The following is a 57,671-nucleotide window of genomic DNA, read 5'->3' as shown; positions in this document are numbered from 1 at the left end:
CCTTGGTGCCCGACCAGTCCCACCACTCGCTGGTCTTCTTCGCGCCGCCCAAGTCCGTGGCGGTGAGGGGGCCTTCGGCACGCAGCTGCTTGATGACCTGGTCGTACGTGCCGTCCGGAAGGTCGTGGTTCCAGTGCGGTCGGTTGCGGTAGGCACGGCGGCGGAAGGCGAAGTGCGGCCACTCCTCGATGGGGAGGATGCAGGCGGCGTGGGACCAGTACTCGAAGGCGTGTGTGTCCTTCCAGTACGCGTTCTCGACCGTCTTTCGGCCTACCGCGCCCAGGCGGGCGTACGGGATGAGTTCGTGGGAGCGGGCGAGGACGGAGATGGTGTCGAGTTGGACCGCGCCCAGATGGCGGAGGGTGCCGCGGACGCCGGCCTTGCGGTCGGGGACACCCAGGAAGCCCTGTGCCCGTAGGGCGAGGCGGCGGGCTTCGTCTGCGGAGATTTGGGTCGCGGGGCGCGAGGTCGTCATGGCTCCGCACGATAGACGGCGGCACTGACAGCGCGACACGACCTGCGCTTTCGCTACGGGGTACCGTGCGACGGAGCCGACGTCGGCAGGTAGGGCGCCGCGGACGGCAGGGCCAGGTCCGACGGAAGCAGCGAGCCCACCCAGCAGTCCCGGCGTACGCCCTTGTTGTTGATCGCGGAGCGCAGAGTGCCCTCGATGGTGAAGCCCGCGCGTTCCGCCACCGCACGGGAAGCGGCGTTGCCGACCTCCGCCCGCCATTCCACGCGGTCGACGGAGAGGTGGACGAAGGCCCAGCGGGAGGCGGTGAGGGCGGCCTCGGTGACGTAGCCGTGGCCCCGGTGCTCCTTGGTGCCCCAGAAGCCGATCTCGGCCGTGCCCAGGGACCGCATGCTGAGGCTGAGCATGCCGACCAGATCCTCCCCCTCGGGAAGGAAGATGCCCCAGGTGAGCATCGAGCCGTTCGCCCAGCCCTCGTGGACCAGTTGTTCCGTGAAGCTTCGGGCGTGCTCGGGGAGGTAGGGCGCGGGGATCGTGGTCCAGCGCTGGATGTCGGGGTCCTGGGCGGCCGCGTACACGGCGTCGGTGTCCTGTGGGCCGACCGTGCGCAGCAGGAGGCGGGCGGTGGTCAGCGTGACGGGGTCCATCGGCCGATTCTGCTCGGGACGCGACGAAGGCACCATCTCTTTGCCGTGGGTGAGCGGGTGATCACAATTCGCGCAATTCGTCGGTGCGGCGCGGCACCATCCGCGCCACCCGGACGTTGTTCTTTTGAAGAGATGTGAAGCAGTGGACGGTCGCCGTCCCGGCAGGCCTCCCGGCGTGGCGGGGTCCTCGCATACGATGGCCGTTGCTCAGTAAGCCAAATGGAAACCGACCGTCCCAGGCCCGACCGGCAAGGAGACCAACCCCCGTGTCCGTCCTCTCGAAGATCATGCGTGCAGGCGAAGGCAAGATCCTGCGCAAGCTGCACCGCATCGCGGACCAGGTCAACTCCATCGAAGAGGACTTCGTCGACCTCTCCGACGCCGAGCTGCGGGCCCTCACCGATGAGTACAAGCAGCGGTACGCCGATGGTGAGAGCCTGGACGACCTGCTTCCCGAAGCGTTCGCGACCGTCCGCGAGGCCGCCAAGCGCGTCCTCGGACAGCGTCACTACGACGTCCAGATGATGGGCGGCGCCGCCCTCCACCTCGGCTATGTCGCCGAGATGAAGACCGGTGAGGGCAAGACCCTGGTCGGCACCCTGCCCGCGTACCTGAACGCCCTCTCCGGACAGGGCGTCCACCTGATCACGGTCAACGACTACCTGGCCGAGCGCGACTCCGAGATGATGGGGCGCGTCCACAAGTTCCTGGGCCTGGACGTCGGCTGCATCCTCGCCAACATGACGCCGGCCCAGCGACGCGAGCAGTACCGCTGCGACATCACGTACGGCACGAACAACGAGTTCGGGTTCGACTACCTGCGCGACAACATGGCGTGGTCCAAGGACGAACTCGTCCAGCGCGGCCACAACTTCGCCATCGTCGACGAGGTCGACTCCATCCTCGTCGACGAGGCCCGTACGCCGCTGATCATCTCCGGCCCGGCCGACCAGGCCACCAAGTGGTACGGCGACTTCGCCAAGCTGGTCACCCGGCTGAAGAAGGGCGAGGCCGGCAACCCCCTCAAGGGCATCGAGGAGACCGGCGACTACGACGTCGACGAGAAGAAGCGCACGGTCGCCATCCACGAGTCCGGTGTCTCCAAGGTCGAGGACTGGCTGGGCATCGACAACCTCTACGAGTCGGTGAACACCCCGCTGGTGGGCTACCTGAACAACGCCATCAAGGCCAAGGAGCTCTTCAAGGCGGACAAGGACTACGTCGTCATCGACGGCGAGGTCATGATCGTCGACGAGCACACCGGCCGTATCCTCGCCGGCCGCCGCTACAACGAGGGCATGCACCAGGCGATCGAGGCGAAGGAAGGGGTGGACATCAAGGACGAGAACCAGACGCTCGCCACGATCACCCTGCAGAACTTCTTCCGCCTCTACAAGCGCCACGACCACAACGGCAAGGAACAGCCCGGCCTCTGTGGCATGACCGGTACGGCGATGACCGAGGCCGCCGAGTTCCACCAGATCTACAAGCTCGGCGTCGTCCCGATCCCGACCAACCGGCCCATGGTCCGCAAGGACCAGTCGGACCTGATCTACCGCACCGAGGTCGCGAAGTTCGAGGCGGTCGTCGACGACATCGCCGAGAAGCACGAGAAGGGCCAGCCGATCCTCGTCGGTACGACGTCGGTCGAGAAGTCCGAATACCTCTCGCAGCAGCTCTCCAAGCGCGGCATCCAGCACGAGGTGCTGAACGCGAAGCAGCACGACCGTGAGGCGACCATCGTCGCCCAGGCCGGCCGCAAGGGCGCCGTCACCGTCGCCACCAACATGGCCGGCCGTGGTACCGACATCAAGCTCGGCGGCAACCCCGACGACCTCGCCGAGGCGGAGCTGCGCCAGCGAGGTCTCGACCCCGAGGAGCACATCGAGGAGTGGGCCGCGGCCCTGCCCGCCGCCCTGGAGAGGGCCGAGAAGGCGGTCAAGGCGGAGTTCGAGGAGGTCAAGGACCTCGGCGGGCTCTACGTCCTGGGCACCGAGCGGCACGAGTCGCGTCGTATCGACAACCAGCTGCGCGGTCGTTCCGGCCGTCAGGGCGACCCGGGCGAGTCCCGCTTCTACCTCTCCCTGGGCGACGACCTGATGCGCCTGTTCAAGGCCCAGATGGTCGAGCGCGTGATGTCGATGGCGAACGTCCCGGACGACGTGCCGATCGAGAACAAGATGGTCACGCGCGCGATCGCGTCCGCGCAGTCGCAGGTCGAGCAGCAGAACTTCGAGACCCGTAAGAACGTCCTGAAGTACGACGAGGTCCTCAACCGGCAGCGCGAGGTCATCTACGGCGAGCGCCGCCGCGTCCTGGAGGGCGAGGACCTGCAGGAGCAGGTCGTCCACTTCATGGACGACACGATCGACGCGTACGTCGCCGCGGAGACCGCCGAGGGCTTCCCGGAGGACTGGGACCTCGACCGGCTGTGGGGCGCCTTCAAGCAGCTGTACCCGGTCAAGGTCACCGTCGAGGAGCTGGAGGAGGCGGCCGGCGACCGGGCCGGTCTGACCGCCGAGTTCATCTCCGAGTCCATCAAGGACGACATCCACGAGCAGTACGAGGCGCGTGAGGCGCAGCTCGGCTCGGAGATCATGCGTGAGCTGGAGCGCCGGGTCGTGCTGTCGGTCCTGGACCGCAAGTGGCGCGAGCACCTCTACGAGATGGACTACCTCCAGGAGGGCATCGGCCTGCGCGCGATGGCGCAGAAGGACCCGCTGGTCGAGTACCAGCGTGAGGGCTTCGACATGTTCACCGCCATGATGGAGGGCATCAAGGAGGAGTCCGTCGGCTACCTGTTCAACCTGGAGGTCCAGGTCGAGCAGCAGGTCGAGGAGGTCCCGGTCGAGGACTCCGCGCCGTCGCTCACCAAGCAGGACGCGGTGCCGGCGCAGGCGGGCGCCTCCCGTCCCGAGATCCGCGCCAAGGGGCTGGACGTCCCGCAGCGCCGGGAGCTGCACTTCTCCGCGCCGACCGTGGACGGCGAGGGCGGTGTCATCGAGGGCGACTTCGCCGACGACGACGAGCCCGTGCGCTCCGAGTCCGACGGTCTCACGCGCGCGGAGCGGCGCAAGCAGTCGCGTGGCGGGCGTCGTCGCAAGAAGTGACGGTGACGAAGTCGGGGTTGCGGGTGCGGTTGCCTGCGGCGCCGTAGCTTGCTGAAGGGCCGGGTACCCCTGGGGGTGCCCGGCCCTTTGGCGTGCGGGGCGCGGGGTGCGGGGTGGCTGGTTGGGGTGCGGGGTTTGGGGCTTGGTGTTGCGGGGGTCGGGCAGGGGAGCGCGGTTCTGTTCAGTCGTCGTCCGCTTGTGGCCTGCGGGGGCCGCCCAGTTCCACCGCCGTGCAGCGCCAGCGCAGGTCGTGGCCCTGCTCCAGGCGGAAGGCCATGGCGCGCAGCCGGTCGCCGGCGCTGATGCGGGCGAAGGCCTCGATGGCGCCGGTGCGGGGGACGTAGTAGCCGATGTCCTGGACGACGGGGAGGGCGCCGCGAGGGGCGCGCAGCGGGCCGCGTTCGGCGAGCCAGGCCAGTTCGTCGTAGGCGCGGCCGGCCGTGTGCCGGAGCATCCAGTGGACGGGGCGGCGGCCGCTGAGGACGGCGAGGAGGCGGTCGGCGAAGACGTCGGTGGGGCGGGGCTGGGGGATGGGCCTGCGGGGGGTTTGGGAGGGGACGGTGGGAGTGGAGGTGGCAGCGGGGGTGGTGGACGGCCTGGCGGGGGTGCGGGTGGTGGCGCCGGTGGTGGGGGTGTGCGGGGTGGTGCGGGGGCGGTTGTCCGGTGGGCTGGTGCGGGTGGGGGTCGTGCCGGTGCTCGGTGAGCCCGGCGGTCGGCCGTCGGGCGTGCTCGGGCGGGTGCCTCCGCCGGGGGCGCGGGGTGGTGTGCCGCCGGGGCGGCGGGGGTCGCGCCGGCCCGGCGGGCGGGCGCCCGGGTGGTGGTTCGCCCTCGTCATGACCTTGTTCATGGATGTCCCCGTTCGATCGGCCCGGGCGATACCGGGCGGTAACTTCGTGGCTGGTGATCTTGTACGGGGCCGCGGGGGGCGAGGGCAAGGAGGAGGGGCGCCCGGTGGGGGTGGCCGGGAAGTTCACCTATCAGGGTGGTTCGGGGTGGTGAAAAGCCCGTGGTGGCGGGGGTGTGCCGGGTGAATTCCGGGGCGTGGGGTGGACGCGTTCAGGGGGTTGGGCAGGGACTCGAAAGGGGACCCCGCGCACGTATCCTGAAAGCCCTTCGCGAGGTGCGGAACGCCCGCCGGAAGGGACCCGTGACCTCCTCCGATGACGACGAAAGCGGCGACCATGCGTGTCTACGTCCCCCTGACCCTTTCCGGGCTCGCCGAGGCGTACAAGACGGGAGAGCTGGGGAGTGGGCCGCTCGTCGCGTACGCGGTCACGCCGGCTTTGCGCGAGTGGTACCTGTCCGAAGACATCGAGGAGCTCGAGTACGCCGCGCTCAACCGGGCGGCGCTGGCCTCGTTGAGGTTGCTGGCCGCGGACGGCGAGGCGGTGCGGCGCCGGGTCGTGGTCGCGGTGGACGTGCCCGACGGGGCGGCGACCTCCGACCCCGACCGGGCGCTTGATTCCGCGGCGCTGGGTGAGGTGTGGGTCTCGGGGCCGGTGCCGTTGGCCAAGGCGGCGGCCGTGCACGTCGATGCCGGTGACGCGGAGGCGGATGTGACCGCGGCGGCCGAGGCGCTGGTGGCGGCGGACGGTGGGGACGACGACGCGCAGTTCGTCGTGGACGGGGCCGAGGATCATGAGCTGCTGTGGTTCGCCACGCAGGAGATCGCGACGCTGGTGGGGCTCGGGGGCGGGGCTGGCTGAGGCGGGGCGGGGGTGTGCCGGTGCCGGTGCCGGTGCTGGCTGCGGTGGTGTGGTGGTGGCGGGGGTGTGGTGACGGTGCGCGTCGCTCTGATGTGCGGGTCTCTTGATTGTCGGTGAGGGCGGGTACGTTTCTGGCATGGGGAAGAAGACGGGCGCGCACATTGTGTGGGACTGGAACGGGACGCTGTTCCACGACAATGACGCGATCATCGGGGCGACGAACGCGGCGTTCGCGGAGTTGGGGCTGACACCGATCACGATGGAGCAGTACCGGGCGATGTACTGCGTGCCGGTGCCGAAGTTCTACGAGCGGTTGATGGGGCGGCTGCCGACCGATACCGAGTGGGAGGTCATGGATGCGACCTTTCACCGGTACTACACCGAGCATCGGGTGAGATGCGGGCTGACGGCGGGGGCTGCGGAGCTGCTGGCCGGGTGGGGGGCGGCCGGGCGGAGCCAGTCGATTCTCAGCATGTACGGGCATGACGAGCTTGTTCCGTTGGTGCGGGGGTTCGGCATCGAGGCGCACTTCATGCGGGTCGACGGGCGGGTGGGGCCGTCCGGGGGGAGCAAGGCGGAGCACATGGTGCGGCATCTCGCGGCGCTCGGGCGGGTGGATCCGGCTCGTGTCGTGGTGATCGGGGATGCCGCGGATGATGCGGTGGCGGCTCGGCATGTGGGGGCGCGGGCCGTGTTGTACACCGGGGGGTCGCATGGGCGGGCGAGCCTTGAGGTGGTGGGGGTGCCGGTGGTTGACACGTTGGAGGAGGCGGTGGGGGAGGCGGAGCGGTTGGCGGCGTGACGCTGCGCTGGGCGGGGTGAGGTGGGGTGTGTCGTGGTGGACGCCGGGTTGTTCTCGCCCCCGCCGCCCCTACCCGTCCCATCCCCAGGGGCGTGGCCCCTTCGACCCCACCAGGGGCTCCGCCCCTGCACCCCGGCGGGGACTGCGTCCCCTGCACCCCGGCGGGGACTGCGTCCCCTGCACCCCGGCGGGGACTGCGTCCCCTGCACCCCGGCGGGGACTGCGTCCCCTGCACCCCGGCGGGGACTGCGTCCCCCGCACCCCCCGCAGCACTCTGCTCCCGCATCTCCCGGGACTGATCGCCTGTCATTCGCATCGCATTCGCACCGCATGCGCATCCCAGGGGGCCCGGAAGAGGGGGACCGCATGCGGGTGGGGGTTTTGGTGCTGTGCAGAACGTCAAAGTTCCAGCCCCGGTTTTGTACACATACGGCTCATGACGGGGCCCCTGCAAGGAGCGATAGCCTTGGTGGCGTGATCAGCGCGATATCTCGCGGGGGCATCGTCGCCCCTGCCCTGCGCCCGGGAAGCACGGAACACCTCCGTGACCGGGCGGCGGTCGCTGGTCTTCGCGGGCGGGACGGGAGCCGATGGGCTCCCCGGACGCCGATCGCACCCCGGTCACCGGCGCCGCAGAGAGCAGCGTCACACCGTACGGGCGTGTCGAGAATGGCTGATAACCCCCCGCTCATCTCACCTTGCGGCATAGCGTCGGAACAGACCGGACACCCCGCGTCGTGGCGTTACGTCCCAGGGGAAGAGACCGTACTTCCACCTACGTCACGCAACGGCGCGCGACAGGAGCCAGAGGACAATGCAGACCAAGCTGGACGAAGCCAAGGCCGAGCTGCTCGAGAGGGCCGCCCGGGTAGCTGAGAACAGCCCGGTCGGGGGGCACCTACCGACCGGGACGACGGACGAGAGCACCCCGGACCGGGACACCCTGCTCGCGTTCCTCCAGCGCTACTACCTGCACACCGCCCCGGAGGACCTCGCCGACCGCGACCCGGTCGACATCTTCGGTGCCGCGGTCTCGCACTACCGACTGGCCGAGAAGCGCCCGCAGGGCACGGCCAACGTGCGGGTCCACACACCCACCGTGGAAGAGAACGGGTGGACCTGCAGCCACTCCGTCGTGGAGGTGGTGACGGACGACATGCCCTTCCTGGTCGACTCCGTCACCAACGAGCTGACCCGGCAGGGGCGTGGCATTCACGTCGTCATCCATCCGCAGGTCGTCGTCCGGCGCGACCTCACCGGCAGTCTCGTCGAGGTGCTCGCCGCGCCCGCCACCGCCAAGCTGCCGCACGACGCGCACACCGAGTCCTGGATCCACGTCGAGATCGACCGTGAGACCGACCGCGGGGACCTGAAGCAGATCACCGCCGACCTGCTGCGGGTCCTGTCCGACGCCCGTGAGGCCGTCGAGGACTGGGAGAAGATGCGGGACGCGGCGCTGCGTATGGCCGACGAACTGCCCAAGGAGCCCATCGCCTCGGATCTGCGCGAGCAGGAGATCGAGGAGGCCCGCGAGCTGCTGCGCTGGCTGGCCGCCGACCACTTCACCTTCCTCGGCTACCGGGAGTACCAGCTCAGGTCGGACGACTCGCTGGCCGCCGTCCCCGGCACCGGGCTCGGCATCCTGCGCTCCGACCCGCATCACGCCGAGGGGGACAGCCACCCCGTCAGTCCGTCGTTCGAGCGGCTGCCCGCCGACGCCCGGGCCAAGGCGCGGGAGCACAAGCTGCTGGTGCTGACCAAGGCCAACAGCCGATCCACCGTGCACCGGCCGTCGTATCTCGACTACATCGGCGTCAAGCGGTTCGACGCCGAGGGGAACGTCGTCGGTGAGCGGCGCTTCCTCGGACTGTTCTCGTCGGCCGCCTACACCGAGTCGGTGCGGCGCGTGCCCGTCATCCGCCGCAAGGTCGAGGAAGTGCTGGACCGGGCCGGGTTCTCGCCCAACAGCCACGACGGACGCGATCTGCTCCAGATCCTCGAGACCTATCCGCGCGACGAGCTGTTCCAGACCCCGGTCGACGAGCTCCAGTCCATCGTGACGTCCGTGCTCTACCTCCAGGAGCGCAGGCGGCTGCGCCTTTACCTGCGCCAGGACGAGTACGGGCGCTACTACTCCGCCCTCGTCTACCTGCCGCGCGACCGGTACACGACCGGCGTCCGGCTGCGGATCATCGACATCCTGAAGGAGGAACTCGGCGGTACCAGCGTCGACTTCACCGCCTGGAACACCGAGTCGATCCTCTCCCGGCTGCACTTCGTCGTCAGGGTCCCGCAGGGCACCGAACTGCCGCAGCTGTCCGACGCCGACAAGGAGCGCATCGAGGCGCGTCTGGTGGAGGCCGCCCGGTCCTGGGCCGACGGCTTCGCGGAGGCGCTGAACGCCGAGTTCGGCGAGGAGCGCGCCGCCGAACTGCTGCGCCGCTACGGCAACGCCGTCACCGAGGGCTACAAGGCCGACCACAACCCGCGTTCCGCGGTCGCCGACCTAGCGCAGCTCGAGAAGCTCACCGGGGAGAAGAGCTTCTCGCTCAGCCTGTACGAGCCGGTGGGCGCCGCCCCCGAGGAGCGCAGGTTCAAGATCTACCGCAGGGGGGAGTCCATCACCCTGTCGGCCGTGCTGCCGGTCCTCAACCGGCTCGGCGTCGAGGTGATGGACGAGCGGCCGTACGAACTGCGCTGCTCGGACCGGAGCGTGGCGTGGATCTACGACTTCGGGCTGCGGATGCCGCGCTCACAGGGCGGTGCCGCCGGTGACCACCTCGGCGACGACGGACGCGAGCGCTTCCAGGAGGCCTTCGCGGCGACCTGGACCGGCAAGGCGGAGAACGACGGGTTCAACGCCCTCGTACTGAGCGCCGGGCTGAACTGGCGGCAGGCGATGGTGCTGCGGGCGTACGCGAAGTACCTGCGCCAGGCCGGTTCGACGTTCAGCCAGGACTACATGGAGGACACCCTCCGCGACAACGTCCACACCACCCGGCTGCTGGTGTCGCTGTTCGAGGCGCGGATGTCCCCGGACCGGCAGCGCGCCGGTCACGAGCTCGTCGACGCGCTCCTCGAAGAGCTCGAGGCGGCTCTCGACCAGGTGGCGAGCCTGGACGAGGACCGGATCCTGCGGTCCTTCCTCACCGTCATCAAGGCGACCCTGCGGACGAACTTCTTCCAGGAGGCGGCGGGCGGCTCGCCGCACGAGTACATCTCCATGAAGTTCGACCCGCAGGCGATCCCCGACCTGCCGGCGCCGCGCCCGGCGTTCGAGATCTGGGTGTACTCGCCGCAGGTGGAAGGCGTGCACCTGCGGTTCGGGAAGGTCGCGCGAGGCGGACTGCGCTGGTCGGACCGGCGTGAGGACTTCCGCACCGAGATCCTCGGCCTGGTCAAGGCGCAGATGGTGAAGAACACCGTCATCGTGCCGGTCGGCGCCAAGGGAGGCTTCGTCGCCAAGCGGCTGCCCGACCCGAGCGTGGACCGGGACGCGTGGCTGGCCGAGGGCGTCGCGAGCTACAAGACGTTCATCTCCGCGCTGCTGGACATCACCGACAACATGGTGGCCGGCGAGGTCGTCCCGCCCGCCGACGTCGTCCGGCACGACGAGGACGACACCTACCTCGTGGTCGCCGCCGACAAGGGCACCGCGACCTTCTCGGACATCGCCAACGGGGTCGCCGAGCAGTACAACTTCTGGCTCGGTGACGCCTTCGCCTCCGGCGGCTCCGCCGGGTACGACCACAAGGGCATGGGCATCACCGCCCGCGGTGCCTGGGAGTCCGTCAAGCGGCACTTCCGGGAGCTGGGCGTCGACACGCAGGCCGAGGACTTCACGGTCGTCGGCATCGGAGACATGTCCGGTGACGTGTTCGGCAACGGCATGCTGCTGAGCGAGCACATCCGCCTGGTCGCCGCCTTCGACCACCGGCACATCTTCATCGACCCGAAGCCGGACGCGGCCACCTCCTACGCCGAGCGCCGCCGCGTCTTCGAGCTCCCACGCTCGAGCTGGGCCGACTACGACACCGAGCTCATCTCCGCGGGCGGTGGCGTCTTCCCCCGGACCGCCAAGGCGATCCCGGTCAACGCGCACATCCGGGAGGCTCTCGGCATCGAGGAGAAGGTCTCCAAGATGACGCCGGCCGACCTGATGAGGGCGATCCTCAAGGCGCCGGTGGACCTGCTGTGGAACGGCGGCATCGGGACGTACGTCAAGGCGAGCACCGAGACGCACGCGGACGTCGGCGACAAGGCCAACGACCCGATCCGGGTCGACGGCGCCGACCTGCGCGTCAAGGTCGTCGGTGAGGGCGGCAACCTGGGCCTGACCCAGCTCGGCCGGATCGAGTTCGCGCTGCACGGCGGCAAGATCAACACCGATGCCATCGACAACAGCGCGGGCGTGGACACCTCCGACCACGAGGTGAACATCAAGATCCTGCTCAACGGCCTGGTCGCGGACGGCGACATGACCGTCAAGCAGCGCAACAAGCTGCTCGCCGAGATGACCGACGAGGTCGGCCACCTGGTGCTGCGCAACAACTACGCGCAGAACACGGCCATCGCCAACGCGCTCGCCCAGTCCAAGGACATGCTCCACGCCCAGCAGCGGTACATGCGCCACCTGGTGCGCGAGGGCCGTCTGGACCGGGCGCTGGAGTTCCTGCCCACCGACCGGCAGATCCGCGAGCGGCTGAACACCGGGCAGGGCCTGACCAGCCCGGAGACGGCCGTGCTGCTGGCGTACACCAAGATCACGGTCGCCGAGGAGCTGCTGCACACCTCGCTGCCGGACGACCCGTATCTGCGCGGCCTGCTGCACACGTACTTCCCGGCCGCGCTGCGGGAGAGGTTCCCCGAGCGCATCGAGGGCCACCCGCTGCGCCGCGAGATCACCACGACGGTGCTGGTCAACGACACGGTCAACACGGGCGGTACGACCTACCTGCACCGGCTGCGGGAGGAGACCGGCGCCTCGCTGGAGGAGATCGTCCGGGCGCAGACCGCGGCCCGCGCGATCTTCCGCTCGGGTGTGGTGTGGGACGGGGTGGAGGCTCTCGACAACCTGGTCGAGGCCGGGGTGCAGACCCGGATCCGGCTGCACTCGCGCCGCCTGGTCGAGCGCGGCACGCGCTGGCTGCTCAACAACCGGCCGCAGCCGCTCCAGCTCGCCGAGACCGTCGACTTCTTCGGCGAACGGGTCGAGCAGGTGTGGTCGCAGCTGCCGAAGCTGCTGCGGGGCGCCGACCTGGAGTGGTACCAGAAGATCTACGACGAGCTGACCGGTGTCGGGGTGCCGGACGAGGTCGCCACGCGGGTGGCCGGGTTCTCCTCCGCCTTCCCGACGCTCGACATCGTCTCGGTGGCCGACCGCACGGGCAAGGACCCGATGGACGTGGCCGAGGTCTACTACGACCTCGCCGACCGTCTCCACATCACCCAGCTCATGGACCGCATCATCGAGCTGCCCCGTGCCGACCGCTGGCAGTCCATGGCCCGCGCCTCCATCCGCGAGGACCTGTACGCGGCTCACGCGTCGCTGACCGCGGACGTCCTCGCCGTCGGCAACGGCACCTCGACTCCCGAGCAGCGCTTCAAGGCCTGGCAGGAGAAGAACGCGGCGATCCTCAACCGGGCGCGCAGCACCCTGGACGAGATCCAGGGCTCGGACGCGTTCGACCTCGCCAACCTGTCCGTGGCGATGCGGACGATGCGGACGCTGCTGCGGCATTCGTAGGCCGTACGACCCGAAAGGCGCCCCGAGCCGTGCGGCTCGGGGCGCCTTCGCGCACCAGGGACGACCTCGCGCGGGGGGCCTACGGGGAAACCGGCACCTTGGGCTTCGGCTTCGGCTTGGCCTTCGCCTTGTCCGGGCCGCCGGTGAACGCCTCGTACGCCTCCAGCACCTCCTCCGTCGGCCCGTCCATGCGCAGTTCGCCGCGTTCCAGCCACAGCACGCGGTCGCAGGTGTCGCGGATCGACTTGTTGCTGTGGCTGACCAGGAACACCGTGCCGGCGTGCTTGCGCAGCTCGCGGATACGGGCCTCGGAACGCTTCTGGAAGGAGCGGTCACCCGTGGCCAGCGCCTCGTCGATGAGCAGGACGTCGTGGTCCTTGGCGGCGGCGATGGAGAAGCGCAGCCGGGCGGCCATGCCGGAGGAGTACGTGCGCATCGGCAGGGTGATGAAGTCGCCCTTCTCGTTGATGCCGGAGAAGTCGACGATCTCCTGGTAGCGCTCCTTGACCTGCTCGCGGGACATGCCCATGGCGAGGCCGCCGAGGTGGACGTTGCGCTCGCCGGTGAGGTCGTTCATCAGGGCCGCGTTCACGCCCAGGAGGGAGGGCTGGCCGTCGGTGTGGATGCGGCCGTTCTCCACCGGGAGCAGGCCGGCGACCGCCTTGAGCAGGGTCGACTTGCCGGAGCCGTTGGTGCCGATGAGGCCGATGGCCTCGCCGCGGTACGCGACGAACGACACGTTCCGCACCGCGTGCACCTTGCGGACGCCCGCCGCCTGTTCGGCCTTCTTGCGGCGCAGCATGCGGTTGAGGGCGGCGGTCGCGGAGCCGCGGCCGGCACCGGTGCCGTTGACCCGGTAGACGATGTCGACGCCGTCGACGACGACGGTGGGGATCTTCTCGCCGGTGATCTCGGCGATCTCGGTGATCTCGGCGTTCTCGGTGATGCCGGTGGTGGTGCCGGTGATGCCGGAGGTGTTGTCAGCCACGGCCGTACGTCTCCTCTGCCTTCCAGAAGTAGATGAAGCCGCCGACGCCGGCGAGCAGGGCCCAGCCCGTCGCGATCAGCCACACGTGGTGCGGCAGCTGGCTGGAGTGGAAGCTGTCGATCAGGGCGAAACGCATCAGGTCGATGTACACGGCCGCCGGGTTGGCCTGGAGGACCGGACCGACCCACGACGGCAGGTCGTTGTGCTTGCTGAGCAGGTGGTCGATGCTCCACATCACGCCCGAGACGTACATCCACGTGCGCAGGACGAACGGCATGAGCTGGGCGATGTCCGGGGTCTTGGCGCCGAGCCGGGCCATGATCATCGAGACGCCGGCGTTGAAGGTGAACTGCAGCACCAGCGCCGGGATCGCCAGCAGCCAGGACGCGGACACCGGCACGCCGAAGCAGAGCAGGATCACGACCAGGGCGCCCATCGAGAACAGCAGCTGCTGGAGCTGCTGGAGGCAGAACGAGATCGGCAGCGAGGCCCGCGGGAAGTGCAGGGCCCGGACGAGACCGAGGTTGCCGGAGATGGCGCGGGTCCCCGCCAGGATCGAGCTCTGGGTGAACGTCCAGATGAACACGCCCGTGACCAGGAACGGGATGTAGTCCGGCACGCCCTTCTTGGTGCCCAGCAGCACACCGAAGATGAAGAAGTACACCGCCGCGTTCAGCAGCGGGTTCATCACCTGCCAGACCTGGCCCAGCTTCGCCTGGCTGTACTGGGCGGTGAGCTTGGCGGTGGAGAACGCGGCGATGAAGTGGCGCCGCGCCCACAACTGGCCGACGTACTCGCGCAACGAGGGACGGGCGCCGCTGACCGACAGGCCGTGGCGGGCGGCGAGGGCCGCGAGGTCGTCGTCGGCGGGCGCGGGGGTGGTCGCCGTCGTCGGGGGCGGTGTGTGGAGGACCTGGCTCACATCCGCTGCTTTCACTCGGGGGGTGGGGTGGTGCGTGTCGCGTGGGGCGCGTGCGGCGAGGGGTCCATCGCCCGGCGTTTCCTTACGCTTCTCTTCACGTTCTCTTACGTCGGGACGGGACCGTATCGTCGCAACGTGAGAGTAGGCCGACACGACGTCGGAACGCAACCGTTTCGTCGTAACGCCCTATGCTGGTCCGTATGACGACGAACGCCGACGAGCCGCAGACCCGTCCGCGCCGCCGGGCTCCCGCGGGAGCCGCCGTGCTCCGCGAGGACGTGACGGAGGCCATCCGGGCAGCCGTTTTCGAGGAGCTCGCGGCCGTCGGCTACGCGCGGATGTCCATCGAGGGGATCGCGCGCCGCGCGGGTGTCGGCAAGACCGCCGTGTACCGCCGCTGGCGCTCCAAACTGCACCTCGTCCTCGACCTGGTCTCGGCGCTCGCCGTCCAGGGCCTGCCCGTGCCCGACACCGGGTCCCTGGAGGGCGACCTGCGGCTGCTGTATGAGGTGACCTCCCGGGCCCTGCGCCATCCCGTGGCCTCGCAGGTCATCCCCGACCTCCAGGCCGAGGCGGCCCGCAACCCCGAGATCGCCGAGGCCATGCAGAAGGCCCTGAGGGAGGGACAGGACGGAGTCGCCAGCAAGATCGTCGTGCAGGCGCGGCAGCGCGGCGAGGTCCGGGAGGGCCTCGACGAGGACCTGGCCCTGGACCTGATCTCGGGGCCCCTGTACTGGCGCTCGGTGGTCATCCGCAGCCCGAAGCTCCCGAAGGGGTACCTGGCCGCGCTGGCACGGGCCACGGCGGAGGCGCTCAAGGCGGTGTGAGCCCGCTTCCGGGGTGGCGCCGGGGTCAGCGGCACTGCGGTGTGACGCGGGCGGGTTCCGGCGGGTTCCGGCGCGCTCAGGCGGGAGCGCCGGTGTCCGGTGCGGCGCGCAGGGCCAGGAGCTCAGGGGCGGTGACCTCGATCCGGCCGTCGCCGGCCCACCGGATCAGACCGTCCTGACGGAGCCGGGACAGCGCGCGGTTCACCGTGACGTGGGTGACACCCAGCAGGTCGGCCAGTTCGCGCTGGCCGCCGGGCAGCGGGACGGGCTGCCGGTCAGCGGCCGTCCGCTCCAGCAGCCAGCCCGCGAGTCTCGCCTCGCACGACAGCGTGACGGTGTCCGCCAACCGGTCCTGCTGGGCCCGGGCCTGGGCCGCCAGGAGGCGGCCCTGCCCCGGTCCGGCTGTATCGGCCGATACAGCGCGGTCGCCGCGCGGAGCCTAGTCTCGCGGCAACCGAAGAAGGGATCCCCATGCTCGTTGTCGAACTGGCCTTCACCTCAGCCCCCGAACGTCTCGCCGCCCGTCCGGCACACCGCGAGGCCCTCGCCCGGCTGCATGCCGCGGGAGAACTCGTCGTGGCGGGGCCGTGGGGTGACGAGAGCGGCGCCCTCCTGGTGTTCGCCGTGGACCGGCCGCGGTTGGAGGAGGTGATGCGGGACGACCCGTACTACCGTCGCACCCCCGGAGTGGAAGTGCGTTCGATACGGGAGTGGGCGCCGATCCTCGGGTTCCCCCGCCCCTAGGCTCTGTCTGTGTCCCCCTAGGCTCTGTCCGTGTCCTGGGCGTCCAGCCGGCGGAACCGACGGAAGACGTCCGGGGGTTCGAGCCCGCCGCGCTCGACCAGCGACTCGCCGACCAGGACTTCGTGACCGACAGGCCCTAGCCGCGGGCCGCCTCCGGGTGCAGGCGGATCCAGCCCTCCCAGGCCGACGTGATCATGTCCTGGACGTCGTGTTTGGCCTTCCAGCCCAGTTCGGCGGCGGCACGGTCGGCGGAGGCGACGACGCGGGCCGGATCGCCGGGGCGGCGGGGGGTGACCGTCGGGGGGCGGTCGTAGCCGGTGAGGGCGTTGATGCCGTCGATCATCTCTCGGACCGAAACGCCTTCGCCGCGGCCGATGTTGAGGGTGAGGTCACGGCCGGGGGCGGCCTGGAGGGCGCGGGCCGCCGCGACATGGGCCTCGGCCAGGTCGACGACGTGGATGTAGTCGCGTACGCACGTCCCGTCCGGCGTCGGGTAGTCGTCGCCGAAGATGCGCGGGGGCGCGTTCTCCGTGAGCTTCTCGAAGACCATCGGGATGAGGTTGAAGACGCCCGCGTCGGCGAGGTCGGGGCTCGCCGCACCCGCGACGTTGAAGTAGCGCAGCGACGCCGTCGACAGGCCCGTGGCCCGGCCGGTCGCCCTGACCAGCCACTCACCGGCCAGCTTCGTCTCGCCGTACGGCGACATCGGCGCACACGGCGTCTGTTCCGTCACCAGGTCGCCTACGAGCGCGGTGTCCGGCATGCCGTAAACCGCCGCGGAGGACGAGAACACGAAGGACGGCACGCCCGCCTCCGTCACGGCCTCCAGCAGGACGCGCAGGCCCTCGACGTTCTGCCGGTAGTAGTGCAGCGGGAGGTCCACCGACTCGCCCACCTGCTTCTTCGCCGCGAGGTGGACGACACCGGTGACCTCGTGGTCGGCGAGGGTGCGGGCCAGGCGCTCGCCGTCCAGGGTCGAGCCCACCACCAGCGGTACGTCCTCGGGGAGGCGCTCGGCGACGCCGGTGGACAGGTCGTCGTACACCACCGTGCGTTCACCCGCCTCGGTCATCGCCCGTACGACATGCGCACCGATGTAACCGGCGCCGCCGGTGATCAGCCAGGTCATGTGCGGCCGTCCCCTCGTCAGTTGGCCTGTGGTGGTTCGGGTGGTCTCCCGCCGACAGTCAAGCAGGCGGTGGCGTCCGGTGGGGGTGAGCGTGATGACTCCGTGTGCAGCGGTCGCCACGTGTGGTGGCCGAGTCGGGCCGGCGACGGCCGCCGGCGACTGTCGGCCGCCGGCCGTTGGCCGCTACTGGCACCCCGGCGTCTCCTCCAGGGCCGCCGCGTTCAACGTCGTGGTGAGCTGGTCGAGGCGTTCGCGCAGGTCGCGGATCTCGTCGGGGTCGAAGCCGGTCACCTCGACGATCCGGCGCGGCACCTGGAGCGCGCGCTCGCGCAGCGCGACGCCCTCCTCCGTCAGCCGTACCTCCACCGAGCGCTCGTCGCGGACGCTGCGCTCCCGTCGGACGAGACCGCCCGCCTCCAGGCGCTTGAGCAGCGGCGACAGAGTGCCGGAGTCGAGGCGCAGGTGTTCGCCGAGCTTCTTGACCGGGAGCTCGCCCTGCTCCCACAGCACCAGCATCACCAGGTACTGGGGGTAGGTCAGCCCGAGCTCCTTGAGGATCACCCGGTAGACACCGTTGAACGCCCGCGAGGCGGCGTGCAGCGAGAAGCAGATCTGGCGGTCGAGGCGCAGCCAGTTCTCCTCGGAAGCCGATGCGGACGACGATGCGGAAGCCGCAGTGGAGGCCGATGCGGACGCCACATCGGTCGGCGATGACGTGGCTGCTGATGCGGTGGCGTGGGTAGGCGTCGGGGTCATGCACCCAGGATAACTCGGGCGAGCCATTTAGTTGTGTGCAATTGAATTGTGTGCTCTACTTGTCGTCGTAAGGCGGTCGGACAGGCCGCCGGACGTGACTTGAGAGGGATGGTTTTTCCATGGACGCGCTCTACACCGCTGTCGCCACCGCCACTCACGGCCGTGACGGCCGTGCCGTCTCCTCCGACGGCCAGCTGGACCTCGCGCTGGGCATGCCGGTCGCGCTGGGCGGCAACGGTCAGGGCACCAACCCGGAGCAGCTGTTCGCCGCCGGCTACGCCGCGTGTTTCGGCAGCGCCCTCGGCCTCGTCGGCCGCCAGGCCAAGGTCGACGTCAGCGACGCCGCCGTCACCGCCGAGGTCGGCATAGGCCAGCAGGGCGCCGGCTTCGGCCTCAAGGTCGCCCTCCGCGTCGAGCTGCCCGACACCGTGGACGAGGCGACCGGCCGCAAGCTGGTCGAGCAGGCCCACCAGGTCTGCCCCTACTCCAACGCCACCCGCGGCAACATCGAGGTCGACCTCGTCATCGAGTAGTCCCGATACCGGGTCCGGTCCCGACGTGAACCCGTTCCGGTCCCGACCGTGAACCCGTTCCGGTCCCGACCGTGATCCCGATCCACCGGATCCGCGCAGCGGCCTCGCCATCGGCGGGCCGCAGGCGCGTTCCGCGGCGGGCGCAGCCGCCCCATCGCGATGTACCGCCACTACGCCCGCCGCGACGAGCTGATCACCGAGCTCATCAGGGCGGGCCGCCTACCGAAGCCTCGCCTACACCTTCCGCGCCGCCTCCCGGTCCGACGCCGACGCCGCCGCCGCGCCCGCGCGCGCCCGGCGCGATAGGGCCATGGAGGCCCCCAGCGGTGCTTCCTCGCTGAACGGGCCTCGCCTCCCCGGCCTCGCCTCGCCGGGCCTCACCGCCCCGATCTCACCTCATCGTCTGCGCCCGATCGGCGCGCCCCTGCGCGGGCAGCGTCACCGGATCCCGCATGAACCGCTCCAGCAGCAGCGGGGCCCCCACCACCGGCAGCAGCCACGCCAGCACGATCAGCCGGTCGCCCCGGATGTCGATGTCGGGATGCCCGGCCTGCGTCAGGATCCCGGTGAACGCCGCCGCCACCAGGAGCCCGCCGAACGCCCGGCGCCGCCCCCGCAGCGCACCCCACGCGCCCGTCGCCAGGGCCGCCACGAACAGCGGCTGCCACAGCTGGCGGCGCAGCCACTCCGTCCAGAAGTTGGCCTGCAGGTGCAGGAACTCCGGCCAGGGGCGGGCGCGGTCGGGCCGGGTGAAGTGGTCGGCGAGAAGGTCCTGGAGGCTCTCGGACGCCGACGGGTAGTGCAGCACCTTCGACAGCAGCAGCGTCCCGACGACGGCGGAGCAGCCCACGGCCGCCAGAGCCGCGACGCCGCGCCCCATGTCCGGGCCCGGCCGCCCCCACTGTCCCCGCCGCCACCGCCGTACGGCGATCACCGCCCCCGCCCCCGCCAGGCACAGCCCCAGGAACAGCGACTGCGAGTGCTTCACCGTGAACAACCCGGCCAGTGAGCCGCCCACCAGCACCAGACCGGCCCGCGTGCGATGCCCGTGCAGCACCAGTGCGCACCCCCACACCGCCGACAGCGTCAGCGCCAGCAGCAGACCCTCCGTCATGGGGCGCATGGCGGTCGTCCCGCACGGCAGGACGTAGTAGAGCGCCTGGCCGGTCAGGGCGAGCGGTACCGGCACGGACAGGGTGCGCAGGATCAGGAACGCGAGGATGCCGCCCGCGACCGCGATGACGACACTCGCCGCCCACATCCCCCAGGTCACGCCGAGCAGGGTGACGAACGGCAGCAGGAACACCGGGTATCCGGGCCGCGCCTCGAAGATCCGCAGGAACCGCGTGGAGCTGAACGGCGCGGTGTGCCCGCCGGTCTGTCCCGCCCGCAGACGCGCGTTCACCTCCCGCCACGCCGTGGCCCGGCACTCCGCCGTCACCCGGCGGCCGGGGTCCGGCGCGTGGAAGCGCACCACGTCCACGCGCTGGTGGCGCCGCGCCGTAGACGCCTCGCCCGCGCAGGCGTAGTCGATGGTGGCGGCCGCCGCCTCCCGCTTGCTGTCGCCGCGCAGACTGAGGGCGTACGACAGGTAGTTCTTGGTGTCGGGGGTGTCCCGCCCGGTGACGTTCGCGAGCTGGAGCACGGCGAACACCGCGGCCAGCGCCAGCACCCAGGCACGCGGCCTCACGAGGACGCCCGGGGCTGCCGTCCCACCCGGCCGGGCCCTCCCGCCGGACGCCAGGTGGACGGCCGGCTGGGAGTCGGCCGGGAGGGGCTGGAGGGCATACGAACTCCCCGGGGTGGGAACGGCGTTCAGACGCGATCGGCGAGAGCCTGCGGAGCGAGAGCCTGCGGAGCGAGAGCCTGCAAAGCGAGACCGTGCGCGAGGGCCTGCGGAGCGACGGCCCGGGTACCGACGGCCTGTAGGTCGGCGACCTGTGGATCGACGGCCTGCAGACCGCCGGCCTGTGGAGTGCGGGTCCGCGTACCGGTGGCACGCGCAGCGGCGGCCTGTGCGGCCTGTGCGGCCTGTGCGGCCTGTGCGGCCTCGGGCCGCGGGTCGGCAGCAGGCGGGCCCGCCTGCTGGGGCACGGTCGGCAGCGGGAAGCGTCCGAGCGCCGCCGCCGCGGACGGCACGGGGTGACGCTCGGCGAGCGGCACGACCGGCGGGAGGCCGGTCTCGCCCAGCACCACACGGCGTACGACCCGCTCGGCGGCGCGTCCGTCGTCGTAGGGGCAGAACCGCTCGCGGAACGCCGCGCGCAGCTGGGTGGAGCGTGAGCCGCGCCAGTGACCGGTGGTGAAGATGTCGATCAGCTCGTCCTCGCTGCGCGCGACCGCGCCGGGCGGGAAGGAACGCAGGTCGAAGTAGGTGCCGCTGGCCGCCTCGTACGCCTCCCGGTCGTCGGTGAGGAGCACGATCGGCCGGTCCAGGTTGGCGTAGTCGAACATGATCGACGAGTAGTCGGTGACCAGGGCGTCCGAGGCGAGGCAGAGCTGCTCGACGCTCGGGTGGTCGGTGACGTCGAGGACGCGGGTCGAACCGGTGGTCAGGGGGGCGCCGTACGCGTGGTGGGCGCGGGCCAGGACGACGAAGCGCGGACCGAGGCTGCGCAGCACCCGCTCCAGGTCGAGGGCCTGGTGAGGGCTGCGGCGGTGGTCGCGGTGGGTGGGCGCGTACAGGATCGCGACCGTGCCCTCGGGCACGCCGAGGGTCTCGCGCAGCCGGGCCACGTCCGCGGAGGTCGCCCGCTGGAAGACGTCGTTGCGGGGCTGGCCGTACTCGAGCGTCTCGTAGCGGCCGGGGAACACCCGCTCCCAGGTCAGGGTGGAGTGGCGGTTGGCGGACACGACGTGGTCCCAGTTGTCGACGCCCCGCAGCAGTTCCGCGAAATCCGTGCCGCGGGCCGCCGCCGGGCGTTCCTGGAGGTCGAGGCCCATGTGCTTGAGCGGGGTGCCGTGCTGGGTCTGGACGAGGATCTGGCCGGGGCGCTTGACCAGCCGGGCGTCGAAGTCGGCGTTGGCGACCACGTACTTGGAGCGGGCCAGCGCCGTCCAGTAGGCGGTCGAGCCGGGCGTGACACGGCGGGTGGCGGCCGGGATCGTGTGGTGGTGCTCGGGGCGGGCGGCCCAGGCGGTGCGGATATGCGGGGCGTGGGTGCGGAACGCGGTCTCCAGCGCGCCCGGGTTGCAGCCGTGGCCCCGGCCGTCGTACGCGGTGAAGACGGCGCGGTCGGCGCGCAGCGGGAGACGGCGCTGGACGCGGTAGTGGAGCCGGAGGGCGGCGGTGCGCAGGGACCTCAGCAGGCGGGTGGCGGCCTTGCCGGTGCGGCGGCGCAGGGCCGACGCCCGTTGCAGGGTGTGGAAGGTGCGGCGCAGGCCCAGTTGGACGAGGGTGTGCCGCAGCCGGGAGCGCGGCGGCACCGGGTGGCCGGGGGAGTGGTGGCGCCGGCAGTGGGCGCGGGCCCGGCGCAGGAACTCGGCCCGCGCCTCGCGCGGCAGCCGGTCGCGGTGGGCGAACACGACCGTCAGGTGGTTGACCATGCGGCGGTACAGCACGGGCCGCCAGCGAGCGAGTTCGGGGCGCTCCTCGACGTACGCGAAGACCCGGTCGTACTGCTCGAAGAGATCGAAGTGGCGGCGGCTGGTGGTGCGGGTGATGCTGCCGCGGCGGCGCTGCCGGTAGTGGACGCACACCTGGTCGAGGGTCGCGATCGACTCCGCCGTCATGAGGACCGGGTACGTCCACGGGGTGTCCTCGTAGAAGCCCGGCGGGAAGGTGAAGCCCTCGCGCTCGACGAACTCCCGGCGGTAGGTCTTGTTCCACACGACCGTCAGCAGTTTGAGCAGACCCGGGCGGTCCTCCAGGCTGAAGGGGGCCGGGCCGCGCTCGGTGAGCTGGACGGCGGCCTGGTTGCGGACGGGCCGGCCCGACCAGTCGACGCGCGCGTAGTCGTGGACCAGCACGTCCGGCTCGCCCGTCTCCTTGAGCCGGTCGGCGACGGCGCGCAGGGCGTGCGGGGTGAGGGTGTCGTCGCCGTCCAGGAAGAGCAGGTAGTCGCCGCTCGCCTCGCTCAGTCCGGCGTTGCGGGCGGGGCCGAGGCCCTGGTTCTCGGGCAGGTGCACCGGCCGTACCCGAGGGTCACGGACGGCGTACTCGTCGATGATCGCGCCGCAGGCGTCCGGCGAGCCGTCGTCGACAGCGATCAGTTCCAGGTCCGCATACGACTGGGAGAGCACCGAGTCCAGGCAGTCGTGCAGGTACGCCTGAACCTTGTACGCGGGGACGATGACACTGAACCTGGGCAAGGGGGACATCCAAGGGTCGTCGCGGGCGTTCTGCCCGGGAACGGCCGAGGGGGAGTTCTGGTCACGGCGCGTTACGGCATTCGGGGGACCGCGCGGGGCACAAAAGGGGCGGACCGGTACGGTCCGCCCCTGAAGTGGCCTGACGTGCCGCCTACTTGACCGCGCCCGCCATCACGCCGGACACGAACTGTCGCTGGAACGCGAAGAACACGGCCAGTGGGATCACCATGGAGATGAACGCGCCGGGCGCCAGCACGTCGATGTTGTTGCCGAACTGGCGGACCTGGGTCTGCAGCGCGACCGTGATCGGCTGGCTGCCCGAGTCGGAGAACACCAGCGCGATCAGCATGTCGTTCCACACCCACAGGAACTGGAAGATGCCCAGGCTCGCGATCGCCGGCCCGCCCAGCGGCATCACGACCTTGAGGAACAGGCGCAGTTCACCCGCCCCGTCGAGCCGGGCCGCCTCCAGCAGCTCCCGCGGGATCTCCGCGAAGAAGTTCCGCAGCAGGAACACCGCGAAGGGCAGACCGAAGCCGGTGTGGAACAGGACCACGCCCAGCACCGACCCGAACAGGCCGAGTTCGCCGAAGAGTTCGGCGATCGGGATCAGCGCGACCTGCACCGGGACCACCAGCAGGCCGACCACGCCCAGGAACCACCAGTCGCGGCCCGGGAACTCCATCCACGCGAACGCGTAGCCGGCCAGCGCGCCGATCAGGACGACGAGGATCGTCGCCGGGACGGTGATCAGCACGGTGTTGACCAGCGAGTTGGTGATGTCGCTGTTCTGCAGCAGCTTGTCGTAGCTCTCGAAGGTGAGTTGGGACGGTTTGCTGAAGACCTCCCACCAGCCGCCGGCGGTCATCTCCTTCGGCGGGCGCAGCGAGGAGATCAGCAGGCCGATCGTCGGCACCAGCCAGAACAGGCCGACGATGATGAGGAACACGCGCACCAGACCGCCGCCGAGGCCCTCCACGAGGCGGGAGCCGAGCGACTGCCTGGCCTTGGTGCCCTCGACCGGCGTCGGCTCGGTGACCCTGTCGGCATGTGTGGTCATCGCCGTACCTCCCGCCTGAGCCGACGAATGTTGAAACACATCACCGGGATGACGAGGAGGAGCAGGAACACCGAGATGGCGCTGGCGACACCCGGCTGGTCCTCGGAGAAGCCCTTTCGGTACAGCTCCAGCGCGAGGACGTTGGCGTCGTCCTGCGAGGAGCCCGGCGCGATGATGAACACCAGGTCGAAGACCTTCAGAACATTGATCATCAACGTGACCGTGACGACCGCGAGCACCGGCGCCAGCAGCGGCACCGTGACCCTGCGGAACACCTGCCACTCGTTCGCACCGTCCACCCGGGCCGCCTCCAGTAGTTCACGCGGCATCCCGGCCAGCCCGGCCGCGATCAGCACCATCGCGAACCCGGCCCACATCCAGATGTACGACCCGATGATCGCGGGCGTGACCAGGGACGGGCCGAGCCAGTCCAGGCCGTTGTACGGCTCCTTGAAGTTGTCGGCGGGAAGCCGGAGTTGGGCCCCGTCTGCGGCTGCCGGGAGCGTGAAGGTGCCGTCGGCGGCGGCCTTGGTGGACGCGACGACCCTGCCGTCCTTCACCGCCTCGACCTTCATGCCCGGATAGCCGAGCTCGGACGGGTCGGGCGCGCCGAGGTTGCCCACACCCTTGCCGCGGGTGAAGTCCTGCCAGGTGGTGCCGGTGATCTTTCCCGGGTCGCCCCGCGGCGCCACGGCAGGCTTCGCGTCACCCGGCATCTGGTCGGGGGCGACACCCACGAGGGGCAGCAGGACCGTGTCGCCGGTGCTGACGGTCGCCTTGGTGACGAAGTCGCCCTGCCGCGCCACGAGCGGCGAGTCGCGGCCCGGGTGCGCCTTGGGGAACGCGGACGACTCGGCGAACGTGTCGTGGACACCCACCCACACCGCGTTCGCCACGCCCTTGTCCGGGTCCTGGTCGTAGACGAGCCGGAAGATGATGCCCGCGGCCAGCATCGAGATCGCCATCGGCATGAAGACGATCAGCTTGAACGCCGTGCCCCAGCGCACCCGTTCGGTCAGCACCGCGAAGATCAGACCGAGCGCGGTGGCGACCGTCGGCGCGAACACCACCCAGATGACGTTGTTCTTCAGCGCGGTACGGATGCCGTCGTCGGTGAACAGCGCCTCGTAGTTGTCGAAACCGGCGAAGCCGTCACCGGTCTGGTCGTAGAAACTGCGGACGACCGAGTACCCGATCGGGTAGACCACGAGCGCGCCCAGCAGCACGAGAGCGGGCAGCAGGAAGAGCGCTGCCACGGTCTTGCGGGTGCCGGTCACGCTCTTGCGCGACTTGGGTGCGGCAGGGGGCGGAGCGCCCCCTGCCGCGGTGGCGGTCGTCATCGCGTCAGCCGCCGTAGGCCGCCGCCGCGTCGGCCTCCAGTTTCTGCTGGGTACCGGCGATGTCCTTCGGGTTCTTCAGGAAGTCCTGCAGCGCCTTCCACTCGCCCTTGCCGGGCGTGCCGCCGAAGGCCTGCGGGGCCTGGTCGGACATGTCGAAGCGGAAGTCGTCACCGGCCGCGATCAGCGCCTTGGCCATCTTCTGCTGCACCGCGTTCGGATACGCCGACTCCGGCACGTTCTTGTTCGGCGAGAGGTATCCGCCCAGCTTCGCCTGGACGACGGCCGCGTCCGGGGAGGCGAGGAATGTCGCCAGTGCCTGCGCGGCCTCGGAGTCCTTGAGGATCACCGCCGCGTCGCCGCCGGAGACCACGGGTGCGGCGTCGCCCACGGCCGGGAAGGGGAACACCTTCGCGTCCGTGCCGACCTTCGCGCCCGCCTGCACGATGTTGACCTGCGCGAAGTCACCCTCGTAGACCATGCCCGCCTTCGGCTGGTCGCCGCCGGTGAAGGTCTGCGTCACCGAGGCCGGGAAGTCGGTCTGCAGGGCTCCGGTCGCGCCGCCGGCGACGTAGTCCTTCTTGCCCCAGACCTGCGCGAGCGTGGTCAGCGCGTCCTTCACGGACGGGTCCGTCCACTTGATCTCGTGCTTGGCCAGTTGGTCGTACTTCTCCGGACCCGCCTGCGAGAGGTAGACGTTCTCGAACCAGTCGGTCAGCGTCCAGCCCTCGGCGCCGCCGACGGAGAACGGTGTGACACCGGAGTCGTAGACCGTCTGCGCGGTGGTGAGCAACTCGTCCCAGGTCTTGGGCTCGGTGGCGCCCGCGTTCTCGAAGACCGTGGCGTTGTACCAGATCAGCGACTTGTTGGCGGCCTTGTAGTAGACGCCGTACTGCTCGCCGCCGACCTTGCCGATGTCCTGCCAGCCCTGCGAGTAGTTCTCCCGCAGTTCCTTCAGGGCCTCGGCGCCGAGCGGCTTGGCCCACTTCTTGTCCACGGCCTGCTTGATGGCGCCCGGCTGCGGGAGCATCGCGACGTCCGGCGGCTGGCCGCCCGCGACCTTGGAGCCGAGGAAGTTGATGATCGGGTCCTGCGCGGGCACGAAGGTCACCTTCGCACCGGTCCGCTTCTCGAACTCCGCGAGAACCTTCTTGAAGTTGGCCTGCTCGGCGCCGCTCCAGACGGCGGCCACCTCCAGGCTCTTGCCGTCCAGTTTGGGGAGGGTGACGGTGGTGCCCGTCTCCGTGCCGGTCTCGTTGCTGTCATCGCTCTTGTCGTCGCCGCTGCCGCAGGCGGTGAGCGAGAGCGCGAGGGCCCCCGCGATGAGGGTGGCTGCGGTACGTGCGGCCCTGTGCTTCCCGTTGGTGCTGCTCGTGCTACGCATCACGACCCCGTTCTTCGTTCCTCGTCGAACGTGCGAGCGCTGTCCCGTGCGGTCTGGTCTACGCCTGGGTGGTTGGGGTCGCAAGGGCGCGTCCTGTGTCAGGCGGGGGATCGTGATCTCCCTGTGACCAGGCGCCCCGCGTTCGACCGAGCGACGCCGAGCGGCACTACAGGAGTGACGGCACCTCCGTCGCCGCGACCTCCCGCGCCGCCCTCTCCAGAGCGCTCGCCAGCAACGCGAGATCCGTCGGGCCGTTGCCCAACTCCCGCACCGGGCGCCGGGTCGGGGGGTCGCCCATCCGCTCCCACTCCACGGGGACCACCGTCGGCCGGAGGGTCGCCGTGCGCGGGATACGGCCCGTCACCCGGCCGCCCTGGAAGGCGGTCAGCCGTCCGTCCGCCCAAGTCAGGCGTCCACGACCGGGAGCCGGTTCCTCGGGCCCCGGGGTCGGGGACTCCAGTGTGACGCGGAGGGTGGCCAGACGGGCCGGGTCCGACTGGGCCGTACGCCCGCCGACGCCCGCCGCGGCCACCAGATGCACGCCGAGGCGCTCGCCCTCGCGGGCCACGGCCTCCAGGGCGCGTATCACCGAACCCGCCGCGGGCCTGCCCGGAGAGCCCAGGGCGGGGGAGACCAGGGCGTCCAGGTCGTCGACGACCACGACGAGGCGGGGCAACGGCGGTACGGCCTCCGCACGGCGGCGCGCGGCCGCCGGGCGCAGCCGGATGGTGGAGCTCGGCGGGGCGTCCAGATCCCCGGTGTGCTCCGTGCCGTTGGACGCGCCGCGGGCCGGCGGGGTCCGCTGGCTGACTATGCGGCCCGACACCTCGCGCCCGGTGTGCCACTCGGCGAAGTCGGACCGCCCGAGCAACTCCGCGCGCCGCTTCAGCTCGGCGCTCAGGGACTGGGCGAACTCGCGCATGCGCACGGGGTCGTTGGCGGTGAGGTGGGTGGTGACGTGCGGTACGTCCGTACAGACGCGCAGGCCCTCGCCGTGGCCGCCGCCGTCCGTGCCCACGCTGTCCCGGCCGTCGATCAGCACGACGCCCAGCCGGTCGGGGCGCTCGGCGGCGGCGAGCGACGCGACGACGGCCCGCAGCAGCTCCGTACGGCCGCTGCCGGCCGGTCCCTCGATCAGCAGGTGCGGGCCGTCCAGCGCGAGGTCGGCGCAGACCGGCCCGCGGGGTCCGGCGCCGAGCACCGCCCAGGCCCTTCCGCCGATCGACTCCGTGTCGTCGGCCGCGTCCGCCCAACGGGCCATCAGGGACGCCGGGGTGGCCCTGGCCAGCCCCAACTCGTCGAGCAGCCGGGCCGCCAGGGGCAGCGGCGCCGACACACGGGTGTGCCGCTCACCGGCGGTGCCCTCCGCCCGCAGCGGTGCCAGGGCCCGCGCGAACCGCTCGGCCCAGGCGAGCGAGACGGCGTCCACGGCGGCGACGGTGCCGTGGCCCACGGGGCCGACGGGGCCGACGGTGCCATGGCCCGCAGGGCCCGCGGTGCCGGTCCGAGACGCGTCGGTCCGGGACGCGGTGGATCGGGACGCGTCGCTCCGGGACGCGTCGCTCCGGGATGCGTCGGTCCGGGACGCGGTGGATCGGGACGCGTCGGTGCGGGGTGTCTCCGACCGGGATGTGTCAGACCGGGACGTGTCCGACCGGGACGTGTCCGACCGGGGTGCCTGGGTGCGGGGCGCGTCGGTGCGGGACGTGTCGGTACGGGGCCTGGAGTCGTCCGGCGCCGCTGCGGACCCGGCCCGCGCCACCGGTGCGCCGGTGGCCGTGCCCGCCCGGGCCACCCGCATCAGCCGCAGTGCCGTCGCCACGTCGCCGCTCAGCAGCGCCACGGCACCGCACTCACGGAAGGCCGGCGCCGCGGCGCAGGCCGCCTCGTAGGTCTCCGTCACGGGGGAGGCGGGCGACGCGGGGGCCGTCTCGGCGAGGCACACGACGTGTATGCCGGCCCGCGGGCCCTCGTGGGCCAGCCGTGCCACGGCCTCGCGCACCGCGGCGCCGCCGGGGTCGCCGTCCACGACGACCACGGTGTACGGCCCGGGGAACTGGGCGCTGTCCCCCGCCGCGTCGTCGTCCCGGGCCCAGGAGGGGCGGCTGGTGGCGCTCCGGGGCGGCACGGGGCGGTCGCCGGCGGTGTCCGCGCCGGGTCCACTGTCCGACGCGTCGGCGTGCCGCGTGGCGCTGTCAGCGGACGCGGTGGCGCGCGCCCCGCCGTCGGGGCGCGTCCGCGCGGCCCTAGTCGGACGGCCGGGGACGGCCGTCTCCGCCAGGTGGTCCTCCAGCCGGCGCAGCAGTTCGTCGGTGCGGGCCGTGGCCTGTTCGCGGTCGTAGGCGAGGAGGAGGCGGCAGTCCTGGCCGTGTCCCGGGCGCAGATGCGGCAGCCAGCCCAGCCAGGACCACTCGGCGGTGCGCTCCGCCACGGGCCGGGAGCGGTCCGTGCTGATCAGGACGATCTCCAGGGCGTCGGGGGAGTGCAGCGCCGCCAACTGGGCGACCACCGCACGGGCCAGCCCCGCGAGCCGCTCGCGAGGCCCCGCCAGCCCCAGCGCCCCGGCCTCCCGCAGATCGGCGGTCACCGGCACGGCGGGCAGCAGCCCCGAGCCGTCGGGCGCCGCCCGGTCGGCCGTGCCCAGCCGCACGGTGAGCGCCTCCGGGTGGCCCGGTCCGCGCTCCCACAGCCGCGGCCCGGGGCCCAGCGCGGTCAGCAGCAGCGACGCCGGGTCCGGCCAGGTCTCGGGGGCCTGGGCGGAAGGGGGCGGAGGCGTGGACTGCGAGGCGGAGTGGGCGGAGTAGGCGGTCTCGCCGGTCTCGTCGTACCTCTCGCGCCCGGTCGGCTCCTGCTCGCCGCGCGCGCCGGTGAGCCGGCGCGCCCACGCGGAGAGCCCGCCGCGCTTGCGGACGCCCGGCGGCACGTCGGTCCCGCGCAGGGGGGTCCCTTTGCGACGACCGGAGTCGGGGGCGCCCGCCGGGTCCGTGGCGCTCGCGGGGTCCGTGGCGCTCGCGGGGTCCGTGCGGAAGTCCGCTTCGCCGGGGCCCTGGCCGCCGTCCGTCCGGCTGTGGGCGTGGTCCTCGCCGGGGTGGGTGCCGTGCGGTGCGGGGGCGTCGGCGCGTCCGCCGCCGGCGAGGGGTGGTGCACCGGTGCCCGCTCCGGGCGGGCCTTGGCGCGTCCGCCCGCGGCCGTCGCTCGCCGGGTCGTCGGCCCCGGCCGCCGCGCCCACCCCGAACCGCCCGGCGTGGGTCGCCCCGCTGTCGCCAGGGAACGCGCCGGGGCCGCCCCCGGGGACGGCGCTCGTCCGGCCGAACGGGCGGGCTCCCTCGGTCTCGACGTGCGGTGCGCCGCCCTGGCCCGGCACCACGCGGGGTGCTTCGGCGGGGGCGTGGCCCTGTGCTCCCGGAGTGCCGGTCGAGGCGCCCCAGCCCGCCGCGCCGTACGCGTGATACGTCCTGCCGGAGGGGGTGGGGCCGACGTCCGACGCGGGAGCCTGTGCCGGTCCGTCTCCGTCGCCGGTGGGCACCCGCACCTGCCCCTCTCCGTCAGGAGTCGTCGGCACGCGCGAGCCGGGGCCGCCGGCCGGGGCCAGCCGCAGGGCCGACTCGCCGATCCGCAGCAGCGCGCCCGGCGTGAAGCGCACCGGGCGGGCGCCCACGCGGGTGCCGTCCAGCGTGGTGCCGTTCGTGGAGTCGAGGTCGGCGACCGAGACGCGGCCGTCGGAACCGACCGTCACCGCGCAGTGCAGGCGGGAGACGTCCGGGTCGTCGAGCGGGACGTCGGCGTCGGCGGAACGGCCGATGTGGATCTGCCCGCCGTGCAGGAGGTGGACCCCGCCGGCGTCCGGGCCCGCGACCACGTGCAGCCGGGTCGGGGCGTCGTCCAGCTCGGGGTGGGGCTCCGGTTCGCCGGGAGCGCCCAGGGACAGCACGGCGCCGTCGATCAGCGGGGGCTCGCCCAGGGTGCAGCGCTGGTTGTCGAGGCGTTCCGCTCCCGCGTACAGCACGACCGGGCCGCCGCCGGACTCGCGGCCGCGCTCCGGCGGGGTGCCCGACTCCGAGGGGAGTGCCGAGGCGAGCGCCGACGCCACCGCGGCCAGGGCGGTGCCCGCGGGCGCGGTGACCAGCACGTCGCAGCTCGCTGCGCGGCCCTGGGCCCGGTCGGGCGTGCCCAGCGGGTCTACGACGGTCAGCCGGATCTGCATCGCCGACAGCGGTCCCTTCTGCGCGGGCGCCCGGGGACAAGAGGACGAAGCCGCTCCGCGGTCACCCACCGCGGACTTCCCCCACCACCACGAGCACGTCGGCCAGTACTGGAGGCATCCTCGCACCTGCCACTGACAAAGTGCCCGCCGCCCATCATCAAATGATCTTGATTGGTCGGCTCTGCCCGTAAAAGTGCCTGACCAGTGCCCGACCGGTGACCACTTGAGATCACTCAAGCCCGGCTGTGGCAACCAACGGGATCGAGTAGAGCGTCTTTCCTTCGAACGCGCACGGGAACCGGTACGTAAGACGCACAGAAAGACGGGACCCGATGCTCAGGAGGGCGGCACTACAGTGGGTCGGAACACCCACTAACACACCGGACTCCGGTGTAGGGACCAGGTAAGCAAGCACAGCAACAGGGAGCGCATGACGTGCGGCCGGTAGGCAGCAAGTACTTCCTCGAGGAGCCGCTGGGACGCGGCGCCACGGGGACCGTCTGGCGAGCCCGCCAGCGCGAGACCGCGGGCGCCGAGGCGGCCGTGCAGGGCCAGCCCGGCGAGACCGTCGCGATCAAGGTCCTCAAGGAGGAGCTCGCGAGCGACCCCGACATCGTGATGCGGTTCCTGCGGGAGCGCTCCGTCCTGCTCCGCCTGACCCACCCGAACATCGTGCGGGTGCGCGACCTGGTGGTCGAGGGCGATCTGCTCGCCCTGGTCATGGACCTCGTCGACGGCCCCGACCTGCACCGCTATCTGCGCGAGAACGGTCCCTTCACACCGGTCGGCGCCGCCCTGCTCACCGCCCAGATCGCCGACGCGCTCGCCGCCAGCCATGCCGACGGTGTCGTCCACCGCGACCTGAAGCCCGCCAACGTCCTGCTCAAGCAGTACGGCGACCAGATGCACCCGATGCTGACCGACTTCGGCATCGCCCGGCTGGCCGACTCGCCCGGCCTCACCCGCACCCACGAGTTCGTCGGCACGCCCGCGTACGTGGCGCCCGAGTCCGCCGAGGGCCGGCCGCAGACCTCCGCCGTCGACATCTACGGCGCCGGCATCCTGATGTACGAGCTGGTCACCGGCCGTCCCCCGTTCGGCGGCGGCTCGGCCCTCGAGGTCCTGCACCAGCACCTCAGCGCCGAGCCGCGCCGCCCCTCCACGGTTCCCGATCCGCTCTGGACGGTCATCGAGCGCTGTCTGCGCAAGAACCCCGCCGAGCGGCCCAGCGCCGAGAACCTCGCCCGCGGCCTGCGGACCGTCGCCGAGGGCATCGGCGTGCACGCCAACTCCGCGCAGATCGCCGCCGCCGAGGCGGTCGGCACGCTGCTGGCGCCCGACCCGGCCCCGGCGGCCGTCCCGGGCGCGCCCGGCGCCGCCGACCCGACGCAGGTCCTGCCGCACGGCGCGGGCGCCTACGACCCGAACGCCGCGACCAACGTGATGCCGCACACCGGCGGCCCCGGCGGCGCCGCCGACCCCACCGCCGTACTCCCCAACCGCGGCGCGGCCGACCCGACCGCCGTGATGCCCCCGGTGTCGCCCCACCAGCAGGGCGGGCAGCAGGGGCAGCAGCCCGGACAGCCCGGGCCCGAGGACCCGCACCCCTGGCAGAACCAGCTGCGCGCCGCCCGCGACCGCAACGAGCAGACGCAGGTCCAGTACCTCGACCCCGGCCAGGACCCGCTGCGCCGCCGCCCCCAGCGGCAGGTCGCCCGGCCGCAGCAGCAACAGCCGCGCCCCCAGCAGCAGAGGCCCCGGCAGCAGCCGCAGGCCGGCTACGGCCATCCGCAGCAGCAACAGCCGCAGCAGTACGCCCCGCAGCAGCAGCCCCGTCAGCAGCCGCAGCCCCAGCGCTACGCGCCGCCCCCGCAGCAGGAGCCCCAGCGGCCCCGGCGCGAGCCCCGGGAGCCGAGGCAGCGCAGCGCCAACCCGATGAAGATCCCCGGCCTCGGCTGTCTGAAGGGCTGCCTCTTCACGATCGTCATCCTGTTCGTCGCGGGCTGGCTGGTCTGGGAGCTGAGCCCCCTGCAGGAGTGGATCGGCACGGGCAAGAGCTACTGGCAGCAGATCGGCGACCTGGTCGACAAGGTTTCCGGGTGGATCGGGGACCTGAGCGGGGGCTCCTCCGGGTAGGAGAGAGCCCGAGCTTGGTGATTTGTCGACACCTGGCGGGTGATTTCCGTCTCCGCGGTGAAGGTTGGCTCTTCCGGCGCGTAGTTTTATCGGCAACACGCGTCTGTAGGAGCAGTCTTGGCACGGAAGATCGGCAGCCGGTACACCGCGCACCAGATCCTGGGGCGGGGCAGCGCCGGCACGGTGTGGCTGGGCGAGGGGCCCGAGGGTCCCGTCGCCGTGAAGCTGCTGCGCGAGGACCTCGCGTCCGACCAGGAACTCGTCGGGCGCTTCGTGCAGGAGCGCACCGCCCTGCTCGGCCTGGACCACCCGCACGTGGTCTCCGTACGCGACCTGGTCGTCGACGGCAACGACCTCGCGCTGGTCATGGACCTGGTCCGGGGCACCGACCTGCGCACCCGGCTCGACCGGGAGAAGCGGCTCTCGCCCGAGGCGGCCGTCGCGATCGTCGCGGACGTGGCCGACGGGCTGGCCGCGGCGCACGCGGCCGGTGTGGTGCACCGCGACGTCAAGCCGGAGAACGTCCTCCTGGACATGCAGGGCCCTCTGGGCCCGGGCGGCTCCCATCCGGCGCTGCTCACCGACTTCGGTGTGGCCAAGCTGATCGACTCCCCGCGCCGGACCCGGGCCACGAAGATCATCGGCACGCCGGACTACCTGGCGCCGGAGATCGTCGAGGGTCTGCCGCCGCGGGCCTCGGTGGACATCTACGCCCTCGCGACCGTTCTGTACGAGCTGCTGGCGGGCTTCACGCCGTTCGGGGGCGGGCACCCGGGCGCGGTCCTGCGCCGCCACGTCACGGAGACCGTGGTGCCGTTGCCGGGCATCCCGGACGAGCTCTGGCAGCTGATCGTGCAGTGCCTCGCCAAGGCTCCGGCCTCCCGGCTGCGGGCCTCGGAGCTCGGGGCGCGACTGCGCGAGCTGCTGCCGATGCTGGCGGGGATGCCGCCGCTGGACGTCGACGAGCCGGACGCCGAGACCGACGAGGACACGGGCGAGACCCAGGTCCCGGACGAGCCGGTGTCCTCGACGCCGGTGCGGCGCGGTGCGGTGCCGTTGGTGCCGGGCGCGAAGCCGGCCGACTCCAACCGCGACACCCATACGTCGATGAGGGTGCCGGCGCCGGACGAACTGGCGGGGGGCGCGAGGGGCACGGCACGGGCACCGCGGGCCGCCGGGGCGCCCCGCCCCGGTTCCGCCCGGAACCGTGCCGCCGCGCGGCGCCGGCGGGTGGTGCTCGGCGTCGCCGCGGCGGTCCTGGTCGCCGCGGCCGGGGTCGGCACGTGGGCGGCGACCTCGGGGGACGACGCCGGTACGCCGCAGGACAGCCGGAACTCGTCGCCAGCAGCCCCCTGAGGGCCCAGGGGGCTCCGCCCCCTGGGCCCCGGCCCGAGCCGCAGCACCGGCGCTCCCCGCTTGGCGGAGCCGTTAGGCTGGAGGCGTGGCAGTCGTCGATGTATCCGAAGAGCTGAAGTCCCTCTCCTCGACCATGGAGTCGATCGAGGCCGTCCTGGACCTCGACAAGCTGAGGGCAGACATCGCCGTGCTCGAGGAGCAGGCGGCCGCGCCGTCCCTGTGGGACAACCCGGACGAGGCGCAGAAGATCACCAGCAAGCTCTCCCACCTCCAGGCCGAGGTCCGGAAGGCGGAGGCGCTGCGCGGGCGGATCGACGATCTCGCCGTGCTCTTCGAGATGGCCGAGGAGGAGGACGACCCGGACACCCGTGCCGAGGCCGACTCCGAGCTCATCGCCGTCAAGAAGGCGTTGGACGAGCTGGAGGTCCGCACGCTGCTGTCCGGCGAGTACGACTCCCGCGAGGCGCTCGTGAACATCCGCGCCGAGGCCGGTGGGGTCGACGCCGCCGACTTCGCCGAGAAGCTGCAGCGGATGTACCTGCGCTGGGCGGAGCAGAAGGGCTACAAGACCGAGGTCTACGAGACCTCGTACGCCGAAGAGGCCGGCATCAAGTCGACCACCTTCGCCGTGCAGATCCCGTACGCCTACGGCACTCTCTCGGTCGAGCAGGGCACGCACCGGCTGGTGCGCATCTCGCCCTTCGACAACCAGGGGCGCCGCCAGACCTCCTTCGCCGGTGTCGAGGTCCTGCCCGTGGTCGAGAAGACCGACCACATCGAGATCGACGAGTCCGAACTGCGCGTGGACGTCTACCGTTCGTCCGGTCCCGGCGGCCAGGGCGTGAACACCACCGACTCCGCGGTGCGCCTCACCCACCTCCCCACCGGCATCGTCGTCTCCTGCCAGAACGAGCGGTCGCAGATCCAGAACAAGGCGACCGCGATGAACGTCCTCCAGGCCAAGCTGCTCGAGCGGCGCCGCCAGGAGGAGCAGGAGAAGATGAACGCGCTCAAGGGCGACGGCGGCAACTCCTGGGGCAACCAGATGCGTTCGTACGTCCTGCACCCGTACCAGATGGTCAAGGACCTGCGGACCGATTACGAGGTCGGCAACCCCGAGGCCGTGTTCAACGGTGAGATCGAAGGGTTCCTGGAAGCCGGAATTCGCTGGCGCAAGCAGCAGGAGAAGTAACCGAGGCGCGCACAGCGCTTTGTCGACAAGGCAACTGTCGCCTCTCCGGCGGCAGTTGCCTTTCGTGTGTTCGCCCGCATGCCCGGATGTGGGCCCGATGTCTGGGTTTTACATCACACTCACACGCTTCTTTCTCCGGCATAGATCCCTTAGTCGGACAATGCGCGCGCAATGGCCTTGACGTTGCTTTGAAAAATGGGAAGGGTAAAGCGCGGCATGCGTATCTCTGGGGCGCATGTGAACCGGGGGGTCTGAGTGCAGCTACCTCCTCCGTCGATCACGGCCCCGGGCGCCGCCTCACTGACGATGAGCTACTGGGGGTAGCAACCACATGACCAACAAGACGCGGATCCGTATAGCGCGGGTCGTCGCCGGTACCGTGATCGCCGCCGGTGCCTCGCTGACCGCCGCGGGTGCCGCTTCGGCCGACGACTGCGGGTTCCTGGGCCTCGGGTGCACCACGCCCGCCCCGACGCCCGACCCGACGGACATCCCGACCGACATCCCGACGGACGTGCCCACCGACGTGCCGACGGACCTGCCCACCGAGCAGCCGACCGAGCCCACCGAGGAGCCCACCGAGCCCACTGAGGAGCCCACGGAGCCCACCGAGGAGCCGACCGACCCGGGTAACGGGAACGGAAACGGCAATGGGAACGGGAACGGCAACGGGAACGGCAACGGGAACGGGAACGGGAACGGGAACGGGAACGGCGGGGGCAACAGCAACACCAACCCCGACGGCGGTTCCGGCGACTCCGCCCAGGGCGAGGGTTCCTCGGCCATCACCGACACCGGCTCGGAGACCTCGACCGACACGTCGGCGCAGGGCAGCGGTGAGGAGCTCGCCGACACCGGCGCCGCGCAGACCACCTTCCTGGTGATCGGTGCCGCCACGATGATCGCCGGCGGCGTCGGCTTCCGCATCCTGCCGCGCCTGATGGGCGGCCGGGGCGGCGCTACCGCCTGACGGTAGCCGACTGCTCACTCGCCGTACGCACGTCTTACGGTGAAGGGCCCGGAGCGGGTAACCGCTCCGGGCCCTTCGTGCGTCCTGGGACGGGCGTCCTACGCGGTCTGGTGCGCCAGCAGCGCGACCGCCGCGATCAGGAGCGCCAGCAGTGTGATGAGGGTCATGGGGTTCAGGCCCTCGAAGGGGTTCCCCTGCTCCTGCTGCAGCCGCTCGCGGTTCGCGCGGCACACGGGGCACCGGCCCTCGCTCACGGGCGCCGCGCAGTTCGCGCACACCAGCCGGTCGTACGTCATGCGCTCGCCCTCCTTGCACCGGTTCCACGTACACAACGCTCGGGGGAACGCGAACGTTCCCCCTCCACTGTGCCAGGTTCGGCGGCATTCAGCGCGGGGTCCTGTGGGGTCGGGGCGGGCACAAAACGTACAACTGGCACGCAACCCCAACCGACGCCTGCGCTCGCGTACCCGGTTCGCGTATGGTCACGCTCATCTACCCCCGGCGACCCGTGGTGCATCCGTGATCCGATTCGACAACGTATCCAAGGTCTACCCCAAGCAGACCCGCCCCGCACTCAGGGATGTCTCCCTGGAAGTGGAGAAGGGCGAGTTCGTGTTCCTCGTGGGGTCCTCCGGCTCCGGAAAGTCCACTTTCCTGCGGCTGGTCCTCCGCGAGGAGCGGTGCAGCCACGGTCAGGTGCACGTCCTGGGCAAGGACCTCGCGCGCCTGACCAACTGGAAGGTGCCGCAGATGCGGCGCCAGTTGGGGACGGTGTTCCAGGACTTCCGCCTCCTGCCCAACAAGACGGTCGCCGAGAACGTGGCCTTCGCACAGGAGGTCATCGGCAAGTCGAAGGGCGAGATCCGCAAGTCCGTGCCGCAGGTGCTCGACCTCGTCGGGCTCGGCGGCAAGGAGGACCGGATGCCCGGCGAGCTGTCCGGTGGTGAGCAGCAGCGCGTGGCCATCGCGAGGGCCTTCGTGAACCGCCCCAAGCTGCTCATCGCCGACGAGCCCACCGGCAACCTCGACCCGCAGACCTCCGTCGGCATCATGAAGCTGCTGGACCGGATCAACCGGACCGGCACGACCGTGGTGATGGCGACGCACGACCAGAACATCGTGGACCAGATGCGCAAGCGCGTCATCGAGCTGGAGAAGGGCCGCCTCGTCCGCGACCAGGCACGCGGCGTCTACGGCTACCAGCACTGACCGCTGTCTGACGACCGTCCACGGAAAGGCCTGAAGAACCCGCCATGCGCGCCCAGTTCGTTCTGTCGGAGATCGGTGTCGGTCTCCGCCGCAACCTGACGATGACCTTCGCGGTCGTCGTCTCCGTCGCCCTGTCACTCGCCCTGTTCGGCGGGTCGCTCCTGATGAGCGACCAGGTCAGCACCATGAAGGGCTACTGGTACGACAAGGTCAACGTCTCGGTCTTCCTCTGCAACAAGAGCGACGCAGAGTCCGATCCGAACTGCGCCAAGGGCGCGGTCACCGAGGACCAGAAGAAGGACATCCTCGCCGACCTCGACAAGATGACCTCGGTCGTCCAGAAGGTCACCTACGAGTCGCAGGACGCGGCCTACAAGCACTACAAGGAGCAGTTCGGCGACTCGCCGCTGGCCAGCTCCCTCACGCCGGACCAGATGCAGGAGTCGTACCGCATCAAGCTGAAGGACCCGGAGAAGTACCAGGTCATCGCGACCGCCTTCGACGGGCGGGACGGCGTGCAGTCGGTGCAGGACCAAAAGGGCATCCTGGACAACCTCTTCGGGCTGCTGAACGGCATGAACTGGGCCGCACGCGCGGTGATGGCGCTGATGCTGGTCGTCGCGCTGATGCTGATCGTCAACACGGTGCGCGTCTCCGCCTTCAGCCGGCGGCGCGAGACCGGCATCATGCGCCTGGTCGGCGCCTCGGGCTTCTACATCCAGGCGCCGTTCATCATGGAGGCCGCGGTCGCCGGGCTCATCGGCGGCACGGTCGCGTGCGGGTTCCTGGTGATCGCCCGGTACTTCCTCATCGATCACGGCCTGGCGCTGTCGGAGAAGCTGAACCTGATCAACTTCATCGGCTGGGACGCCGTCCTGACGAAGCTGCCGCTCATCCTGGCGACGAGTCTGCTGATGCCCGCCCTTGCCGCGTTCTTCGCGTTGCGCAAGTACCTGAAGGTGTGACGCATGCCAAGAGGGTCGTACGGTCAACCGACCGTACGGCCCTTCGCGTTGTCCTAGACTCACCCGCATGTCAGGCCGAGACCTGTTCTGTCAGCCCCGTCGCATCCGCCGCGGGGCGGCCCTGACATTGGTCTTCGCGAGCGTCCTGGTCGCCGGTGCCGCGACCGGCTCCTTCCCGAAGGCCGAGGGCGGCGACCGAAAAGCCGCCTCCGACCCGACCGTCTCGGCCGCCTCCGCGAGCCGCCACGACGCCGTGGCCCGGGCCGCCGAGGAGGCCATGGCCGACGGCAAGTCCCCGATGGAGGCCGCCGAACGCGCGGTCAGCCGCAGCGGGGACCGCTGGGGCGCCGTCTACTCCCCGGGCGAGTACGAGGAGTTCGAGGAGGCCCTCGACGGCCGGTACACCGGCGTGGGCCTGTGGGCGCGGCGCGAGCGGGACGGCCGTATCGAGGTGACCAAGGTGCGTACCGGGTCGCCCGCGGCCGCCGCCGGGATCCACCGGGGCGACCGGCTGCGCAGCGTCGACGGCAGGAAGGTCGACGGACGCCCGGTAACCGAGGTCGTCTCCTTACTGCGCGGTGACGCCACGGACGCCGCCGCCGGTACGACCGTCCGCCTGGGCCTGGAGCGCGGCACGCGCGCGTGGAGCGAGACGGTGCGCCGGGCCCGCCTCTCCACGGACGACGTGACCGCGCACACACTGGCCGACGGCATCACCGTCATCAAGATCGCTGCCTTCACCAAGGGCTCCGGCGCCCAGGTCCGTACCGCCGTACGGCAGGCCCCGGCCGCCTCCGGGATCGTCCTCGACCTGCGCGGCAACGCCGGCGGACTGGTCAGCGAGGCCGTCACCGCCGCGTCCGCCTTCCTCGACGGCGGGCTCGTCGCCACCTACGACGTCGACGGCGAGCAGCGTGCCCTGCACGCCGAGCCCGGCGGCGACACCACCAGACCCCTGGTCGCGCTCGTCGACGGCGGCACCATGAGCGCGGCCGAGCTCCTCACCGGCGCCCTCCAGGACCGCGGCCGCGCGGTCGTCGTGGGCTCCCGCACCTTCGGCAAGGGCTCCGTCCAGATGCCGAGCCGGCTGCCCGACGGCTCCGTCGCCGAGCTGACCGTCGGGCACTACCGCACACCCTCCGGCCGCGGCGTCGACGGCGCCGGCATCACGCCGGACCTGGAGGCGGACGAAGCGGTGCTGGAGCGGGCCCAGACGGTGCTGAGCGGGCTCGGGGACACCCCCTGACCGGGCTCGCGGACGCTCGCTGAGCACTCGCGCGCGGCCCCTCGTAATCGGCTTTCCCCCCCACCCCTTCGAGGTGCGAAAATGACTGCACTATGAGCAAGGGAATGTACGTACCGAAAGAGTCCCAGCCGAAGCAGGGCAAGCCGGCCGAGGACAAGGCCAAGGACGGCAAGCGCAAGATCGTCGCGCAGAACAAGAAGGCCCGGCACGACTACGCGATCATCGACGTCTACGAGGCCGGTCTGGTGCTCACCGGCACCGAGGTGAAATCGCTGCGTCAGGGGCGGGCCTCGCTCACCGACGGCTTCGTCCAGATCGAGGGGAACGAGGCGTGGCTGCACGCCGCCCACATCCCCGAGTACTTCCAGGGCACCTGGACCAACCACTCCGTGCGCCGCAAGCGCAAGCTGCTCCTGCACCGCGAGGAGATCGACAAGCTGGCGGCGAAGTCCGAGGAGACGGGTCACACGATCGTGCCCCTCGCCCTGTACTTCAGGGACGGCCGGGCGAAGGCCGAGATCGCGCTGGCGCGCGGCAAGAAGGAGTACGACAAGCGCCAGACCCTGCGCGAGAAGCAGGACCGCCGGGAGACGGACCGCGCGATCGCCGCGGCCAAGCGGAGGCAGCGGGGCGCGTAGGCGGCCCGCCCCGGCCCTCCGCGCCGGACCGTCGGCCGTGGGTCGCCGGGAATAGGCTGGCATCGACGTGCGTTGGTCACGTACGATGGCATCCGCACTCCACAGCGGGTGCGGGTCCTCCTCGGAGGAATTGAAAAAACAACATGGGGATGATCGGTTTCGACAGCGGCTGTCGAAGCAGGGGAAGCGTGTCGAGGAAGCGGCAATGATCTCGTAAACCATATGTCGCAAAAAATAATCGCCAATACCAAGAGCGATTCCCAGTCCTTCGCCCTCGCTGCCTAATAAGCAGTGAGTGAAGGACCCTTAATGGGTGTCAGCCCGGGAGTGTTCCCGACCCGGATCCTGGCATAATCTAGGGAACTAAACCATCGAGCCCGGTCACGGGGCCCGATGGGAAATCAAACAGTGACTGGGCCCGTCGGCGACTTGTTCGCGTGATCGCCGGGGCCGAGAAAATCGCAGCGAACTGCACACGGAGAAGCCCTGATTCTGCACCGGTGGACGCGGGTTCGATTCCCGCCATCTCCACTCGCCCGCACTCGTGCGGGTACCCCATGTGGGCACAGGCCCCGTCGCTTCCGAGCGGCGGGGCCTTTGTCATGCCCGGCCGACCCCACCCTCCTCGCGCCCTCGGACCGATCCAGACCGATCCGGACAGGTCCGATCAGGATCCCGGGCAGGATCCGGGCAGGCCCGGTCGCGCTTCACTACGTTTGCGAAACGACTGTGAAAACTCCCTTCACATCTGACGCACAAGTTGACTACCGTTTCGATCGCGTTCGCAGGCGGGGCTGACCACTCCACTGCCGCGCACGTCAACCAGCGACCGGGGGGACACCGTCGCTACGGGGAGGGTTCATCGTCATGCCGCGATTCCGGCTGCCCAGGCACGCTCGACCGAGCTCGCACGCTCCGCTGCCCGCCTGAGGCCTTCGCACCGTACGGGCTGACGCCCTCGGCTCCTGCCGTGGGCTTGTCGCCGTACGCGTTCCTGTCCGCCTCATGGCGCCTCCACGTCTTCGGACGGGCCGTGCTGCCCGCCCTCCCCATGAAGAACGGATGCTCTTTTGCGTTCCAGACCAGGGCCGTTCGCGCCCGTGAAACGCCAGGCGAGAGGCTTCTCGCGACTGATCCCGCCGGTACTCGCGCTCGCGGTGCTCGCCACCGTCGCCGAACATCCGGATCTCACGGGCGACCGAGAGCTCAACGCCGGCCTGGTGGCCGACAGTTACGACGGCTTCGACGCCAAGGCCGCCGACCAGCTCCGGCAGGACCAGTGCCTGATGGCCGACGTGCTGCGCATGGGCGGCCCGGCCATGTTCACCACCGCGCAGGACGCGCTCAACCAGACCCCGGACAAGCTGCACACCGCGGCCGACCGTGAGCGCTGGAAGGACACCCCGCTGGGGAAGGCGTTCGAGACGGACAGGGCCGCCGCCTCCAAGGAAGGGGCGGCACTCGACGCGTACACCGAGGCGTGGAAGAAGCCGCTCGACGGCCTGAGCACCCCGGCCGGGTTCACCGAGACCGGCTTCCACTGGCCGCCGGGCACCACCGGGACGGGCCCCGGCTTCTTCGAGCAGACCGGCCTGAGCAAGTGGGTCTCGGACCGGTTCTGGAAGGCCGAGGAGGACTTCTACGAGGACCCGACCCCGCTCGCCGACGAGGCCACCCTCAAGGCGGTCAAGGACCTCGGCACCCCGCTCTACGGCAGCGACCCCGACCCGTCGCTCCCCGGCCCCGACTGGCAGCGGGCGTTTGCCGAACACCAGGCGTGGGACAGCCTGGTGAACTGGTCCCTGGAGCCGACGGGCGCGGACAACGCCCGGGTCTTCCTGGGCTCCGGTGGCTTCCCGCGCACCGCGCCCGAGCCGGGCAGCGTCGAACACCGCATCGCCGTCGAGGACCTGAAGTCCCGGTTCGCCTCCTGCGCCTGGCGCGGGCCGGTCGACCCGAACAAGGTCCTCGGCAAGCAGGTCGCCGACGCGTCCGCCGAGTGGCAGCAGGAGGTCTCCTCCCAGGCCACCCAGCGCAACCAGATCCTCGGTGCCAACGTCGGTGCCACCAAGGCCCTCGCGACCGGCTCCAAGGCGCTGGGCGAGATGCTGGGTTACTCGTGGATCGCCGACCGGCTGGCCCGCTGGCAGGACTACTGGTCCGCCGGCGGCCCCGGCTGGATCGGTGACAGCCCGATGGTCATCCACGCGCACGGTGCCGCCGACAAGTGCCTCGAAGCGGGCGGCGCCAAGAAGGACAACGGCACACCGGTGCAGATCTACACCTGCAACGGTGGCCCCGGCCAGAAGTGGTCGATCCGCGGCGACGCGCTGGTCAACGTCAACTCCGGCAAGTGCCTTGACGTGAAGAGCAACGACACGGTGAACGGCACGCTGTTGCAGCTCTGGACGTGCAACAAGAGCGCCGCCCAGAAGTGGGAGTACAACACCCACGCGACCACGCGCCTGTACAACCCGGGCACCGCCAACTGTCTCGACCTCGCGACCTACGCCAACGGCCGCGACGCGCGGATGTGGGACTGCAAGGGCACCGACCCGCAGAAGTTCGACATCACGCCCTCCGGCCACAACGGCACGGACGCCCTCGACTACCCGACGAAGGCCCAGTTCGACAAGGCCAAGAAGGGCGTCGCGGACGCCCAGGCCGCGGCGAAGAAGCAGCTCGACCTGCTCAAGGCCCAGGCCACCGCGGCGAAGACGGCCGCCACCACCACGGACACCGCCACGCAGGCCGCCTACGCGACCGCCGACAAGGCCGGTGCTCCCCGGGGCCGGGGCCTGCTGGTCGGGCAGCAGAAGGCACAGGTCACGAAGGCGTCCGCCGCCGCTCTGGAGGCCATGACGAAGGCCGGTGACACCGCCTACGCGGCCACCCGCGCCTCCGTCGGCGACAGCGCCACCATCGCCGCCCGCGCGGTGACGCAGGCCGCCGCGTCCAAGGCGGCCTTCCGTACGGCCGCCGCCAACGAGGCCAGGGCCCAGGCCAAGGCCGCCGCCGACGCGGCCGCCGTGCAGGCCCAGAACGCCAAGACCGCCCGCGACACCGCCAAGGCCAAGCTCGCCGAGACGGTGAAGGCGGAGGCGGACGCGAAGGCGGCGGCCGCCACCGCCCACGCCGAGCGGCTCAAGGCGGAGGCGGAGGAGGCCACCGCGAAGGCGGAGAAGGCGACCGCCGCGCAGAAGCAGGCCGAGGCCGCCCAGCACAAGGAGAACGCCCAGGGCCACGCGAAGACCGCCACCGAGGCAAAGGGCCGGGCGGAGACCGCCGAGTCCACCGCCCGGACCAAGCGCCAGGACGCCGAGGCCGCCCGGGACCGGGCGAAGGGCAAGCGCGACGAGGCGTGGGACGCCGAGAGCAAGTCGAACGCCGCCCGCGCCAAGGCCAACGCCAAGGACGCCTACGCCGAGGCCCACGCGTCGGACGCCGACGCCAAGGAGTCCCGGGCTGCGGCCGACGCGGCGGACACGGCCGCCGGTGAGGCCGAGTCGGCGGCGACGTCGGCCCGCGCCGAGGCGGACCTGGCGACCCAGGCCGCGGCCGACGCCGACGCGGCGGCGACGCGGGCGGAGGCGGCGGCCAAACGCGCCCGTTCCCACGCTGACGCTGCCCAGGCCGCGAAGCTGAAGTCGGACGCCGCGGTGAAGACCGCGACGAGCGCCGCAGCGGACGCGATCAAGGCGTCCAAGGACGCGGCCGCCGCGGCGAAGACCGCGGACGAGCTGGCCGACAAGGCGGAGAAGAACGCGGCCGACGCGAAGAAGCAGGCCGACGCCTCCAAGGCCGAAGCGGTCAAGGCCGTCGCGGGAGCGGCGGACGCCGCCGGTCACGCGTACGTCACCGCGCAGGCGTCGGAGGACGCCGGCAACTCGGCGCGCCAGGTCGCCGCTCCGGCGAACGACGCGATCCAGCTCGGCTCTCCGTACGTCACCACCGACTCCGCGGCCGGACTCGTCGTCCTGACCGGACAGTCGTCGAAGACGATCGCCGAGCAGCAGCAGGCCGTGGCCGAGGCGCACGCGGCCAACGCGCAGAAGAACGCCACGCAGGCACAGAGCCTCGCGAACGCGGCGACCGGTGACGCGAAGGCCGCGTACACGCTGGCCGCCGAGGCCGCCGGATTCGCGGCCGACGCCCGCAAGTCGGCCAAGGAGGCGATGGGTTACGCCGCCGAGGCGGCCAAGTACGCGGCGGACGCGCAGAAGTCGCTCGCCCGCACCATCGAGTACAACCGCCAGGCCACCGAGGACGCGGCCGCCGCCGACAAGGCCGCAGGCCGGGCCGAGGGCTACGCGGCCGACGCCCGCGCCTCCGCCGACCAGGCGGCCCTGGACGCGGAGGCCGCCCGCACGGCGGCGTCGGAGGCCGAGCAGGCGGCGAAGGACGCCCGCGCGGCGGCCGACCGGGCCGACATCGAGGCCACCGCGGCCGAAGAGGCGGCGAAGGACGCCAAGAAGCACGCGGACTCGGCACAGCAGGCGGCCGACCAGGCCGGCCGCGAGGACGCGAACAAGCAGGTACAGACGGGTGCGGGCACCGGGGTCGGCGGGGTCTTCTCCGTCATCGACGACCTCAAGCAGCGGGGCGACCCGCAGCGGCTGCCCGACGACTGCTCGCGCCTTCCGTGCGACCTGGTCTACAAGGTGAAGTTCGACGCGGTCGTCAGCTACTACCTGTGCGCCAACCCGGACGTGCCCGCCACCGAGTCCGGCTGCCCCGCCGAGGACACGTTCTTCCTCACCACGAAGACGTTCCCGGGCCTGTCCAAGACGGTCAAGCTGTCGTCCTGGGACGCGACCAAGGAGCTGTGGAAGGGCCTCTTCGAGTCACTCATCAGTGACTTCACCGGCTGCTACCACAAGATGACCAGCGCCGATGACGGGGGCAGCTACGGCGACTGCGCCTGGGCAGCGTCCAACTTCATCCCGGGCAAGACCTACGACCTGATCGCCGACGCGATCCGGGCCCTGAACGCCGCCCTGCGCCGCGGGGACGGTGTCGCCGACGCGCTGAAGGAGCTCAAGAAGCTGGACGTCGACCCGGAGACCCTGGCCGACATCGAAAAGACGGTGGACGCGTTCGAGGACGCGCGGACGGCGTGCAAGGTCAACAGCTTCCCCGGCGGAACCGAAGTGGTCCTCGCCGACGGCAGCCGCAAGCCGATCCGGGACGTGCGCCCGGGCGACCTGCTGCTGGCCACCGACCCCGACGCCGGAACCACCCGGGGCGAGCCGGTCACGCGTACCTTCTCCCACCCCTCCACGGATCTGCTGGACATCACCCTTGCGGACGGAGGACGTCTCACGAGTACACCCGGTCACCAGCTCTTCGTGGTCGACCGCGGCTGGACTCTCGCCTCGGACCTGCGCACCGGCGACCGGCTGCGCATGCCGGACGGTGCCCTGCGCACCGTGGCCGCCCTGCGTGACCGGACCGAGCCGAAGCCCCGGACGGTGTACGACCTGACCGTGTCCGGCCTGCACACGTTCTACGCCGTAGCGGGCAGCACCCCGGTCCTGGTCCACAACTGCAACGACGTCGCGCTCGACGAGAGGTCGTTCCCCGGCCAGGCGCACACGCTCTCGGACCACGTGCGGCCCAACCGGACGACGGCCGAGGACAAGGCCATCGAAAAGACGCGCAAGAACAACGGCCGGGACACGCCGAACAGCGTTTTCGAGGACCAGAAAACGGCCCAGGCCGTCGTCGACGCCGCCCTGAACGACAAGGCGGGCATGATCACCACCTGGATGAGGGGTTCCAAGAGCGAGCTGGACTGGTCGGGGTTCGTCGGGCCGAAGGACAAATCCCTGGGCACGGTGTACTACGCGGACAGAAGGACTCCGACCAAGGCGGGCAACGGCTACTACATCAAGCTGGTGAGGGTGGTGCGGAAGCCGGGGGAGCCGAGACATCCTCGGGGCTACTACGTGCAGACGTGCTACCCGAAGTAGGGAGGAGACACGCGGTGCAGCGCTTCACCGAGTTCAGTTTCGGCGTGCCGTGGGTGATGAGCTTCTTCCACCAGGACTGGAGTCACGACGGGCCCACGGCTGCCGACGTCGTAACCAAGCACCTGGCGGAGGAGAGCTGCGAGGAGGTCCTGGCGGTCCGCCGGGACGCCGGGACCCTGGCCGAGGCCCTGCCCTCGGAGACGCTCGAGGTGCTGTGGACCGCAGGCGCGCAGTACATGCCGGGCTTCGTGCGCACCACGGGAGCCGAGTGGACGCGGACGGTCGCCGGCCTGTGTGACGCCAGACTGTCCACAGAAGCGGACGTCCGTCCCCTCACCGGCGCCGACACCGAGGACGGCTGGTCCCAGCAGGACGCGGTCGTCGCCGAGATCGAGACGGCGGAGTTCCTGGCCGCCGACGTGCGCGAGGCGCTCGTGGACTGCGCCCGCGGCTGCACTCCGGAACTCGCGTTCCGCGTGCTGCTGAGGGCCGTGGTGAACGCCCCCGGCGCGACGCTGTCCCCAGGCCGGTATCGGAGGCTGGAGACCATCGGGTCGGCCCTCCACTACGGCGAGTTCGTGGTGGACAGCGTCCGGTTCCTGGTGGAGTCGCCCTGACCGCGAGACCGGGGCCCGCACTCACCGAGTGCGGGCCCCTTCTCATGCCGTCGCCCGTGGCGACTTCTCATGCCGTCGCCCGTGGCGACTTCTCATGCCGTCGCCCGTGGCGACGTGCTCGCTCGCAGGGTCAGCCCCGGCCGCAGCAGGGTCGCCTCCGGTACGACCCCGCCGCCCAGCTTCTCCATCAGGAGCTCCACCGCCCGCGCGCCCACCTCGGCGGACGGCAGGGTGACGGAGGTGATCCCGAGGGCCTCGGCCGGCTCGTCCGGGCAGATCGCCGTGACCGACAGGTCGTCGGGGACTCGCAGCCCGAGCTGTTCGAAGGCGTTTATCAGCGGTCGCAGGACCGCCTCGTTGTGGACGACCACACCCGTCAGCGCCGGCTGCTCCCGCAGGAGCCGCTCCGCCCCCCGGCGAGCCGCCGCCGGTGTCGGCTCGCAAGGGTGGACCGCCGACACCAACCCGCCCCGGTCGGCGGCGGCCGTGAAGCCCTGGACGACGCGTTGGGCGAACGCGGTCTGCCGGACGTACACCTCGGGCGGCGACCCGACCAGCGCCACCACCCGGTGCCCGAGCCGCGCCAGATGCTCCACGCACGCCTCGCCGGCCGCCTTGAAGTCGAGGTCGACGCAGGTCAGACCCTCGGGGGAGGCGGGGAGGCCGATCAGCACCGACGGGTCGGCCAGCCTTCGCAGCAACGGCAGCCGGGAATCGTGCAGTTGGACGTCCATCACGATCAGCGCGTCCGCCAGCGCCGTGTCCGCCACCCGGCGCAGCCCCTCCTCGCCCTCCTCCTGGGTCATCAGCAGCACGTCGTGGTCGTGCCGCCGGGCCGTCGTCACCACCGACACCGCGAACTGCGTCACCACCGGCACATGGACGCCGGCCCGTAACGGCGCCACCAGGGCCAGCACCTTCGACCTGCTGCCGGCCAGGGAGCGGGCGCCCGCGTGCGGCCGGTAGCCCAGCTCGCGGACGGCCTCCCGCACCCGGCGCCGGGTCGCGTCGGAGATCGGGCGTTTGCCGCTGAGCGCGTAGGAGACGGTGCTCGGGGAGACCCCCGCGCGCCGCGCCACATCCGTGATCTTCGCCATCAGGCACACTCCAGGGTCAGGACCCCGGTTCCGGCCGGCGCCCGCACCAGCACGCTCAGGAAGCCGAGTACCTCGGCGGGATGGCCCGCGGGGACGCCCTCGCCCAACAGCCGGTAGCCGTCCGTGAACTTCATGTGGGGGTTTCCTCACTCGACCGCACCCGGATCGATGCGTGACTCGTCGAAGCGCTTCGACGGTGGAAGGTATGGGTCCGCTGTGAGGGCGTCAATGGGGTGCGTCGGAATCAGAGAAGCGGTTCGACGGGTCGGCATGGTGGCCTGGCCTGTCAGCCCCCTGCCGCCGGGCCGGGCCAGCGTGATCATCAGGGCGACCGCCGCCGCCGTGACCGGTACGCCGAACCCCGCGGCGGCCGAGGCGTGCTCCGCCAGCCAGCCGCCGAGGGCGCTGCCGCCGGCGATCCCGCCGAGCAGGCCGGTCACCGCGAGGGTCATGCCCTCGTTGATACGTCCCTCGGGTGTGCGTTCCTGGACCAGGGTCATGCCGGTGACCATCGTCGGGGCCGTCGCCATCCCGGCGAGCAGCAGCGCGCCCGCCAGGACGAGCAGCGAGCCGGTGAGGGTGGCGGCGAGCAGCGGCAGCGTCATCAGCGCGGTCATGGCGGCGAGACACCACGGGTAGCGGTCCGCCGCCGGCCCGGCCGGCCGCACCGCCCCGTACAGCAGGCCCGCCACGAACGAGCCGGCCGCCTGGAGACCGAGCACCGGGCCCGCCGCCGCAGGGTGCCCCTGGGCGTCGGCGTAGGCGATCGTGACGACCTCCATCGCCCCGAACATCACACCCATGGCCAGGCACGCGGCGAGCAGCGGGGGCATGCCGGGTGCCCGGAGCGGAGTCTCGGCCCGCGCCGTGGTCCGCCCGGTGACCGGGGGCTCGGTGGAGCGCTGGGTGGCGAACAGCAGCATGCCCGTCACCAGCAGCAGCACGCCCGTCAGCGTGCCCGCCTCCGGGAAGAACACCCCGCACAGGAAGGCCGCGAGCACCGGACCCAGCATGAAGCAGAGCTCGTCGACGGCCTGCTCGAAGGAGACGGCGGTGTGCAGTCCCTCGTCGTCGCCCTTCAGCAGATGGGCCCAGCGGGCCCGGGACATGCCGCCCAGGTTGGGTGTCGTGGCGGTGGCGGCGTAGGAGGCGAAGAGCGTCCAGGCGGGCGCCCCGTGGTGCACGCACAGCACCAGCGAGAGCGAACCCAGGGCCGCGAGCAGCGTGGCGGGCACGGCGATCCGGGCCTGTCCGTACCGGTCGACGAGCCGTGCGACCCAGGGGGCGACCACGGCGGTCGCCGCCAGCCCCGTAGCGGTGACGGCGCCGGCCAGGGCGTATGAGTCCCGGGTGCCGGCGATCATGACGACCGCGCTCACGCTGAACATGCCCATCGGTATGCGGGCCAGCAGGTTGCCGGCGGTGAAGGCGCGGGCGCCCGGGACAGCGAACAGCCTGCGGTAGGGGCCGGGCGGGCGGTTGCCGGAGCGGGGGTTGAGGTCGACGATGACCAGGTTGTCGCCGACCACCGTGTACAGAGATGGCGTTTTGGGGGTGGGTTGCGGCATGGGTCCACGGTCGCCCGAGGCTGATCAAGGGGTCCAACACCTTCTCCGCGGCGATTGACGCACCGGCGGTGTGAATACCCCGTACCGATTCACGCGCCCCCGTTGTAAGTTCACCGGATGCCCGCCACCGGTCACCATCTCGACCCCCGGCTCCTGCGCGCCTTCCTCGCCGTCGCCGAGGAGCTGCACTTCACCCGCGCCGCCGCCCGGCTCTACGTCGCCCAGCAGGCACTCAGCCGGGACGTGCGGCGACTGGAGCGGGACCTCGGGGCCGAGCTGTTCGTCCGGACCACCCGGCAGGTGACGCTGACGGCGGACGGCGAACGCCTGGTGCCGTACGCACGCCGGGCGCTCGACGCCCAGGACGAACTGCTCGCCGCCTTCGGGCAGGCCCGGCCCCTGCTGGTGGACCTCAACTCGCCGGGCCTGGCCACCGGCCGCCGGGTCCTGCTCCGGGCCCGCGAACTCGCCCCCGAGCTGGAGCTGATGGCCCGCTACGAGAGCGGTCTGACCCATGCCGCGGCCGAACTGCTCGCCGGCCGCCTGGACGCCTCCTTCGGACGGTTCGCCGGCCTCGACCCGGCGTTGCGCTCCGGTCTCGACCAACAGGCGGTGCGCCACGAGCCGATGGCGGTCGTCCTGCCCGAGGACCACCCGCTGGCGGCACTGGAGGCGGTGCCGCTCGCCGCACTCGCCGGTGAGCGGGTGTACGCGGGGGCCGGCAACCCGCGTACACCGGAGTGGACGGACCTCGCCCGCCGGCTGTTCGAGGGGCGTGGTATCGAGGTCGCTCCGCCCGCTCCGCTGGCCGTCGGGGAGGAGGAGTTCCAGCGGGTCATGGCGAAGACGCGCAACCCCATCCTCGCGGTGGTGGACTTTCCGGCCATGCCGAAGACGGTGCTGCGCCCGCTGATCGACCCCGTTCCGCTGTCCCCCGTGTCGTTGGTGTGGCGGAAGGGGCACACGCACCCCGGGATCGACGCTCTGCGCCGAGCGGCGGCCGAGCTCTCGGCGGCGGAGGGATGGCTGCGGAGGCCTGCGGGGGCGTGGGTTCCACAAGCGGACATCACGATGATTAATGTCCGCAATTGACATATAGGCGCCGCATAGCCCACGAACACACGTTGTTCTGGGCCGAGTTCGATGATAAATGTCCATGTTTGACATGTGGTCACCGCATGCCCCGCGGAGGCACTACCTTTCGTGACCCGAGCACAGTGTGGCTGAGGGGGCGCTCGAACCGGGTGGGGGCTCGGTTCGATCGACGAGTGCTCGGAGTCGTGTGCGCACCCGGAACGTTCCCGTGGGGGGATGCACGTGCGCGAGAACACATGGCAGCAGGACGCCCAGCCGGAATGGCCGGAAGCGGCCTCCGAGACGAGGGGCATCACGGCGGGGGGCCGAACCCAGGCCTTCCCGGAGACGGGACAGGCGGAGGCCCTCGCGTCGGCACTGGAGCCCCAGGAGTCCCAGGAGCCCCAAAAGCCGCAAGTACCGCAGGAGCCGGAGGTTCGCGCGGAGAGCCCGGCGCTCAGCGACCCGTGGGAGAACGCCCACGACCCGCGCGAGGTGACCGTCCAGCTCGACGGGGACGCCCTGCACGCCGACGGCCGGGCCGGCGGCGCGCCGGACGGCTCCGACGGCCCGGTCTTCGTCGACGAGTCCGGCCGCCGAAGCCGCAGATACCGACGGATCGGCATGTCCGCCGGTGCCGCCTGCGCGATCTACGCGGTGGTCATCGTCGCGACCCTGCTCTCCGGCAACTCCCACGCACCGTGGCTGCCCGTGCCGGGCCAGGGGGACGGCAAGGAGGCCGACCAGGTCGAGAACTCGCCCCTGCCCGCGGACCCGGCCGAGCCCGTCGACGCCGGCAGGATCCCGCCCGGCATCGCGCCGACCTTCAGCGACGGTACGACGCCGTTGCCGGGCGCCAGGCCCACCGCGCCCGGCGCCTCGGTGCCCGCCAAGATCCCGGCCACCTCGGCCGCCCCGAAGCCGACGGCGACCAAGGCGACCCCGGGCCCGGGAATCGGCCCCACCCCGCCCCCCGTGGTTCCCACGGACCCGCCGACGAGCAGCCCGCCCGACCCGCCGGCCACCACCACGCCGACGCCCACCCCGACCGAATCGCCGACCGGTGACGGTGGAACCACCGGCGGCGGCACCGAAACGGTGGCCGACGGCGGAAGCGACCCCACGCCCGTCGCCTCCAGCGCACAGCCCATGGAGAGCGCTGTCTGATGGCAACCCGCACCCGCCGGTCCCGGGCCGCGACCGGAGTCCTGGGCGGCTTTCGCCGCTCCCTTCCCATGCGCCTGCTGCTGCCCCTGCTCGCTCTCGTCGCACTGATGGCGATGCTGATGCTGCGGGGGTACGTGCACAGCGAGGTCCTCGCCGACCACCGCGTCCAGGCGCCCGTCGCCTCCGACCGGGTGCCGGACCGGATCCTCGAGGGCGGACCGGTCATCGACACCCGTGGCGGCCGCAGCCAGAGCCTGAGCCTGAGGGACCACCGACTCGTCCTCACCTTCGACGACGGCCCCGACCCGGAGTGGACCCCGAAGGTCCTGGACGTGCTCAAGAAGCACGACGCGCACGCGGTCTTCTTCGTCACCGGCACCATGGCCTCGCGCTACCCGGACCTGGTGCGGCGCATCGTCGCGGAGGGCCACGAGGTCGGCCTGCACACCTTCAACCACCCCGACCTCTCCCTCCAGTCGAAGAAGCGCATCGACTGGGAGCTGTCCCAGAGCCAGCTCGCGATCACCGGTGCGGTCGGCATCCGCACCGCGTTGTTCCGCCCGCCGTACTCCTCGTCCGCGTCCGCCCTGGACAACAGGACCTGGCCGGTCACCAAGTACATCGGCAGCCGCGGCTACATCACGGTCGTCAACGACACCGACAGCGAGGACTGGCGCAAGCCCGGTGTCGAGCAGATCATGCGCAACTCCACACCCGAAGACGGCCGCGGCGCGATCGTCCTGATGCACGACTCCGGCGGCGACCGCCACCAGACCGTGCAGGCCCTGGACAGGCTCCTGCCCAAACTCCAGGCCCGGGGCTACGAGTTCGACACCCTGACCGAGGCCCTCGGCGCCGTCGGCGCGCACACCCCGGTCACCGGAATCGACCTGTGGAAGGGCAGGGCCTGGGTCTTCCTGGTCACCGCCTCGGACAACATCACCGCCGTGCTGGTGGTCGGCCTCGCGGTCATCGGCTTCCTCGTCATCAGCCGCTTCCTGCTGATGCTCCTCCTGTCCGGCGTCCACGCCCGCAGGGTGCGCCGCCGCGACTTCCGCTGGGGGCCGCCGGTCACCGAACCGGTGACGGTGCTGGTCCCGGCGTACAACGAGGCCAAGTGCATCGAGAACACGGTGCGGTCGCTGATGGCGAGCGAGCACCCGATCGAGGTCCTCGTCGTCGACGACGGTTCGAGCGACGGCACGGCGAGGATCGTCGAGGCCATGAACCTGCCGAACGTGCGGGTGGTACGCCAGCTGAACGCGGGCAAGCCGGCCGCCCTCAACCGCGGTCTGGCGAACGCCAGTCACGACATCATCGTGATGATGGACGGCGACACGGTCTTCGAACCGTCGACCGTCGGCGAGCTCGTGCAGCCCTTCGGCGACCCCGGGGTCGGCGCGGTGGCCGGCAACGCCAAGGTCGGCAACCGGGACTCGCTGATCGGCGCCTGGCAGCACATCGAGTACGTGATGGGCTTCAACCTGGACCGTCGGATGTACGACATGCTGCGCTGCATGCCGACGATCCCCGGCGCGGTGGGAGCGTTCCGCAGGTCCGCCCTCGAACGGGTCGGCGGCATGAGCGAGGACACGCTCGCCGAGGACACCGACATCACGATGGCGATGCACCGCGACGGCTGGCGGGTGGTGTACGCGGAGAAGGCGCGGGCCTGGACGGAGGCCCCGGAGACGGTCCAGCAGCTGTGGTCGCAGCGCTACCGCTGGTCGTACGGCACCATGCAGGCGATCTGGAAGCACCGCGGGGCACTTCTGGACCGGGGCCCGTCGGGCCGCTTCGGCCGGGTCGGCCTGCCCCTGGTCTCCCTGTTCATGGTCGTGGCGCCGCTGCTGGCCCCCCTGATCGACGTCTTCCTGATCTACGGCCTGGTCTTCGGCCCCACCCAGAAGACGATCATGGCCTGGCTGGGTGTCCTCGCGATCCAGGCGGTCTGCGCCGCGTACGCCTTCCGTCTCGATGGGGAACGCATGACGCACCTGATCTCGCTGCCCCTGCAGCAGATCCTCTACCGCCAGCTCATGTACGTCGTCCTGCTCCAGTCCTGGATCACGGCCCTGACCGGCGGCCGCCTGCGCTGGCAGAAACTGCGGCGCACCGGGGTCGTCGAGGCGCCCGGCGGTCCGGTGCCGCGGCAGCGGGCGAGCAGCGACGACGAGCGGAGGCCGGTGGGGTGACGCAGGAACACACGCAGTCGACGTACGACATTCCGCGGCAGCAGGAGCCGTCCGCGCCGCCCGCGCCGGCGGGCCGCGACCGCTACCTGGACCTGCTGCGCTCGATCGCCCTGGTCCGCGTGGTCGCGTACCACCTGTTCGGCTGGGCCTGGCTGACGGTCCTGTTCCCGTCCATGGGAGTGATGTTCGCGCTGGCGGGCTCGCTGATGGCCCGTTCGCTGAACCGGCCGGCGTGGGGGGTCGTCAGGGGCAGGATCAGGAGACTGCTGCCACCGCTGTGGGCGTTCGGCGCGGTGGTGCTGACGCTGCTGTTCGTCGGCGAGTGGAGCCCGTCGAGGGACCCGGACCACGGCGGCGTCCAGGGACTGGTCGAGCTGATCGGCTATGTCGTCCCGATCGGCGCACCGCCCTATCCGGCGCACATCGGCTCCCCCTCGGGCCTGCTGGAGGACACGTGGGCGGAGCAGGCGGCGGGACCCCTGTGGTACCTGCGGGCGTACCTGTGGTTCGTCATCACCTCTCCGCTGCTGCTGTGGGCGTTCCGCCGGGCGCCATGGCCGACCCTGCTGGCTCCGCTGGGGCTGACGGCCCTGGTGGGTACGGGACTTGTCGCCGTCCCGGGCGAAACCGGCAACGCCGTCGGCGACTTCGCGGTCTACGGCGGCTGCTGGGTCCTGGGGTTCGCCCACCACGAGGGCCTGCTGCGGCAGGTCCCGCGCTACCTGGCCGTCTCCTGCTCGACGCTGCTGATGGCGTTCGCCCTGTGGTGGGCGGCGGGCCATCAGGGCCCGAACGGCTGGGACCTGAACGACATCCCGCTGGCCCAGGCGACCTGGTCCTTCGGTTTCGTGGTCATCCTGCTGCAGTACTCACCGTCGTGGCGGGAGCTGCCGGGGCGACTGGCCGGATGGGACAGGCTGGTGACCCTGTCCAACAACCGCGCGATCACGATCTACCTGTGGCACAACCTGCTGATCATGGCCACGTTCCCGATCCTGGACCTGCTGTACGAGCTTCCGTTCCTGCAGAGCGCCACCGTGGAGGCCGCGCTGGACTCCACGTACGCGCTGTGGACGTTCGTCCTGGTCTGGCCGCTGATCGGGCTGGCGATCCTCGGCGTGGGATGGATCGAGGACCTGGCGGCGAGAAGGAAGCCACGGTTGTGGCCGAACGGCGCGAAGAAGAGGGCGGCGCGGCAGCGGTAGGACGGCGGCCGCCGAACCGGCGGTGCCGGCCGCACCGTGCGTTCCCGCTCGGTGCGGCCGGCGCGGGGGCTACTTGAGGTAGCCGCCCTTGAAGCCGTCCTGGTCGGCCCAGATGCGCTGGCGGCCGTCCCAGGCGATGCCCTTCCACTCGCCCTGCCAGATCGTCTCGGCGTGGGCGTTGTTCCCCGGGTTCGCGGAGATCCACTTGCTGACGATCCCGTGGGAGTACTCGAGGAACGGCACGCGGTTCTTGTGCGAGGCCCACCCGCTGTAGACCTTGGTGACGCGGGAAGAGGTCGTCCGGTAGTTGACACCGATCTTCACGGTCGTGACCGTCACGCCCATGATCTTGTCGCTGACGCTGTACCAGGCGCTCCGGTCGTAGTACCGCGCCGACGGGTCGGAGAGCTCCTCGTCGGTCGTGGGGGCGGTCTCGACCTCCTCGATGCCGCTCGTCGCCTCCAGGACCACGTCGCCGCCCTCGGTCTCCTTTCTCAGCTCGGTCTCGTACGCCTCCTCGTTGATGGAGTCGACGTCGGTGGCGTCCGAGAGGAAGTCTCCGAGCTCCTGGCCGCGCTCAGGGTCGTCCAGGTAGGTGACGAACTGTTCCTTCTCGCTGTCGGACAGCGTCTGGTACTCGTCCAGGGTCTGCTGGGCGTCCGAGTCGCCCAGCTCCACCTGGGTCACGAGGTACTGCTCGTAGCCCTCGGGAGTGGTGGCGGTGTCGTCCGCGGACGCCGTCGCCGGGACGGCCGCCATGGCCAGCGCCGCCGCCGTGACGGCAGCCATGCTGACAAGGCTCTTACGGGTCATCTTCACGGTGTTACGCATTTCTACTGCCTCCGCTACGTGGATTAAACACGAATCGAATAAAGACAGCAGGGAAAGCGCGCAGCGTACAAAGTGGAGACATTGCGGTAAGCAATATCTGCGCCCCCCTACACGCGGTTCCCGCCTTTCCCCTTTCGGCGTTTCCCGCGCAGACATGATCTTTACATAAATGGTGGATCCTGGGGAGTCTTTGTTGCTTTATTTGAGCTTGACTTGAGCATTGCCTGAGCTATCTGAGCTTGATTTGAGCATCGCCCCGTCGAGATGTCCGAAAGTGTCGAAGTGCTCCGGTGGAATTCGGTGGCCGAACACACGAGAACGCCCGGCCGGGAAGCCCCGGCCGGGCGTCTGTCGTGCGGTGAAGAGGGGTCAGAAGGCCAGCGACCACCCGTTGATGGTGCCGGTGGCGCCCTCGGAGGCGTCCTCGGCGCGCAGCTTCCAGGTGCCGCCCGCCGGCGAGGCGCCGGCGTCCGCGGTGAAGAGGCGCTGAATCGTGCCGCCCTCCTCCGTCTCGGACGTGGACTTCAGCGGGTACGTCCTGCCGTCCGGGGCGACCAGGCTGATCTCCAGGTCGCCGAGCCAGTCGTGCGTGGCGTCCACGTACACCCGCGTCGCCGCCGAGGCGGAGCCGGTGAGCCCGCTGACCGTGATGGGCGACTCCACGAAACCGGGGTCGGGGACGGTGTGGTCGGTCTGGTTCTCGTACGAGGTGGGGAACGTCAGCGACCAGCCGTTGAGGGTGCCGGTGGCGCCCTCGGAGGCGTCCTCGGTGCGCAGCTTCCAGGTGCCGCCCGCCGGCGAGGCGCCGGCGTCGACGGTGTAGAGCTTCTGGAGGGTGCCGCCCTCCTCCGTCTCGGACGTGGACTTCAGCGGGTACGTCCTGCCGTCCGGGGCGACCAGGCTGATCTCCAGGTCGCCGAGCCAGTCGTGTGTGGCGTCCACGTAGACCTGCAGTGTCTTCGGGGCGGAGCCGGTGAGGCCGCCGACCGTGATCGGGGACTCCGCAGAACCGGCGTCCGGGATGGTGTGGTCGGCCTGGTTCTGGTGTGAGGGGAACGTCAGCGACCAGTTGTCGAGGGTGCCTTCCGCGCCCGCGGACCTGTCCTGGACCCGGAGCTTCCAGGTGCCGTTGGCCGGGGAGGCGCCCGCGGCGACCGTGTAGGTCTTGCTGAGCGTGCCGCCCGGGTCCGTCCCGTTCGGCGCCTTGAGGGCGTACGCCTTGCCGTCCGGGGCGACCAGGTCGATCTTCACCTCGCCGAGCCAGTCGTGCGCGAGGTTCACCGAGACCTGGAGCGCCCCGGGGGCGTTGCCCGAGAAGCCGCTGACCGTGATCGGCGACTCCACGGTCCCGGGGTCGGGAACGACGAGGTCCGTGTCGTTGATGATCGTGGACGGCAGGGGCCTGGCGGCCGGGTCGGGCTCCGGCTCCGGGTCGGGCTCCGTCGCTCCGACCGCCTCGCCGAGGTCGATGCGGGGAATGCTGACATCCGCTTCGGTGACGGTCGTCCCGGTCGTCTTCAGCAGCGACTCCAGGTCCGCGATGCCTTTGTCCGGG

The 57,671-nt window shown here is 71.1% G+C and carries 41 protein-coding genes and 1 other RNA gene (1 of these 42 running past the window's edge); 22 read left to right on the top strand and 20 right to left on the bottom strand.

Annotated elements, in window-relative coordinates; translation table 11 throughout:
* Nucleotides 1–475 carry the 5' end (the start) of a winged helix-turn-helix domain-containing protein gene (locus tag AQJ84_RS39935; RefSeq protein ID WP_030045461.1) on the bottom strand. Its footprint begins 698 nt before the window's first position, so only the first 475 of its 1,173 coding nucleotides appear in the window; it begins with the start codon at nt 473–475; its stop codon lies beyond the left edge, outside the window.
* A 53-nt stretch (nt 476–528) separates the two neighbouring features.
* Entirely contained in the window at nt 529–1,119 is a 591-nt protein-coding gene (locus tag AQJ84_RS39930; protein WP_030045462.1) for a GNAT family N-acetyltransferase, read from the bottom strand.
* A 266-nt stretch (nt 1,120–1,385) separates the two neighbouring features.
* Here AQJ84_RS39930 and secA point away from each other — a divergent pair, with 266 nt between their 5' ends.
* The gene (gene secA / locus AQJ84_RS39925) at nt 1,386–4,229 is read left to right on the top strand and encodes a preprotein translocase subunit SecA (RefSeq protein WP_030045463.1); all 2,844 of its coding nucleotides are present in this window, start codon (nt 1,386–1,388) and stop codon (nt 4,227–4,229) included.
* Nucleotides 4,230–4,410: 181 nt separating this feature from the next.
* Here secA and AQJ84_RS43360 read toward each other — a convergent pair whose 3' ends face one another.
* Complete coding sequence (locus tag AQJ84_RS43360; RefSeq protein ID WP_030045464.1) at nt 4,411–5,076, bottom strand: Rv3235 family protein; 666 nt, start codon at nt 5,074–5,076, stop codon at nt 4,411–4,413.
* Between the two features lie 334 nt (nt 5,077–5,410).
* On the opposite strand from AQJ84_RS43360, the gene AQJ84_RS39915 reads away from it, so the two are divergent.
* The 3 genes from AQJ84_RS39915 to AQJ84_RS39905 all read left to right on the top strand — a co-directional run bounded on the left by AQJ84_RS39915 (nt 5,411) and on the right by AQJ84_RS39905 (nt 12,483).
* Entirely contained in the window at nt 5,411–5,935 is a 525-nt protein-coding gene (locus tag AQJ84_RS39915) for a DUF6912 family protein (RefSeq protein ID WP_030045465.1), read from the top strand.
* A gap of 136 nt (nt 5,936–6,071) precedes the next feature.
* Entirely contained in the window at nt 6,072–6,737 is a 666-nt protein-coding gene (locus AQJ84_RS39910) for an HAD family hydrolase (protein WP_030045466.1), read from the top strand.
* 814 nt (nt 6,738–7,551) lie between these two features.
* Nucleotides 7,552–12,483: an NAD-glutamate dehydrogenase gene (locus AQJ84_RS39905; protein ID WP_053192562.1), complete on the top strand. Its 4,932-nt coding sequence runs from the start codon at nt 7,552–7,554 to the stop codon at nt 12,481–12,483.
* A 79-nt stretch (nt 12,484–12,562) separates the two neighbouring features.
* On the opposite strand, the gene AQJ84_RS39900 is transcribed toward AQJ84_RS39905, so the two are convergent.
* Nucleotides 12,563–13,402: an ABC transporter ATP-binding protein gene (locus tag AQJ84_RS39900; protein WP_107082808.1), complete on the bottom strand. Its 840-nt coding sequence runs from the start codon at nt 13,400–13,402 to the stop codon at nt 12,563–12,565.
* A gap of 61 nt (nt 13,403–13,463) precedes the next feature.
* Nucleotides 13,464–14,393, bottom strand: a complete 930-nt coding sequence (locus AQJ84_RS39895; RefSeq protein ID WP_030045360.1) for an ABC transporter permease — start codon at nt 14,391–14,393, stop codon at nt 13,464–13,466.
* Between the two features lie 188 nt (nt 14,394–14,581).
* Between AQJ84_RS39895 and AQJ84_RS39890 the strand changes: the two genes are divergently transcribed.
* Nucleotides 14,582–15,220, top strand: a complete 639-nt coding sequence (locus AQJ84_RS39890; protein ID WP_030045362.1) for a TetR/AcrR family transcriptional regulator — start codon at nt 14,582–14,584, stop codon at nt 15,218–15,220.
* Nucleotides 15,221–15,296: 76 nt separating this feature from the next.
* Here the strand turns inward: AQJ84_RS39890 and AQJ84_RS39885 are convergent, their stop codons facing one another.
* A complete protein-coding gene (locus AQJ84_RS39885) occupies nt 15,297–15,566 on the bottom strand; it encodes a Crp/Fnr family transcriptional regulator (RefSeq protein WP_310591792.1) in 270 nt (89 codons plus the stop codon).
* Between the two features lie 125 nt (nt 15,567–15,691).
* Here AQJ84_RS39885 and AQJ84_RS39880 point away from each other — a divergent pair, with 125 nt between their 5' ends.
* Nucleotides 15,692–15,964, top strand: a complete 273-nt coding sequence (locus AQJ84_RS39880) for a YciI family protein (RefSeq protein WP_030045364.1) — start codon at nt 15,692–15,694, stop codon at nt 15,962–15,964.
* Nucleotides 15,965–16,100: 136 nt separating this feature from the next.
* Here AQJ84_RS39880 and galE read toward each other — a convergent pair whose 3' ends face one another.
* The gene (gene galE, locus AQJ84_RS39875; RefSeq protein ID WP_030045365.1) at nt 16,101–17,093 is read right to left on the bottom strand and encodes a UDP-glucose 4-epimerase GalE; all 993 of its coding nucleotides are present in this window, start codon (nt 17,091–17,093) and stop codon (nt 16,101–16,103) included.
* A gap of 183 nt (nt 17,094–17,276) precedes the next feature.
* The gene (locus AQJ84_RS39870) at nt 17,277–17,849 is read right to left on the bottom strand and encodes a MarR family winged helix-turn-helix transcriptional regulator (protein WP_107082807.1); all 573 of its coding nucleotides are present in this window, start codon (nt 17,847–17,849) and stop codon (nt 17,277–17,279) included.
* A 119-nt stretch (nt 17,850–17,968) separates the two neighbouring features.
* On the opposite strand from AQJ84_RS39870, the gene AQJ84_RS39865 reads away from it, so the two are divergent.
* A complete protein-coding gene (locus AQJ84_RS39865; protein ID WP_030045366.1) occupies nt 17,969–18,382 on the top strand; it encodes an organic hydroperoxide resistance protein in 414 nt (137 codons plus the stop codon).
* Nucleotides 18,383–18,773: 391 nt separating this feature from the next.
* Here AQJ84_RS39865 and AQJ84_RS39860 read toward each other — a convergent pair whose 3' ends face one another.
* From AQJ84_RS39860 to AQJ84_RS39835, 6 genes are all read right to left on the bottom strand, one after another.
* Entirely contained in the window at nt 18,774–20,072 is a 1,299-nt protein-coding gene (locus tag AQJ84_RS39860) for a hypothetical protein (RefSeq protein ID WP_053192560.1), read from the bottom strand.
* Between the two features lie 125 nt (nt 20,073–20,197).
* A complete protein-coding gene (locus AQJ84_RS39855; protein ID WP_079022732.1) occupies nt 20,198–22,693 on the bottom strand; it encodes a bifunctional glycosyltransferase/CDP-glycerol:glycerophosphate glycerophosphotransferase in 2,496 nt (831 codons plus the stop codon).
* Between the two features lie 151 nt (nt 22,694–22,844).
* Nucleotides 22,845–23,753, bottom strand: a complete 909-nt coding sequence (locus AQJ84_RS39850; RefSeq protein ID WP_030045370.1) for a carbohydrate ABC transporter permease — start codon at nt 23,751–23,753, stop codon at nt 22,845–22,847.
* Nucleotides 23,750–25,093 (bottom strand): carbohydrate ABC transporter permease, encoded by a 1,344-nt coding sequence (locus tag AQJ84_RS39845; protein ID WP_078632464.1) that lies wholly within the window; start codon nt 25,091–25,093, stop codon nt 23,750–23,752. The genes AQJ84_RS39850 and AQJ84_RS39845 overlap by 4 nt, the downstream gene beginning before the upstream one ends.
* 4 nt (nt 25,094–25,097) lie before the next feature.
* A complete protein-coding gene (locus AQJ84_RS39840) occupies nt 25,098–26,474 on the bottom strand; it encodes an ABC transporter substrate-binding protein (protein WP_053192558.1) in 1,377 nt (458 codons plus the stop codon).
* 166 nt (nt 26,475–26,640) lie between these two features.
* Nucleotides 26,641–30,678 (bottom strand): FHA domain-containing protein, encoded by a 4,038-nt coding sequence (locus AQJ84_RS39835; RefSeq protein WP_053192557.1) that lies wholly within the window; start codon nt 30,676–30,678, stop codon nt 26,641–26,643.
* A gap of 435 nt (nt 30,679–31,113) precedes the next feature.
* On the opposite strand from AQJ84_RS39835, the gene AQJ84_RS39830 reads away from it, so the two are divergent.
* The 4 genes from AQJ84_RS39830 (at nt 31,114) to AQJ84_RS39815 (ending at nt 36,332) form a co-directional block, all read left to right on the top strand.
* Nucleotides 31,114–32,814, top strand: a complete 1,701-nt coding sequence (locus AQJ84_RS39830; protein ID WP_030045376.1) for a serine/threonine-protein kinase — start codon at nt 31,114–31,116, stop codon at nt 32,812–32,814.
* 117 nt (nt 32,815–32,931) lie between these two features.
* Nucleotides 32,932–34,170, top strand: coding sequence for a serine/threonine-protein kinase (locus AQJ84_RS39825; protein WP_030045377.1), 1,239 nt, complete (start codon nt 32,932–32,934; stop codon nt 34,168–34,170).
* 85 nt (nt 34,171–34,255) lie between these two features.
* Complete coding sequence (prfB, locus tag AQJ84_RS39820) at nt 34,256–35,362, top strand: peptide chain release factor 2 (RefSeq protein WP_030045378.1); 1,107 nt, start codon at nt 34,256–34,258, stop codon at nt 35,360–35,362.
* Between the two features lie 331 nt (nt 35,363–35,693).
* Nucleotides 35,694–36,332 (top strand): hypothetical protein, encoded by a 639-nt coding sequence (locus AQJ84_RS39815; protein ID WP_053192555.1) that lies wholly within the window; start codon nt 35,694–35,696, stop codon nt 36,330–36,332.
* Between the two features lie 98 nt (nt 36,333–36,430).
* On the opposite strand, the gene AQJ84_RS39810 is transcribed toward AQJ84_RS39815, so the two are convergent.
* Nucleotides 36,431–36,628: a hypothetical protein gene (locus tag AQJ84_RS39810; protein WP_030045380.1), complete on the bottom strand. Its 198-nt coding sequence runs from the start codon at nt 36,626–36,628 to the stop codon at nt 36,431–36,433.
* Nucleotides 36,629–36,851: 223 nt separating this feature from the next.
* Between AQJ84_RS39810 and ftsE the strand changes: the two genes are divergently transcribed.
* The 7 genes from ftsE (at nt 36,852) to AQJ84_RS39775 (ending at nt 46,979) form a co-directional block, all read left to right on the top strand.
* Nucleotides 36,852–37,541: a cell division ATP-binding protein FtsE gene (gene ftsE / locus AQJ84_RS39805; RefSeq protein ID WP_030045381.1), complete on the top strand. Its 690-nt coding sequence runs from the start codon at nt 36,852–36,854 to the stop codon at nt 37,539–37,541.
* A gap of 44 nt (nt 37,542–37,585) precedes the next feature.
* Nucleotides 37,586–38,506 (top strand): permease-like cell division protein FtsX, encoded by a 921-nt coding sequence (gene ftsX / locus AQJ84_RS39800; RefSeq protein ID WP_030045382.1) that lies wholly within the window; start codon nt 37,586–37,588, stop codon nt 38,504–38,506.
* 67 nt (nt 38,507–38,573) lie between these two features.
* Nucleotides 38,574–39,752 carry a S41 family peptidase gene (locus AQJ84_RS39795; RefSeq protein ID WP_078632467.1) on the top strand — a complete coding sequence of 393 codons (1,179 nt, stop codon included), beginning with the start codon at nt 38,574–38,576 and terminating at the stop codon, nt 39,750–39,752.
* A gap of 92 nt (nt 39,753–39,844) precedes the next feature.
* A complete protein-coding gene (smpB, locus tag AQJ84_RS39790; protein ID WP_037804829.1) occupies nt 39,845–40,390 on the top strand; it encodes an SsrA-binding protein SmpB in 546 nt (181 codons plus the stop codon).
* Between the two features lie 145 nt (nt 40,391–40,535).
* Nucleotides 40,536–40,924: a transfer-messenger RNA gene (gene ssrA / locus AQJ84_RS39785) on the top strand.
* A 752-nt stretch (nt 40,925–41,676) separates the two neighbouring features.
* Nucleotides 41,677–46,362: a ricin-type beta-trefoil lectin domain protein gene (locus AQJ84_RS39780; RefSeq protein WP_445585622.1), complete on the top strand. Its 4,686-nt coding sequence runs from the start codon at nt 41,677–41,679 to the stop codon at nt 46,360–46,362.
* Between the two features lie 14 nt (nt 46,363–46,376).
* Complete coding sequence (locus AQJ84_RS39775) at nt 46,377–46,979, top strand: contact-dependent growth inhibition system immunity protein (RefSeq protein WP_030045388.1); 603 nt, start codon at nt 46,377–46,379, stop codon at nt 46,977–46,979.
* A gap of 92 nt (nt 46,980–47,071) precedes the next feature.
* Here AQJ84_RS39775 and AQJ84_RS39770 read toward each other — a convergent pair whose 3' ends face one another.
* From AQJ84_RS39770 to AQJ84_RS39765, 3 genes are read right to left on the bottom strand one after another with little or no spacing between them, the layout of a single operon-like run.
* Nucleotides 47,072–48,076, bottom strand: coding sequence for a LacI family DNA-binding transcriptional regulator (locus AQJ84_RS39770; RefSeq protein ID WP_053192551.1), 1,005 nt, complete (start codon nt 48,074–48,076; stop codon nt 47,072–47,074).
* Nucleotides 48,076–48,210, bottom strand: coding sequence for a hypothetical protein (locus AQJ84_RS44880; protein WP_259294363.1), 135 nt, complete (start codon nt 48,208–48,210; stop codon nt 48,076–48,078). Before AQJ84_RS44880 ends, AQJ84_RS39770 begins: the two co-directional genes overlap by 1 nt.
* 12 nt (nt 48,211–48,222) lie before the next feature.
* Nucleotides 48,223–49,644, bottom strand: a complete 1,422-nt coding sequence (locus AQJ84_RS39765) for an MFS transporter (RefSeq protein WP_225889289.1) — start codon at nt 49,642–49,644, stop codon at nt 48,223–48,225.
* A 117-nt stretch (nt 49,645–49,761) separates the two neighbouring features.
* On the opposite strand from AQJ84_RS39765, the gene AQJ84_RS39760 reads away from it, so the two are divergent.
* The 4 genes from AQJ84_RS39760 to AQJ84_RS39745 all read left to right on the top strand — a co-directional run bounded on the left by AQJ84_RS39760 (nt 49,762) and on the right by AQJ84_RS39745 (nt 55,285).
* Nucleotides 49,762–50,736 carry a LysR family transcriptional regulator gene (locus tag AQJ84_RS39760; protein ID WP_030045393.1) on the top strand — a complete coding sequence of 325 codons (975 nt, stop codon included), beginning with the start codon at nt 49,762–49,764 and terminating at the stop codon, nt 50,734–50,736.
* Nucleotides 50,737–50,961: 225 nt separating this feature from the next.
* Entirely contained in the window at nt 50,962–51,885 is a 924-nt protein-coding gene (locus AQJ84_RS39755) for a hypothetical protein (RefSeq protein WP_128092398.1), read from the top strand.
* Nucleotides 51,885–54,080, top strand: a complete 2,196-nt coding sequence (locus AQJ84_RS39750) for a glycosyltransferase (RefSeq protein WP_053192549.1) — start codon at nt 51,885–51,887, stop codon at nt 54,078–54,080. The genes AQJ84_RS39755 and AQJ84_RS39750 overlap by 1 nt, the downstream gene beginning before the upstream one ends.
* Nucleotides 54,077–55,285: an acyltransferase family protein gene (locus tag AQJ84_RS39745; protein WP_053192547.1), complete on the top strand. Its 1,209-nt coding sequence runs from the start codon at nt 54,077–54,079 to the stop codon at nt 55,283–55,285. Before AQJ84_RS39750 ends, AQJ84_RS39745 begins: the two co-directional genes overlap by 4 nt.
* A 69-nt stretch (nt 55,286–55,354) precedes the next feature.
* Here the strand turns inward: AQJ84_RS39745 and AQJ84_RS39740 are convergent, their stop codons facing one another.
* Both AQJ84_RS39740 and AQJ84_RS39735 read right to left on the bottom strand, forming a co-directional pair.
* A complete protein-coding gene (locus AQJ84_RS39740; protein ID WP_157875002.1) occupies nt 55,355–56,074 on the bottom strand; it encodes a hypothetical protein in 720 nt (239 codons plus the stop codon).
* Nucleotides 56,075–56,485: 411 nt separating this feature from the next.
* Nucleotides 56,486–57,671 (bottom strand): proprotein convertase P-domain-containing protein (locus AQJ84_RS39735; protein ID WP_211276886.1); only part of this gene is annotated, 1,186 nt, incomplete at its 5' end.

The sequence above is a fragment of the Streptomyces resistomycificus genome (assembly GCF_001514265.1).
GTDB lineage: Bacteria > Actinomycetota > Actinomycetes > Streptomycetales > Streptomycetaceae > Streptomyces > Streptomyces resistomycificus.
Note: the sequence above shows the minus strand (reverse complement) of the source record. Positions and strands in the feature narration are given on the sequence as shown.

What these genes read in the sequence shown, in the direction of transcription:
- AQJ84_RS39930 (WP_030045462.1), bottom strand. Translation starts at nt 1,119, where the DNA reads ATGGACCCCGTCACGCTGACCACCGCCCGCCTCCTGCTGCGCACGGTC.
- AQJ84_RS43360 (WP_030045464.1), bottom strand. Translation starts at nt 5,076, where the DNA reads ATGAACAAGGTCATGACGAGGGCGAACCACCACCCGGGCGCCCGCCCG.
- AQJ84_RS39915 (WP_030045465.1), top strand. Translation starts at nt 5,411, where the DNA reads ATGCGTGTCTACGTCCCCCTGACCCTTTCCGGGCTCGCCGAGGCGTAC.
- AQJ84_RS39910 (WP_030045466.1), top strand. Translation starts at nt 6,072, where the DNA reads ATGGGGAAGAAGACGGGCGCGCACATTGTGTGGGACTGGAACGGGACG.
- AQJ84_RS39905 (WP_053192562.1), top strand. Translation starts at nt 7,552, where the DNA reads ATGCAGACCAAGCTGGACGAAGCCAAGGCCGAGCTGCTCGAGAGGGCC.
- AQJ84_RS39890 (WP_030045362.1), top strand. Translation starts at nt 14,582, where the DNA reads ATGCTGGTCCGTATGACGACGAACGCCGACGAGCCGCAGACCCGTCCG.
- AQJ84_RS39880 (WP_030045364.1), top strand. Translation starts at nt 15,692, where the DNA reads ATGCTCGTTGTCGAACTGGCCTTCACCTCAGCCCCCGAACGTCTCGCC.
- galE (WP_030045365.1), bottom strand. Translation starts at nt 17,093, where the DNA reads ATGACCTGGCTGATCACCGGCGGCGCCGGTTACATCGGTGCGCATGTC.
- AQJ84_RS39870 (WP_107082807.1), bottom strand. Translation starts at nt 17,849, where the DNA reads ATGACCCCGACGCCTACCCACGCCACCGCATCAGCAGCCACGTCATCG.
- AQJ84_RS39865 (WP_030045366.1), top strand. Translation starts at nt 17,969, where the DNA reads ATGGACGCGCTCTACACCGCTGTCGCCACCGCCACTCACGGCCGTGAC.
- AQJ84_RS39850 (WP_030045370.1), bottom strand. Translation starts at nt 23,753, where the DNA reads ATGACCACACATGCCGACAGGGTCACCGAGCCGACGCCGGTCGAGGGC.
- AQJ84_RS39845 (WP_078632464.1), bottom strand. Translation starts at nt 25,093, where the DNA reads ATGACGACCGCCACCGCGGCAGGGGGCGCTCCGCCCCCTGCCGCACCC.
- AQJ84_RS39840 (WP_053192558.1), bottom strand. Translation starts at nt 26,474, where the DNA reads ATGCGTAGCACGAGCAGCACCAACGGGAAGCACAGGGCCGCACGTACC.
- AQJ84_RS39835 (WP_053192557.1), bottom strand. Translation starts at nt 30,678, where the DNA reads ATGCAGATCCGGCTGACCGTCGTAGACCCGCTGGGCACGCCCGACCGG.
- AQJ84_RS39815 (WP_053192555.1), top strand. Translation starts at nt 35,694, where the DNA reads ATGACCAACAAGACGCGGATCCGTATAGCGCGGGTCGTCGCCGGTACC.
- AQJ84_RS39810 (WP_030045380.1), bottom strand. Translation starts at nt 36,628, where the DNA reads ATGACGTACGACCGGCTGGTGTGCGCGAACTGCGCGGCGCCCGTGAGC.
- ftsX (WP_030045382.1), top strand. Translation starts at nt 37,586, where the DNA reads ATGCGCGCCCAGTTCGTTCTGTCGGAGATCGGTGTCGGTCTCCGCCGC.
- AQJ84_RS39795 (WP_078632467.1), top strand. Translation starts at nt 38,574, where the DNA reads ATGTCAGGCCGAGACCTGTTCTGTCAGCCCCGTCGCATCCGCCGCGGG.
- smpB (WP_037804829.1), top strand. Translation starts at nt 39,845, where the DNA reads ATGAGCAAGGGAATGTACGTACCGAAAGAGTCCCAGCCGAAGCAGGGC.
- AQJ84_RS39780 (WP_445585622.1), top strand. Translation starts at nt 41,677, where the DNA reads ATGGCCGACGTGCTGCGCATGGGCGGCCCGGCCATGTTCACCACCGCG.
- AQJ84_RS39770 (WP_053192551.1), bottom strand. Translation starts at nt 48,076, where the DNA reads ATGGCGAAGATCACGGATGTGGCGCGGCGCGCGGGGGTCTCCCCGAGC.
- AQJ84_RS44880 (WP_259294363.1), bottom strand. Translation starts at nt 48,210, where the DNA reads ATGAAGTTCACGGACGGCTACCGGCTGTTGGGCGAGGGCGTCCCCGCG.
- AQJ84_RS39765 (WP_225889289.1), bottom strand. Translation starts at nt 49,644, where the DNA reads ATGCCGCAACCCACCCCCAAAACGCCATCTCTGTACACGGTGGTCGGC.
- AQJ84_RS39760 (WP_030045393.1), top strand. Translation starts at nt 49,762, where the DNA reads ATGCCCGCCACCGGTCACCATCTCGACCCCCGGCTCCTGCGCGCCTTC.
- AQJ84_RS39750 (WP_053192549.1), top strand. Translation starts at nt 51,885, where the DNA reads ATGGCAACCCGCACCCGCCGGTCCCGGGCCGCGACCGGAGTCCTGGGC.
- AQJ84_RS39740 (WP_157875002.1), bottom strand. Translation starts at nt 56,074, where the DNA reads ATGGCTGCCGTCACGGCGGCGGCGCTGGCCATGGCGGCCGTCCCGGCG.